This is a genomic window from Bremerella alba, assembly GCF_013618625.1.
GTDB classification, from domain to species: domain Bacteria; phylum Planctomycetota; class Planctomycetia; order Pirellulales; family Pirellulaceae; genus Bremerella; species Bremerella alba.
In genome coordinates, this window is record NZ_JABRWO010000005.1 from 1 (window position 1) to 57,671 (window position 57,671).

At 54.6% G+C, this 57,671-nt stretch carries 40 protein-coding genes and 1 tRNA gene (1 of these 41 running past the window's edge); 23 read left to right on the plus strand and 18 right to left on the minus strand.

The window, feature by feature from the left end; translation table 11 throughout:
• Positions 1 to 337: 337 nt before the first annotated feature.
• Complete coding sequence (locus HOV93_RS09625; RefSeq protein WP_207396287.1) at positions 338 to 1,285, plus strand: class I SAM-dependent methyltransferase; 948 nt, start codon at positions 338 to 340, stop codon at positions 1,283 to 1,285.
• Here the strand turns inward: HOV93_RS09625 and HOV93_RS09630 are convergent.
• Positions 1,282 to 1,563 (minus strand): hypothetical protein, encoded by a 282-nt coding sequence (locus tag HOV93_RS09630; RefSeq protein ID WP_207396288.1) that lies wholly within the window; start codon positions 1,561 to 1,563, stop codon positions 1,282 to 1,284. The genes HOV93_RS09625 and HOV93_RS09630 overlap by 4 nt on opposite strands.
• A 2-nt stretch (positions 1,564 to 1,565) precedes the next feature.
• Complete coding sequence (locus HOV93_RS09635) at positions 1,566 to 2,150, minus strand: Maf family protein (protein ID WP_315853381.1); 585 nt, start codon at positions 2,148 to 2,150, stop codon at positions 1,566 to 1,568.
• Between the two features lie 30 nt (positions 2,151 to 2,180).
• Here HOV93_RS09635 and HOV93_RS09640 point away from each other — a divergent pair, with 30 nt between their 5' ends.
• Positions 2,181 to 2,837: an RluA family pseudouridine synthase gene (locus HOV93_RS09640; RefSeq protein ID WP_207396289.1), complete on the plus strand. Its 657-nt coding sequence runs from the start codon at positions 2,181 to 2,183 to the stop codon at positions 2,835 to 2,837.
• Between the two features lie 145 nt (positions 2,838 to 2,982).
• Complete coding sequence (locus tag HOV93_RS09645; protein ID WP_207396290.1) at positions 2,983 to 4,380, plus strand: serine/threonine protein kinase; 1,398 nt, start codon at positions 2,983 to 2,985, stop codon at positions 4,378 to 4,380.
• Positions 4,381 to 4,386: 6 nt separating this feature from the next.
• Here the strand turns inward: HOV93_RS09645 and HOV93_RS09650 are convergent, their stop codons facing one another.
• The 8 genes from HOV93_RS09650 to HOV93_RS09685 are packed head-to-tail and all read right to left on the minus strand — an operon-like array spanning position 4,387 to position 16,242.
• The gene (locus HOV93_RS09650; protein WP_207396291.1) at positions 4,387 to 5,886 is read right to left on the minus strand and encodes a hypothetical protein; all 1,500 of its coding nucleotides are present in this window, start codon (positions 5,884 to 5,886) and stop codon (positions 4,387 to 4,389) included.
• A 58-nt stretch (positions 5,887 to 5,944) separates the two neighbouring features.
• Positions 5,945 to 8,263, minus strand: coding sequence for an ABC transporter substrate-binding protein (locus HOV93_RS09655; RefSeq protein ID WP_207396292.1), 2,319 nt, complete (start codon positions 8,261 to 8,263; stop codon positions 5,945 to 5,947).
• Between the two features lie 38 nt (positions 8,264 to 8,301).
• Complete coding sequence (locus HOV93_RS09660; protein WP_207396293.1) at positions 8,302 to 11,709, minus strand: outer membrane protein assembly factor BamB family protein; 3,408 nt, start codon at positions 11,707 to 11,709, stop codon at positions 8,302 to 8,304.
• 59 nt (positions 11,710 to 11,768) lie between these two features.
• Positions 11,769 to 12,476 carry an ExbD/TolR family protein gene (locus HOV93_RS09665; RefSeq protein ID WP_207396294.1) on the minus strand — a complete coding sequence of 236 codons (708 nt, stop codon included), beginning with the start codon at positions 12,474 to 12,476 and terminating at the stop codon, positions 11,769 to 11,771.
• On the minus strand, positions 12,473 to 12,985 hold the full coding sequence (locus tag HOV93_RS09670; RefSeq protein WP_207396295.1) for an ExbD/TolR family protein: 513 nt from the start codon (positions 12,983 to 12,985) through the stop codon (positions 12,473 to 12,475). Before HOV93_RS09670 ends, HOV93_RS09665 begins: the two co-directional genes overlap by 4 nt.
• 16 nt (positions 12,986 to 13,001) lie before the next feature.
• Positions 13,002 to 13,685, minus strand: a complete 684-nt coding sequence (locus HOV93_RS09675; protein WP_207396296.1) for a MotA/TolQ/ExbB proton channel family protein — start codon at positions 13,683 to 13,685, stop codon at positions 13,002 to 13,004.
• A gap of 27 nt (positions 13,686 to 13,712) precedes the next feature.
• Positions 13,713 to 14,603 (minus strand): hypothetical protein, encoded by an 891-nt coding sequence (locus HOV93_RS09680; RefSeq protein WP_207396297.1) that lies wholly within the window; start codon positions 14,601 to 14,603, stop codon positions 13,713 to 13,715.
• A 49-nt stretch (positions 14,604 to 14,652) separates the two neighbouring features.
• The gene (locus HOV93_RS09685) at positions 14,653 to 16,242 is read right to left on the minus strand and encodes a prenyltransferase/squalene oxidase repeat-containing protein (protein ID WP_207396298.1); all 1,590 of its coding nucleotides are present in this window, start codon (positions 16,240 to 16,242) and stop codon (positions 14,653 to 14,655) included.
• A 494-nt stretch (positions 16,243 to 16,736) separates the two neighbouring features.
• Here HOV93_RS09685 and HOV93_RS09690 point away from each other — a divergent pair.
• A tRNA-Phe gene (locus HOV93_RS09690) sits at positions 16,737 to 16,809 on the plus strand.
• A 117-nt stretch (positions 16,810 to 16,926) separates the two neighbouring features.
• On the opposite strand, the gene HOV93_RS09695 is transcribed toward HOV93_RS09690, so the two are convergent.
• Positions 16,927 to 17,265: an HU family DNA-binding protein gene (locus HOV93_RS09695; RefSeq protein WP_207396299.1), complete on the minus strand. Its 339-nt coding sequence runs from the start codon at positions 17,263 to 17,265 to the stop codon at positions 16,927 to 16,929.
• 480 nt (positions 17,266 to 17,745) lie between these two features.
• On the opposite strand from HOV93_RS09695, the gene HOV93_RS09700 reads away from it, so the two are divergent.
• From HOV93_RS09700 to HOV93_RS09760, 13 genes are all read left to right on the plus strand, one after another.
• Positions 17,746 to 22,434 (plus strand): PQQ-binding-like beta-propeller repeat protein, encoded by a 4,689-nt coding sequence (locus HOV93_RS09700; protein WP_207396300.1) that lies wholly within the window; start codon positions 17,746 to 17,748, stop codon positions 22,432 to 22,434.
• Positions 22,435 to 22,594: 160 nt separating this feature from the next.
• Positions 22,595 to 23,641 carry an AAA family ATPase gene (locus HOV93_RS09705; RefSeq protein WP_207396301.1) on the plus strand — a complete coding sequence of 349 codons (1,047 nt, stop codon included), beginning with the start codon at positions 22,595 to 22,597 and terminating at the stop codon, positions 23,639 to 23,641.
• A complete protein-coding gene (locus HOV93_RS09710; RefSeq protein WP_207396302.1) occupies positions 23,610 to 24,512 on the plus strand; it encodes a DUF58 domain-containing protein in 903 nt (300 codons plus the stop codon). The genes HOV93_RS09705 and HOV93_RS09710 overlap by 32 nt, the downstream gene beginning before the upstream one ends.
• Before the next feature lie 16 nt (positions 24,513 to 24,528).
• On the plus strand, positions 24,529 to 26,844 hold the full coding sequence (locus HOV93_RS09715; protein WP_207396303.1) for a vWA domain-containing protein: 2,316 nt from the start codon (positions 24,529 to 24,531) through the stop codon (positions 26,842 to 26,844).
• Entirely contained in the window at positions 26,841 to 29,603 is a 2,763-nt protein-coding gene (locus tag HOV93_RS09720) for a hypothetical protein (RefSeq protein ID WP_207396304.1), read from the plus strand. The genes HOV93_RS09715 and HOV93_RS09720 overlap by 4 nt, the downstream gene beginning before the upstream one ends.
• Entirely contained in the window at positions 29,600 to 31,924 is a 2,325-nt protein-coding gene (locus HOV93_RS09725) for a hypothetical protein (protein WP_207396305.1), read from the plus strand. The genes HOV93_RS09720 and HOV93_RS09725 overlap by 4 nt, the downstream gene beginning before the upstream one ends.
• Positions 31,925 to 31,981: 57 nt before the next feature.
• The gene (locus tag HOV93_RS09730; RefSeq protein ID WP_207396306.1) at positions 31,982 to 33,958 is read left to right on the plus strand and encodes a hypothetical protein; all 1,977 of its coding nucleotides are present in this window, start codon (positions 31,982 to 31,984) and stop codon (positions 33,956 to 33,958) included.
• Entirely contained in the window at positions 33,955 to 35,019 is a 1,065-nt protein-coding gene (locus HOV93_RS09735; protein ID WP_207396307.1) for a hypothetical protein, read from the plus strand. The genes HOV93_RS09730 and HOV93_RS09735 overlap by 4 nt, the downstream gene beginning before the upstream one ends.
• A 38-nt stretch (positions 35,020 to 35,057) precedes the next feature.
• Positions 35,058 to 36,293 (plus strand): NPCBM/NEW2 domain-containing protein, encoded by a 1,236-nt coding sequence (locus HOV93_RS09740; RefSeq protein ID WP_207396308.1) that lies wholly within the window; start codon positions 35,058 to 35,060, stop codon positions 36,291 to 36,293.
• A 17-nt stretch (positions 36,294 to 36,310) separates the two neighbouring features.
• Entirely contained in the window at positions 36,311 to 38,092 is a 1,782-nt protein-coding gene (locus HOV93_RS09745; RefSeq protein ID WP_207396309.1) for a S1C family serine protease, read from the plus strand.
• A 1-nt stretch (position 38,093) separates the two neighbouring features.
• Positions 38,094 to 39,119, plus strand: coding sequence for a S1C family serine protease (locus HOV93_RS09750; protein WP_207396310.1), 1,026 nt, complete (start codon positions 38,094 to 38,096; stop codon positions 39,117 to 39,119).
• Positions 39,120 to 41,081, plus strand: coding sequence for a PDZ domain-containing protein (locus HOV93_RS09755; protein ID WP_207396311.1), 1,962 nt, complete (start codon positions 39,120 to 39,122; stop codon positions 41,079 to 41,081).
• 60 nt (positions 41,082 to 41,141) lie between these two features.
• Positions 41,142 to 41,486 carry a hypothetical protein gene (locus HOV93_RS09760; RefSeq protein ID WP_207396312.1) on the plus strand — a complete coding sequence of 115 codons (345 nt, stop codon included), beginning with the start codon at positions 41,142 to 41,144 and terminating at the stop codon, positions 41,484 to 41,486.
• On the opposite strand, the gene HOV93_RS09765 is transcribed toward HOV93_RS09760, so the two are convergent.
• From HOV93_RS09765 to HOV93_RS09780, 4 genes are all read right to left on the minus strand, one after another.
• Positions 41,455 to 42,300, minus strand: a complete 846-nt coding sequence (locus tag HOV93_RS09765; protein ID WP_207396313.1) for a sugar phosphate isomerase/epimerase family protein — start codon at positions 42,298 to 42,300, stop codon at positions 41,455 to 41,457. The genes HOV93_RS09760 and HOV93_RS09765 overlap by 32 nt on opposite strands.
• A 176-nt stretch (positions 42,301 to 42,476) precedes the next feature.
• Positions 42,477 to 44,249 (minus strand): Gfo/Idh/MocA family oxidoreductase, encoded by a 1,773-nt coding sequence (locus HOV93_RS09770; protein WP_207396314.1) that lies wholly within the window; start codon positions 44,247 to 44,249, stop codon positions 42,477 to 42,479.
• A 3-nt stretch (positions 44,250 to 44,252) separates the two neighbouring features.
• On the minus strand, positions 44,253 to 45,110 hold the full coding sequence (locus tag HOV93_RS09775) for a DoxX family protein (protein WP_207396315.1): 858 nt from the start codon (positions 45,108 to 45,110) through the stop codon (positions 44,253 to 44,255).
• Positions 45,111 to 45,329: 219 nt separating this feature from the next.
• Positions 45,330 to 46,748, minus strand: a complete 1,419-nt coding sequence (locus HOV93_RS09780; protein ID WP_207396316.1) for an MATE family efflux transporter — start codon at positions 46,746 to 46,748, stop codon at positions 45,330 to 45,332.
• A 196-nt stretch (positions 46,749 to 46,944) separates the two neighbouring features.
• On the opposite strand from HOV93_RS09780, the gene HOV93_RS09785 reads away from it, so the two are divergent.
• From HOV93_RS09785 to HOV93_RS09800, 4 genes are all read left to right on the plus strand, one after another.
• A complete protein-coding gene (locus HOV93_RS09785) occupies positions 46,945 to 47,913 on the plus strand; it encodes a D-2-hydroxyacid dehydrogenase (protein WP_207396317.1) in 969 nt (322 codons plus the stop codon).
• 177 nt (positions 47,914 to 48,090) lie between these two features.
• On the plus strand, positions 48,091 to 49,218 hold the full coding sequence (locus HOV93_RS09790; RefSeq protein WP_207396318.1) for a serine/threonine-protein kinase: 1,128 nt from the start codon (positions 48,091 to 48,093) through the stop codon (positions 49,216 to 49,218).
• Positions 49,219 to 49,682: 464 nt separating this feature from the next.
• Entirely contained in the window at positions 49,683 to 50,612 is a 930-nt protein-coding gene (locus tag HOV93_RS09795; protein ID WP_207396319.1) for a DUF1559 domain-containing protein, read from the plus strand.
• A gap of 62 nt (positions 50,613 to 50,674) precedes the next feature.
• Positions 50,675 to 51,091, plus strand: coding sequence for a carboxypeptidase regulatory-like domain-containing protein (locus HOV93_RS09800; protein ID WP_207396320.1), 417 nt, complete (start codon positions 50,675 to 50,677; stop codon positions 51,089 to 51,091).
• A gap of 19 nt (positions 51,092 to 51,110) precedes the next feature.
• Here the strand turns inward: HOV93_RS09800 and HOV93_RS09805 are convergent, their stop codons facing one another.
• On the minus strand, positions 51,111 to 52,109 hold the full coding sequence (locus tag HOV93_RS09805) for a Gfo/Idh/MocA family protein (protein WP_207396321.1): 999 nt from the start codon (positions 52,107 to 52,109) through the stop codon (positions 51,111 to 51,113).
• 474 nt (positions 52,110 to 52,583) lie between these two features.
• Here HOV93_RS09805 and HOV93_RS09810 point away from each other — a divergent pair, with 474 nt between their 5' ends.
• Complete coding sequence (locus HOV93_RS09810; protein WP_207396322.1) at positions 52,584 to 53,015, plus strand: thioredoxin family protein; 432 nt, start codon at positions 52,584 to 52,586, stop codon at positions 53,013 to 53,015.
• A gap of 145 nt (positions 53,016 to 53,160) precedes the next feature.
• Here HOV93_RS09810 and HOV93_RS09815 read toward each other — a convergent pair whose 3' ends face one another.
• Positions 53,161 to 53,688 carry a chemotaxis protein CheX gene (locus HOV93_RS09815; protein ID WP_207396323.1) on the minus strand — a complete coding sequence of 176 codons (528 nt, stop codon included), beginning with the start codon at positions 53,686 to 53,688 and terminating at the stop codon, positions 53,161 to 53,163.
• A gap of 190 nt (positions 53,689 to 53,878) precedes the next feature.
• A complete protein-coding gene (locus HOV93_RS09820; protein WP_207396324.1) occupies positions 53,879 to 55,903 on the minus strand; it encodes a sigma 54-interacting transcriptional regulator in 2,025 nt (674 codons plus the stop codon).
• Between the two features lie 480 nt (positions 55,904 to 56,383).
• On the opposite strand from HOV93_RS09820, the gene HOV93_RS09825 reads away from it, so the two are divergent.
• On the plus strand, positions 56,384 to 57,671 hold the 5' portion of the coding sequence (locus HOV93_RS09825) for a DUF1598 domain-containing protein (protein WP_207396325.1). 71 nt of this gene lie beyond the right edge of the window; 1,288 of the gene's 1,359 nt are visible here — the first part of the coding sequence; it begins with the start codon at positions 56,384 to 56,386; the stop codon falls past the right edge of the window.

Below are 57,671 nucleotides of genomic sequence, written 5' to 3' on the forward strand. Positions count from 1 at the left end.
CATTCCGAACACAGCAGTTAAGCACACCCAGCCGATGATAGTGCCCACCAGTGCGAAAGTAGGTATCGCCGGATTCATTTACATTTCAAAGCCCCGCTTGCAAAAGCGGGGCTTTTTTAGTGCCCTTACCCAATGGTAAACTTACGACCTTCATCCTTCTCATCTAAAAGCCTCGGTAGTTCCGGCGGCCAGTGCCGATCACAGCTCCTCTCTGCTTGCCTTCTATTCCCCTACTTTGGTGCTTTGGCCGTGAATTACACTGCCTGCCACGATTTCCGACCTATCCTTGATTCGATTTCCGTAAGGATTTTGTCTTCATTTCAAGGATTCACATCGCATGGCAACGTTTCTCGATTGGCAGATTGCCTCATGCCCTAAGTGTCATCAAGGGCTAGAGTTACGTGGTGATACCGTTGCCTGTACGAATGCTGACTGTGCTGCGGAATTCCCGACCACTGAAGGCGTGCCGATCCTGGTTCGTGAAGACAACAGCATCTTCGACACGCAATCCTTCCTGAAAAAGGAAGACACCTTCTTTCGTTCGATCCCTAAATGGCGCGAATGGATTAGTCACCGGATACCGGACGTCTCCCTGAATATCAATGCGGATAAGAATGCCCAGCAGCTTCTGAATCTACTGAAAAGCCGACCGGGGCGTACGCGTGTTCTGGTTGTTGGCGGTGGTGTTGTCGGAGCTGGCATGGGTAACGCGTTGAAGGATCTCGACATCGAATGGGTCGAAACGGACGTTTCCTGGGGACCCCAAACAAAAGTCATTTGTGATGCCCACGATTTGCCGTTTCGTGATGGCGTCTTCGATGCGGTCATCGTTCAGGCTGTCTTGGAGCATGTCGTCGATCCGACGCGTTGCGTAAATGAGATTCATCGCGTTTTAAAGGATGACGGCGTCGTTTACGCGGATACTCCTTTTATCCAGCAGGTACACGGCCGCCAGTACGACTTCACTCGCTTTACACGTCTAGGGCATCGGCGGTTATTTCGACACTTCGAGGAAATCGACAGCGGGATCAGTTGCGGCCCCGGCGTTGCACTCGCCTGGTCGCTGCGATACTTTCTGCTCAGTTTCTTCTCTTCGCAAAGAATGCGGGGAGCGGTCAGCTTTGCCTCGCGAATTTCCTTCTTCTGGTTGAAGTACTTCGACTACTACCTCGCCAAAAAGAAACAGGCAATGGACGCCGCCTCGGCCTTTTTCTTCTTAGGTCGAAAAAGCCCAACTATTTTGTCGGATCGAGAGCTGCTTTCCGACTACCAAGGCGGGTTTTAGCCTGGGCCGACGGTATCAAACACCTCGATCACCCACCACTCGATGTAGTAAGCGAGTGGGTTTTCGTGCCCAAGCATGAGGATTGGAAGATAAAACCACATTACGTGGTAGAAGCCATCCCAACCGGTCGCCTCACGCAGCCAGAATGCCAGGCCAATAACTGGTCCGCTGCTCAGTACATACACAGCCGGTACTGCGAGAACCAAAACGGTCCACTTCAGCCAAGAAGTAGCGTGCTGATACGATCCATTCATGGGCGGCGAAGCTGTTTTCTTCAAATTTACTCGTTCATCTGACTCAGCATTCGGGAAAGCAATTCCATTGGAAGTCCAACCACATTGGTAAGGCTTCCCTCATCGATTTTCACCCAGCCAGTTCGGTCCTGGATACCAAACGCTCCGGCTTTGCCCTCCCAAAGGCCAGAATCGAGGTAATCTTCAATCTCGTCATCAGAAAGCAGGGCCATCTTTACAGTCGTGCGATCGACATCGACCAATATTTGGTCCTTCGGCCGGCACCATAGACAAATGGCCGACCATACGAAGTGATCCTTCCCACGCAGCGCTCTTAAAATTTCGCGAGCATGATCACGATTTGTGGGTTTACCCAGCGGCTGGCCGTTGAGTTCCGCCAAGGTATCTCCGGCGAGAACAATTCCTTCGTCCAAGCGACACGCAACATCTTCGGCTTTTTCTCGTGCGATCCGTAGAACTGATTCGCGTGGCGCTTCGTCTAGACGAGGAGGGGTTTCCGCATCCGGGCTCGGAGGGATTACCATAACATCGTAACCCGCCTCCCTTAACAGGAGTTGCCGTCGAGGTGACTGACTGGCCAAAATAAGAGATACAGCGAATTTCGCCATCATTGATTTACCGAAAGTGCTAAGTTGGCTCCCTTGGAAGTTCTGTACGAAGATAACCACCTGATCGCCATCATGAAACCGCCAGGCCTTCCGACCATGGGGGTTAGCGAAGGGGAAACCAGCGCGGTCACCCAGGTAAAAGCGTATCTCAAACAAAAGTACGACAAGCCCGGCAACGTCTACCTGGGTGTCGTGAGTCGTCTCGATAGTATGGTTACCGGTGTTTTGCTCTTCGCCAGGACTTCCAAGGCAGCAAAACGTCTCAATGAACAATTTCGAGAGCGAACCACCACCAAGACTTACCGGGCCATCGTCGCTGGTAACGGTATTATAGAAACCGGCCAACTTGCCGATTGGATCCGCAAAGACGAAAAAAATCACCGCATGATCGCATCCCGGCATCAAACGGCCGGAGGCCAAAAGGGTGAACTCCTGATCGAGTCGGTCGAAGCCGTCAAAGCTGGCTACCACCTGACCATCAAACTAATAACGGGTCGCAAGCATCAAATACGCGTTCAACTAGCAAGTCGCCGCGTGCCCATTTTGGGAGACCGAAAGTACGGGAGTTCCATCCCATTTCCGGCAGGCATCGCATTGCATGCCGCAGAGTTGATAATCGAGCATCCCGTAAGTAAACAAAAGCTGACGCTAATCGCACCAATCCCCGCAATTTGGCACAACTTCTTGTGAAATAAAACCTTACAGCGTTCACTAAAGTAAATAAACATGAACAATGTTCCGCTTTTTGGCGAATAATGGTAGGCAAAGCCTCCCCAAAAACGGCAGTCGAAAGTTAAACTAGTAGTGCCTCAAGCCTCTTCAATTGATCTTTCCGGTGCCCAGCTCTCAGACTAAGAAATTTCGAGATTCCGCGCTTGCCAGCGGCCTCGTGACTGCCAAGCAGCTCGAGGACGCCATGAAGACGCTGCGCGAAGGCTCGCTCAAACACGAGTTTTCGGATGAAGAACTTTCCGAATACCTGATCAACTGCAATATGCTCACGCAGTATCAGGCCGATCAGTTGTCGAAAGGGCTTACCAAGTTAACTCTCGGTCCCTATGTCATCACCGACTGGATCGGGCAGGGGGGCATGGGTCAGGTATTCAAGGCCGAGCATAACTTCATGGGACGCGAAGTCGCCATCAAGGTTTTGCCGCAGCAGCGATCGACCCCAGAGTCCATCGGCCGATTCCTCCGCGAAATACGCATGCAGGCCCAGCTGGACCATGCCAACCTCGTTCGCGCTTATGATGCCGGACAGGATGGAAACGTTCACTTTCTAGTAACCGAATATGTCCCAGGAACCGATCTTCGCCGCCTGGTTCGCGCAAAAGGTCACCTCAATCAACATCAAGGGGCAAGCATCATCTCGCAGGCCGCTCGTGGCCTGGCGTATGCCCACGAGAAGAAGCTGATTCACCGCGATGTGAAGCCAGGCAACATTTTGGTCACTCGAGACGGTACCTCGAAGGTTTCCGACCTGGGTTTGGCTGACTTCATGAATGACAATTCCGAAGAATCCAAACTCGGAAAAATCGTTGGGACCATCGATTACCTCGCCCCAGAACAAATTCGCGATCCGCACGATGTCTCTGCCAAATGGGACATTTACTCGTTGGGGTGTACTTTCTATTACGCGTTAACGGGCAAAGTTCCCTTTCCCGGTGGCAATGTAAAAGACAAAGCACGACGACACTGCGAAGAACCACCTCTGCATCCGCATCGTTTCAATCCGAACATCGATCGCGAACTGGTCGAGATCGTCGCCGAAATGATGGAAAAAGATCCGCTTCGCCGTATCGCCTCGGCCAGCGAAGTAGTGGCCCGACTCGAGCCGTGGGCTTCCGACCATCGTGCGTCTGATTTCACCGGTCAGCCGATCAAATCGGCCTGGCAGCCACCACCTCCGGTTTACACAGGTGCGGAATCGGCTCGATTGAACGACACGGAGGCTGGCTCGAACATCTACGAGCTTTCCGAGTCAGGCTCGGGATCAAGTGCCGAGCAAGGAAGCCAATACTCGCAGTCGACCGTCCAGGCTCTCATGACGGATCAAGACACGAAAACGATTCGTGATTCTCGAAAATCGGCTGCGATTCCTCCTCCCATTCCAATCGTCACGCGTTACACGCGTCGGGAGAAGCAACTGATCATGGCGCTCGTCTTCGGCCTGCCGGCCTCGGCCGTGTTTGGGGCTATTGTGGCCTATGTCGCCACCGTTATCAGCCAATAGCGTGCATTAACGTTGGGCCTTTTGGGCCTCTTCTAATTGTTTGGCCAGTTTGCCCTCGATGAGCAAGCTCTTGTCCTGGGTTACCAAGCGTTGCCCTTTCTCGAACAATTCGTCGATTCGATGTTTGATCATCGGATCGAGATGATTCTCCTTCAAGAATTGTCCTTTCGCCGACCGAAGCTCGAATGCCAGTTCATTGACGGTACGTCCTGATTGCAACTCGGCGAGCCATTTCTCGGCATCGTCGAGTTCTCCCAACTCGATCTTCCGTTGCACTCGCTGGGCGAGAATTTGACGGCGGGCCATTGTTTCGACAAGCTGATCCCGCCACCCTTCCACAAAGCCTTCGGCCAACAATCGAGGGCTGTCGTTGGGAATTCGCGCGGTCACCAAAGGTTCGTGTCCGGGCACCACCGGCAGACGGGCCAGCAGGTTGCCACCACTTCGCACGTACAATGCACGAACCGCAGAGTGAGGATCCCTGGAGATCCGTACATTTCCACGGGCATCGGATGCACCAAGCAAGTTGGGGCCAGATGGTTCTTTGGAATAGATTTCGTACCCGGCCAAAGCAGTCGCATCGGTCGATTTATCGACCAGCTTAAGATCGGTCGCGTCGTACGCCGGCTGAACGCCCAAAGCCAAACGCTGCGTACGGACATTTCGCCGGCCTGGCAGGGGCTGGGTGTAACCGGAGATCATAGTTCCCTTGAACTGCAGGCCATCGTTCACATCGCAGCGTACATAGGTCCACGGCATAACCATAATTCCATTACTGGGCACAAGATTGCCTTGGCGATCGTTGCGACGCAAGATCGGCTGCAAGGCCTCGCCCACGCTCATACTGCCAGGCAGTCGGCCTGCATCACTCACTACCGAAGGCCCGAGTACTGGTGGCTTTTTCCAATCGAAATCTTCAACCGGCCAAGAGAAGGTCATTCCGTCGAGCAAACGTCTCTCGCGAGTATGGTTTTCTTCTTCGATCAAGGTCGTCGCCTTGAGAGCCAAGGATACACTGGGCTTCTCGACATCGGTTATTTTTGCGAGGGCAGCGAACTTTTCGTAAATGATCCGCAAGATGGCCGTCGAAAGGAGCGATTGTTGACGGACGGATGAACGATGGACGCTACCCCAAGTCCGCGTGAGAGTATCGAACTCACGAAATGTAATCGTCCAATCGCCGTCCCGCTCGATGGAAATCAATTGGATGCGATCGTAGTCATCGACCTTAAGATCGCGATTTTCTAGACGGCTAACGAAGGACGATGAGGCAAGGTCGCCTGCAAACCACCGCGCAAGCGGCATGGGGGCACGCTGCATGTCGGTCGCCAAGACAGATCCGCTGGTCGCGTAACGTTGATCGTCGAGCGTGTTGACGAAACGTTTGAAAAATGCCGCATCCAAATGACAGTTTTGCAGGGTCTCGATCCAGACCAACGTTCGATATGGAGCGATCTCCCACGGCAAGTGCTCTGCCTGGGCAAACGCCGGCCCCAAGAGCAACACCAGGCATGCTCCTATCAGCCATCGACAAGTTTTCTTAGTTGACGTCATAAGTGGAAAGTCAATTCTTAGCGACATCCCAAGATGGAGCGAGGTCCCAATGTTCCACCTGTTGAAACAATGTCATCGGTTGATAGCCAACGCCTCCGAGCGACCGCCGGTACACAAAATGATCTTGAAGTTGAAAAAGTGGCAGAATCAGTAGGTCATCATGAGCTAGTCGATGCAACGACCAGAACCGCTCGCGAACTTCCTGCCAATTTCTTGATTGCCCCATTTGCCGCAAAGCGAGTTGAAAATATTGTGTCTGATGAACATTGGGAATGTACCTATCAAACATCCGAGGCACATCGACTAGTGGCTCCGCAACTTGAATCTCGACGTACAGCAGATCGACATCGACTTCCGCCGGGTCGGTCACCTCGGGACTGACCGTTTTCAACTCACAAGGCAGCCCCAATCGTTTGAAATACTGCACGATAGCCAGGCAAGTTTGCCGGGAAACTTCGGAATTGGAATGACCAATGACCAGCTTCGAAAGTGGAATTAACGCTTCATTGCTTGCTTCGGCTTCTTCCCGCAATTTAATTTCGGCCAGTTTCTGCAGGGCGATGCTCATCTGCGGTTCGTAGTTACGTGGGGGAATCGATAAATCGTATCCATACGAAACCGGATCGTCCGGACTTACGCCAATGGGAATCGGCGCACTAACCAGGCGGCATCCATCCAATTCCTTTCCACCTAAAAGCCGTGAATGCAAAATTTCTTGGCGATTGATGCCGTACAACAAGCCTCGGCGAAAGTCGCGGTTCTTAAGATAAGGGTTATTCAAATTTGGCACCAAGACATGCATGGTCGGGGCTCGATAGTGATCGACGACCAGATCTTCAGGCGAATCAGCCGACAACCGCGCAGCCGTTGCTGGATCTAACCGATCGACCATGTGCACGTCGCCACTCTCTAAGGCAAGCATGGCATCGAAAGTCGTTTCAAAGGGTAACAGCATGATCTCGCTAGGGGGCCGACTAGAAGACAAACTCATGCTTTCTTCCGGGACAAAACTCTGACCATCTTCCTTAACCTTCAACTGGCGATAAGGACCATTGGGTGGAATAGGGAATTGGGAGACGTCTCCTTTACGCGGAACAAACCCCAGAAGCGATTCCGGCCGCACATGAGGTAATCGCAAGCGAAGGTCAACCTGCCGAATCTCACGGACGGCGATCTTTTCAATCAGCGGCGTCAGACCTGCCAGGATTTCGTCCTTTTGCGAAGCAGGGTCCTGAAACTGGCGTGATAAATCAAAGCCGGTGACAGGCGTCAGGCGATCACGGAGCACGATCGACAATTCGAATCGATCGACTGGACGAATGACAGAACCGAACGGCGATGCATATTCGCCCCCTTCGGGCCCGTACCCGACAATCTCGGTGAGATCACGATACAAAAGTCGTTTATTGCGTCGACCGCTCCACGTCAACGTTCCATGAGGAGGAACGGCTTCTCCGGCGGCTAGTGTGGCGATGCGGACCTGCGGATAACGCCGAACGAGTTCCGCCAGTTGCTCTCTGCCGGAGGGAACGGAAGGATCAATCGCCAATGCCAAGTTGGTCGCTTGCAACGCCTCGCGATAATCTTTCTTTTCGATTTGCTGCTTGGCGCGATCCAGCTGCTGTCGAGATCGACGGGCCAAGTCTGCCTTCCAGCGTTCGATGCTCTCGGCAAACTCCTTGCCATAGACGTTCTCGAACCGCTCGATCAATTTGCGAGCCGATTGCCACTGACGATCATCGATCTCTTTTTGCACCAAACGCAAGCCGACACTTTCTATCGACTTGTCGATCCCCGACTTCTTCGGGAACTTGCGTTTCGCTTCTTCAAGCATGCCTAACGCCTCGTCGAGTGCCCCGGCCTGAAATCTTTCTAAGGCGTTCTGAACCAGCAGTTCTTCCAGAAGTTGCTCGACGCCTGGGTAATTGGAATACTCCGCGTTTAATCGCTGCAAATAGCGAAACGCGAGATCGAATTGCTTATCCTTCAGGTTCTCTTTAGCTTCTTCGAGCAACAATTGCGGGAACGGCTGATACACCGTGACACTCTGCCAGGCGACCCGAAACGTTCTCCCGGGGATATCGACCAGTTCTATTGTTAGCTGCCCACTCCGCTGGGACGATCCGGCACGGAAACCAGCCGCATTGACTGGTTTGATACGCAGTGGCTTGCCGTCCTTCGACGAGGCGACAGTAAGCAGATCGTACGGCTCGCGTTCGACAAGCGGTTTGGTCATCTCGACCGGAATTTGCTGCTCTTCAGTTTGCTCGTCTTTTTGCGCCAACAGAGGAGCATTCATGCCGATAAAAATCATCACCAGCAGAAGCATGATTATCGCAGTAACATTCCTTTGCTTGCATGAACGCATCATTTGGCCAGCCCTTCCAAGGCAATCCCATGCAGCGTGCCATCGTACCCGTGAACCCATAGTTGGCCATCGAAGTACGATAAGCCATCGACGAGTGGCTCTCCGACATCGAATTCCGTCACTAATTCTCCGGTGGCTTCATCAATCAACCACACTTGCCCCTGGGTAAAGGAGAGGGCGAGCATGTTATTCACTGCGACCGGACCACAGGCAATCGTTTGAACTTCAAGAGGACATTTCCAGGCGACCGAGAAATCGTCCCGAATCGCGATCAACCCATCTTCGGTGGTCGCGCAGTAAACACGGCCACTTACGGATTGAGGAGGCAGGACAACATCACCAGAAACAACGATGGGCTCTTGCTCTGCCAGTTCCGGCAATTGAAATAGACGCAACACGTCCTGCTCGGCTTGGTTGCTGACTCCTACAAGCATGAGACCAGCGACCGCCAACTGGCCTGACAATGCCTCGGTCAGCTTGACCTGATCCAGAGCGGTCAGATGGGGCTCTGGACTAGTCTCCACTGCCAGGCGGAAGAGTCGCGAGCGTTGATCGCTCACAATCACTGATGGCGTCGAACCACCGACAACCGCTGGATACGACCAATCAATTGTTTCGCCGAAAGCCAGTTCCGGCTGATAAGGTTGAACATCAGCGGCCCCCGACTTGGCATCAACTACCAGGATTTGCCCAATCTTGGTTGGGACCAAGACGTAATCATTCCATACACGCGGCCGAGTTGACCTGGCAGTCGCCGGAATCTCCCAGGCAACCACACGCGAGACCACTTTGCCGCCACGCGTGCCGACCACCAAGGAACGATTTTCTTCATCAGGGGGAAAGAATACATGGTTGGAGTCATCCAACTTTTCACCGCTACTGAAATGATATGGCTTGGTCGTGACATCCAGCTTGGACTGCGGCTGGTCCAGCACCTGAGCACTCCCCATACCAAGCTTAGGAAGCGGATAAACGGCACCGCGCGAGGTGACCACCAACGGTGCCCCTGCTTCTTTAAGCGTAAACGCCTGACCGACGGTTGGGGTACCGATGGTCGTTTGCCAGATATCTTCCAGCTTGTTGGCCTGAATGCGTTGGGCTTCGATCACAAAACCATCGGCCCCTGCGTTTCGTCGTGCGTGAATAATTTTGTCGCCGCGAATAAGAGGATTGGAAACGAACGTATCCCCATCGTGATCGACCATCTTCCGCACAACCGAACCACGCGAAAGCTGCATCACGTATCGCGTCATACGACGATCACAAACCCATAGATCTCCGCGACTAACCGCAGCATACCCGAGGATCGGTTCAGAACTGTCGGCTTTGGTCGCGGCAACCAGGCGTACCGGCACATCCTTGGCCGCGGTATTGACTTCGTAGACCAGTACCTCACCTCGATCGTTCGTAGCCACTACGCGAGAATCGGCGATGATCGGCGTCACCAGCACTTGACCAGCTTGCCGGACGACATCTTGCGTGAGTTTGGCGCTGCCTCCACTTGCATCGACGCTATAAAGATGCAGAAAGCTATACTCAAGCCCGGCGTTCTCGAAGAGAAACAAATGCCTCAACGTACCGGTTGGTTCGACCGAAATCGTTCCCACTTCGTGCCCAACCGGAATGACCTCGCCACATATCAGATTGTCTGGGGATAGAACATACACATTAGAATGCTCGGCCACCGCATAGACGCCGGCGACCTCTTCCAACATCCCCAGCGGGGCGGAGATCTCTTGCGGTAGTTGAACCGCGGCGATTACTTCTCCTGTCTCGCGGGCGATCTTCCATACCTTCCCACTACGCTCCGCTACGATTACCGAGTTTTCGAACACCTTAGGGCGGAACAAGTGGCTATCAAATTTCTGCCGCCAGAGAACCTCTCCGGTTCGTTGATCGATCGCTAGAAGCTGGTTCTCTCGCGTGTCGATCAGGGCGGCGACCGATCTTTCGTTATCGGTTACCCAAGAGACTGCTTGGGCATTTTCGTCGATGCCCACGTATCGACGCCACAAGAGCTTGCCAGAGTCGACCTCGATCGCATAGGCCGTCCCATCCAGGCGAAAGACTGCCGTCTCGCTACCTGCAGATGCCGGTAAGACAGGCTCGCGTTGTACCAGGGTTACCTCCGACAGCAGTTTCATACCGCTTTCGTCATCGGTGATAGGGGCCGGAAAATTATCCAGCGGAATAACTTGGTCGACTAATTTCGTGGCAGCCTCCGATACGGCTAGGCTCAAGCGTTCGTCGGCGCGAAGTCCCGGATAAGCGTCTACCAGCGATCGTCGCAGTTGATACACTTCCTGAAATTTCCCCTCGGCCGTGCTTAGTTGAATCTTGGCGAGGGTCTCATTTTTGGCTTGATCACGATCGATCTCGCGTCGAACACGGACCAGGCTCATCTCGATCGTTTCGATCCGCGACTGCTGGGCTTCACGAAGCGAGGTAGGAAGGTAGGTTGGGTCGTTGACCAACTCCATCGCTGCACTTGCCAAATCGGACTGACGCTGCTTTTCTTCGACGCTTCCAGACTGTTGAGCACGCGCGGTCAGACCAGAAGCTATCTCTGGAAGAATGGTCGCCAATTCGGGCCGAGCCTGATCAAACGCTGGAGATTCGTCAATCTCTGGCAAATATTCCTGCGTTGTTTGCAGGGCCATTTCCCAGTCGCTACCACCTTCTACCATGTTCCACAGAACGGCCATAGCCAGCCGAACCTCGGCCAGCGGAGTGCTGGGATGATCGGGAAAGCGTCGAATGAACTTGTCGTACTCGGTACCAGCTTGGACGTACGATCCGCTTCGGTAACTTTTCTCAGCAGCCTGAAACATGTCGTCGCCGCTGTCAAATGCAAGCCAGAAATACAGCAAGCCGCCCACCAAGACCAACAGGATGAGACTCCCACCGCCAAACAATAGCAGCGGCGAGTCCCAAGGATTGGCCCGGCTTGTCTTCTTTTTATGGGCCGACGCATTGCCCTTGCTGCCGGTTGCGAAGGGATCGGATTCATCGATTTCGCTAGAAAATCCGTCCACGCCTCCCAGTCCCAGTGGATCGTCCGCGCCAGCATCTTCGTCGCTGGGCATGCCATCCAACGCGACCAGATCATCGGCCTCTGGCTCGACGATTTCTTCCTTGACCGGGGCTGCGTTCACCCACTTTTGCTGTGCTCGACGTCGACTTTCACTGACCGGAGCCGTTTCGGCCGTCACGCCAGAACGCGCTTCCGCGAGTAGCCTTTTCGCCTGGTATTTTGTCAGCCGTTGTCGATCAATTAAGAAACCCACCAATTCTTCGATCGAGACATCTAGTTGCCCACGATTCAATTGTCGACGAATGGCGGCGATTTGATTATCGGCCATATAGTCGTGGGCTTCGATCAGGTCGATGAAATCCGAAATGTTCATCGTGGCTTATTTCTCTGCTAGTGAACGAATCAGTTGGATCTAGGCTGGTTACCGAGTTGTCATAAATCTTCCTCGGTCGACATTAACCGAATTGAATCGACGCCGGCATCCGCTCCTGCATCGAGTGCGGATATCACTTTCTCGTGCCAGGCTTCGACATGGGCAATCACCAAAAGTGTTCGCGGTGGCTGGGCCGGGTTTGATGCTCGAGCTTCGCGGATCTGACGATAAAGCTCTTGCTCGCTCGGTGCTTCCCGTTCCTGGTCCCACGCCGCGCAGCCAACGTAGTAAGTGTTGAATGAATCGATCCGGACCAGAATATTGTCCGGATCATCCTCCGGATCTTCTTGCTGCTGCGAGACCGCACTAGGAGCGTTGTCTTTCGGAGCAGGCACTTCCATCGACTTTTGAACCTGGAACGAGGCCGTTACCATGAAAAAGATCAGCAGCAGGAAGGTCACATCGACCATCGGCGTAAGATCCAGTTCCCCGTCCGCTCCTTCGCGATGCATCGAAAACTTGACGGGCTGTTCCTGAGCAACCACATTTTCAGACTCGCGCGGCTTGGGCTGAGGTTGAACCACATCTTCCGCGGTCAACTCCAAAAACTCTTCTTCATCGTGCGAATCACTCAGACGTGCTGGCTTGGGAATCTCCAACCGCGTATCGCAGTTCGAGCAATACGTTGTCCCGCCAATCATGTCGACACTAGCCGACAGAAGGTCGCTACAGGCAGGACATCGAAATCGGAAAACGCCAGTGCTCACGGTTTTTCCTGCACCCCTAAATAAAGACGTTCGACGGCGTCGACTACACCGCTGCGCGTAGCGGCTAGTGCCACACGTGCGACTTCTCCGGAAGGGACTTTGCCATCGGCTTTAATAAGTAATTGCCGCTTGGGCATTCCATTTCCGGCAGTTCCGGCAAAGCTTTGTTCGATATAGTCGGCGATTTCTTCTTCCTGTCGATTCAGGTCGTTCTCTTCCGCTTTGGCTTCTGGCGTGATTCCGTCGGCCAAATATACAACCGCTCGACCTTCTGCTTCGCTGGCCGTCATCGTGATGACCGCCGAGTCGGTCGAAGAGACCGTCGTGCCGTGCTTCGCTTGCGGCATGTCTGCCGCCGTTTGCTGCTGCAAATTGGAAGTCACGATGAAGAAAATCAATAGCAAGAAAGTAATATCGATCATCGGAGTGATGTCGAGATCCGCTTCCTGCGGCCTTTTGCGGGCCGGCATGATCTCGCCTTCTTCGAGTTCAATCAGTTCGTCAGACATGATCGTCTTTCGCTTGTTATTTCGAAGAACGTACCGGTTGAATTTCTTCCAACTCGCTCATTGCTTCCGTGGCAATCGCTTCTCGTAGACTGCTCATGAAGCGTGTCAGCCCGACAGCGACGAGGTCTTCCATCTTGCGAATTCGGATATTCACACTGTTCAAGCAAAATGTCAGCGGAATCGCGATCACCAGCCCTAACGCAGTCGTAATCAAAGCCAAACTAATATCACTGGCCATCGCTCCCGCATCGACCTTTTCGGCGGCTGCCAGCTTGGCGAAGGCCCCCATCATCCCAGTCACCGTGCCCAACAGTCCCACCATCGGCGCTCCCTTAATCACGGTGTTGACCCAGCTAATGCGATGATCGAGATCCGCTAAGACGTCGCGTTGAAAGCGTTCGACGACGAGCTGCTTGACCTGCGAGTAGCCAATCTCGCGGTTCTCGATGGCCAGGTAAGCAAGTTGGGGCAGGGCACGCGGATCTGATTCGCAGATCTCACTCGCTTCCTCAAAGTCGCCACGTTCGAGCGGTTCTTCCACCGCATCTAGAAACGCGTCCTGCTGGGCTTCGTTGCGAAATCGTTTTTGTGCGACGCGGGCCCAAATCATAGTAACGCAGTACATGCCCCATAAAGCAATCAGGGCTAGTGCTCCGTACATCGACGTCGCGAAGATTTGAGTCAGTCCAGTTATGTCCATATTCAATTCCGCTGATATCGCTTTGGGCTATCTTGTATATCGTTGTAACTGTCGCATGACGTAAAATTCGTAACCATCGGAAGTCGGCCGGATACCGAACACCGTCTTCTGAATCGATTGCAAAGGGCGATCCCCCATGTATTGCTGCTCGACGAAGGCCAGCAAATTTTCTGTATCGGGGGGATAGAACTGCATCGGAATTCGGCCCTGCGATTTGACGCCTGCTCGCTTTAGCAAGTCCAAGTCAGCTTCGCGGAGCGAGCCTGATTTCCAGGTAAAGTAGAGCCGATCTTCCTGCTTGCCAGAGGCTGATCGTTGCTTGGGCGTTCGGGCGGTGAACTGTGATGCGTAATCAATCGTTTGCACACCCCCTCCGGCCGTTCCCAGTTCAATGCCGAAGTGATCGAGTTGCTTGGCGTAGGTCGATAAGTCCGAGCCGGCATACTCGATCTGCCAACGTTCCCATCGAGGCACGATATCCGCGCCGTTTCCTTCTGGACCAAGCGGGCGACTATCGCCTTGCCCGGTTCCTCCATCGGTCGACTGCGAGGTACCGTCAACATTCTCGAGTGCTGCTTGCTGCGATGTTACCGCGTCGGTGACGGCCTCGTAATTCGCCTCAATCTGTGGCTCTAGAACCTCTTCCAGTTCCTCCAGCCCAGGTGCTTCTAAATCTTGGGCGACCCCCATGGCGTGATTGCCGCGGCCAGGCGAAGGCTCGATGATCACTGGAATCGAAACATTGGTTTCCCAGTTCTGTGTCGTCAGATAGATGACGAATAAAACACAGACGCCAGCGCCGACGATAAACAACACGGCCACCAACAATCCCGATACCTGATCGTACGCAGAAACCTTAGCCAGGCTGGCATGAACCGGCTTATGCTTGCTCGCGTTATGAGGTTTGATCGACGCCATGGGCCCTGGCAAGTAACTCGGAAAGGGTAAGGCTCTAACGGAAGTTCAGCTATTCAACGAACCGGGCATCAGGACGGAGCGAGCGATACCACTCTTTCCATTTCTTGATGGCCGATTCACGCTGAGGAGGAGTTGGGTTCATAGGCATCTCAAAGCCATCGATTTTGCGACTAATAAAACGCAAGGTGTCGCGGGCCTGGACAGCAATTCGAGGATCAGGATCAGACAACGCGAAGATCAGATGCGGTACGCTCTCGAAATCCTTCGTGTCGCGAATGGCTCGGATCGCCATCAGTCGCGCAGCGTAACTTCCTTGGCGAAGCTTTCCTCGCACGGCTCGCAACGCGATTTCTCGCTCGGTACCGGCCAAGTTCATATCAAAGGTGACATCCGCATCGACCAGATCATCGAGCGATCCGTCGTCGGCTTTAAGCAGTTCCAGAAACCGATCTGTTTCAGGGACTTCCTTGACGTTGATAACCTTACCGTCACGAAGTTCGGCATCGGCCAAATCCTCAGGCAATCCACGACCACCAGCCAATAAACCGTTGTCGAAAGTTCGCACGTGCTTCTTGATTGTTTCCTGAGTGCCACGGACGAGAAACAAAATGGCGAAGGCAGTCCCCACCGATCCGCCTTCATCGGATGCTTGTACCGCACCGCTGTCGTTTTGTTTCTTTTTGATGTACTCGTACCCGGCAGAGTACCATGTCGGATCAGGATCTGGCCGCCCCAAGTCCAGCTCTTGAAAGGCCTTGAACCGCTCCAATGCGTACAGGAAATAGAACGGCCAGCGTGTGCCGTCCACTTTGGCATTCTGATTCATCCACTGATTGCCAAGCTCTTTGACCGACTGAAGCGCCTTACGATCGACCAGACTGCGTGCCTTGGTCATCGATGCGCGACGTGGGTCTTGCGTGACTTCGATAAACTCTGTCGGAAGATTATCGGTTGCCTTGCTTCGACGATTGCTCAGGTCGATCGCGTCGGCGGACACGTACAAGGAACAAAGACCTGCCGTCGTCAAACTGGGGCGGACATCCGACTGATTGACGCGAGCCTTTCCTCGTGGCGAAACTTTGCCCTGGTAGCCAAATCCTCCGGAAGGATCCTGCACCGACATAATGAAATTGGTCAGATTTGCGATGTTCTCTAGCGGTACTTCAAAACGATTTTCGTGAGCAAGCCATAAGCCCAACGCAGCGTACTGGGTCATGGAGTTGTCGCCCGAGGGATTCTCGGCATAACCATATCCACCATGAGCACGTTGGTTCTTGATGAAGAAGGTAACGAGATTTTGAATCTCGCGGTTGTACTCGAAGGGATCTAGCTCGCACAGAAAGATGAGTGCCAATCCCGCATCGTAAACAACATCGTGTTTGTAGGTGGGTACCTGGCTGGCAAACTTCTTACAAGCGTCGACGGCACTAGTGATCTTGGGATGATCTTTCGGAGTGCCTGACTTCACCAGAGCCAAGGCAATGACGGACTTTCCACCCACTCGAGAATGATTTCCCGAGGCAGCAAGGTACCCATTGGCCGCTTTCACTACCTTCTGGACTTCTGGCGAGTCTGGTGTCAGCGCACTAACAGGCTGAACCAACCCCATTACGAGCCCTAGAGCTACGAAGCGCCACACGAATACCGACCACGTTGGTTTCGTTCGTTGTGACATCCAATTGTTACTCTGTTCCTGAGATGAGTTGCGCGTAGGATCTCCTCCCAAAACCATTTGGCTGAGCGTACCACGTTCAAAACGACGGCTACTAATCAGAAAAGGCGAGAAGGGATGCCACGTGGGGAGATACCCCCTCTTAAGAGTCAACGTAGAGCGTACGTAACTCTTAAGCAGCAATGCTGTTAAAGCTAGAAATGTTGATTAGTCTTGTCAAGCAATTGGACAAATTTCACGCTTACTACGTAGATCGAGGTAGTCGCCAAAGTGCCTGCAAATTCGGGCTAGTGGGGGACCATATCGGGCTCCTGGACGGAATATTAAGAATCACGCCCCAAAGATGAAGTCTTTGCGAACGCCAACCCAGGCGGCATCTGGTGGCCCTCAGAAGACAGCGGAGCCACTCCCCCAGTTGACAACACTTGGCCTGATATCTAGACTTAGCTCCTTCCAAACGAGGTCAGGTAGCTCAGTTGGTAGAGCAATGGACTGAAAATCCATGTGTCGCCGGTTCGATCCCGGCTCTGACCACTTCTCAGCATTTCCTTACGAAATGAAACTGAAACATAAAAAAGGCTCTCGGAATCGATGATTCCAAGAGCCTTTTGCGTTTCTTGCGTTAATCGCAAGTGGTAACAGCCTAATGACTTAGGCCATTTCCTTGAGGTTCTTGAGAGGACGAACCTTGACCTTGGTCGAGGCTGGCTTAGCCGGAACGTCCATCAGTTCACCTGGCTTGAAAGGGTTAGGCACACCCTTCTTTGCGGGGCGAGCTGGAACCTTCTTCTTTTCGATCTTTACGATGCCAGGAATAGCGATCGCACCAGCACCGCTACGACCCAGGGCCTTGCCGATTTCTGAGGACAGCGCGTCCATGACCGCACTGACGTCCTTCTTCGCAATGCCCGTCGATTCTGCGATGTTAGTCAGCAGTTGGGTCTTGGTGAGAGGTTTCTTGACGGTCGCAGCTGCAGCTTTCTTTGCCATGGGGTTTCCCTACTAGAAAGGCTATCCAATGTAAAAATGGGTCACAATAGTCCGATTTACCGAACGCGTCGATTAAAGAAGTTTGCCACGGTTTTTCAAGACAGCCAAACGCCAAAACCCCCTTTTTCCCGGGAAATAGTAAGAAAAAGGCCGGAAAATCACCCTCCAGCCACGGTTTCGAGGAATTTCAAGCCCCACCGGCACCCCTCCCTTGGGGTCAGCCAGCGGTGATTCATCCCGGGTTTTTCGGGGTTTTCTCGTCGTCAGAAGGCACTCAATTCGTCTTTTTGATTGTCACGGGGGGTTAGCAACTATGAAAATATGGCCGGCGAAGCGGCAATTTCTCTGTCCAAGATTGTCAAAACTTGTTTTCCTGGGTGAAACTGGAATAGAGTACTATTGGGCAAAGCCAGAGACGCCACGGCTGGATGGCCGCTGGTCGGTGATTTTCTCCCTTCAACGGAAATGCAGGGCACATTCATGATTCGGAAGCTAAATCCTCTTCTGGCTGGTGGTGCAAGTCGCCCCCGAGTCTTCTTGCATTGTCCGGTGATCGCTCTTTTGATTGTCGGTTGCCTGATGCCATGGGTTGCTCTGGCTCAAGACGAACAGTCCGACTTGGAATCTTCGTTCTTTCTTCCCATTCCTCGAGAATCCAGACTTCGGCTCGAACGCATTGAAGAGGCCGCAAGCGACCAGCGATGGACCGATGCGGCTCAAGAGCTTATCGCCCTGCTGGCAGGAGAAAACTCGGAAGACTTCCTCGTTCCGCTCGACAAAGGCAACGAAACAACATCCAGCAGCGTGAAATCGACCACCCTGCAGCTTGTTCAAAAACTTCCACCAAACGTTTTAGAGGCCTACCAGTTGCTGGTCGGTACTCAGCCCGAAGCGTTGCTTAAGGAAGCTCTGGCCGAAAACGATCAGCGGAAATTGGCTGAAGTCGCTCGGCGATTCCTGTTTACGACCGCCGGCGAGAAAGCTTCGATCATCCTGGCTCGTAAATCGATGGATGCCCGCCAATGGGAAGGAGCTCTTTTGTATTTGCGAAGGCTAGACTACAAACCGCAGCAGTCACGTCGATACCAGGACGAAACCGACTTAATGCGTGCAATCTGTCTGCGGGAAGTAGGCCAAGCTGAGGAAGCAAAAACGATCGTCGCCCGACTTAAGGACGACAAGGCACTCGACCGACTGCTTCCAAGCATGAGAGTCGTTGGCAGCACCTCACCTGAAAAGATTCTCGCACAGCTTGCTCAGGCCGAGTCGAACAACGAGCACCCGCCGTATGCCTGGAAAATGTTCCAAGGCTCGGAGACTCGGACAGCCCCCTCGCGCGGCAGTGAACCCCTGCAAGAGGTGCAGTGGAACGCTCGCATGGCTCAAAGTCGCCAGCAACAAGACGAAATTCGCGGATCGATGCAGCGATTCCAAGACAATCGTGTGCCCGTGTTTCCTGCGATCCACCCCGTGATTGTCTCGAATCAGGTCATTTTTAGAACACCCGCCGGTTTACTGGCAACCGATATCAAAAGTGGCAAAGTCCTCTGGAAGTTTCCTTGGGACAACCTTGATCTCGATTTGTCGGAGCAAGAGTCTGATCTGCTGGGCAATATTTTTCCCGCGTTAGGTCGCGAATTCGAGCGGGCCATCTGGGCGGACGCTCGCTCAGGACATTTGTCTTCCGACGGAAACCGCTTGTTCTACGTTCACGACGACCGACCGCCGGGCGACGACCTGGGATCGCTTCTGGCCAGTGGTGGCCTGCGCAGCTCAGGCGGGCTTTTTTCAGGCCAAGAGAACCACCTTTATTGCTTCGACATTGCTCGCGAAGGGGCTATCCTCTGGCAATTAGGAGGAGCTACTTCCGACGAAGCTCAAGCCAAGAACCAGCTTTCCGAAGCCCGTTTCCTCGGTCCGCCACTTCCTATCGGCAAAGACCTCTTTGTGCTCGCCGGAATCATTGACGAGGTCCGCCTGCTTTGCCTCGACGCCGAGACTGGCCGCGTCAATTGGTCGCAACAGTTGGCCCGTCAAACGAGTTCTAGCCCCAACGAAATACTTGAATCGTTTCTGCAAGCCGCGACTCCTTCACACAAAGGAGGCATCCTGGTTTGTCCTACCAACTCAGGCTCAATTGTCGCGGTCGATCTTTCCAACCAGACGCTGCTGTGGGGGTTTCAATACAAAGAGCCTGACCGTAGTCGTCCCGGCCGGCGCGTTACCAGTCGCGATCAGGGAGGGGACTTCATGGCCCTTGCCGATCGCTGGAACGATGGCACACCTCTGCTGCATCAAGGGAAAGTTCTTGTCACACCCACCGATTCCGACTTCCTCTACTGCTTAGACCTTCTGACCGGCGAAAAGCTGTGGGAACGACCGCGACGCGACAACGTTGCCTTGGCCACCGTCGAAGGCAACCTGGCCTTGATGATCGGCAAGACTTCCGTCAGTGGAGTCGACATCGAAACCGGGGAGACCGCTTGGAAACAAGCCGATACGAATCTGCCAGAACAGTCCTTGCCCAGCGGCTATGGTTTCCGCCTGAATGGAAAGTATTACCTGCCGACGACTAATAACGAGATCATCCCCATTCACCTGGCCGACGGAAAATTGGATACCCCAATCGAAGCGGTCGGCGAACTGGGGAACTTGGTCTGCTACAAAGATTACGTCATCTCTGTCAGCCCGGAATTCGTGACCGCTTACAAACAAATCGATGCACTCCGTCGGGAGGTCACCGATCGACTTGCCAAGGATGACAACGACGCCGAAGCTCTGCGTATGCTCGGCAAGTTGCAGAAGCACGACGGAAACCTGGCAGCGGCACTTGTCTCGCTGCAGCGTTCGATGGATATCGAAGCTATCGAAGAAACTCGCACGCAATTAGTAGGCACAGGCCTTGCCGCGCTCGGCCAAGATTTCTCGAAGTTCCGCGACGTTGTCGAGGAAATGGAGCGGCTGGTAAACACGCTTGACGAAAAGATGGCCTTGGCTCGTCTCACCGCCCGCGGACTGCATGCCGAAGGCAAGCGTGAAGAGGCTCTATCGCGGTACTTTGACTTTCTCGACCTGACCGACGAGTACTTGTCCTCGCAGTCGGTTCCTAACGAACTTCTGATTCGCGACTTTGATCCCGATGTCGAAGTCAGCGCCAATCGCTGGGCACGCGGCAAAATCAGTCAACTTCACGACGCCATGACTGCGGAAGAACAAACACAAGCGGATGAGGCCGTTCAAGAGCGACTCGACATGATTTTGGCCGCCGAAAAGGCGGACAGCAAAGAACTGGCTCGGTTCGTGAACCGTTTCCCTCGATTCCCTGCAGCCACCGAAGCACGGGTTGAATTGGCGAACGTCCTTCTCGACCAAGGCCTCATCTTGCAGGGCGAGAGTATCCTGCGTGGTTTGATGAACGAAGATGTCCCGCCCGAGCAGATGGGTCCACTCGTCTTTAAACTGGCCACAGGCCTCAAGAAGGCCGGCTTGGCGAATGAATCCGCCCAGTGGTTTAAGGAGATCTCCGGCACCTACAGCAACGTGCCGGTCGACGGCAAACGTACCGGTCGCCAGGTAGCAGCGCTCGAAAGCTGGGATCCGGTAGCGGCCGCGATCGTGCGTGAGAAGAGCATCTGGCCTTATTCCGAGGCAACAGCGGACATCGAAGAACGCCCCAGCCAAGGTTTCAGCCGCGTCGACTATCCGATCCGATTGAAAGAATCCAACGACTTGGCCCCAACCGACTATTCGCTGCTGTTAGATAGCGACGCAAATTTGGTGATCGTCCGCGATTCGTTCGGCAGCCCGATCGTGCGGATTCCGTTTACCACACAAAGTGGAAGAAAATTATACCAGCCCCAGATCGGTGCGCTGCACGCTCAACAATTTGGGCACTTGATGCTGTTGTCGCTGGGGAGCGAACTTCAGGCATTCAACATGATGCCCAATTTACCAAGTGAAGACTCGTCGCGGCTGATCTGGAGTGCCGACCTGCAAAATGGCGTCGCGGGTTCAAACCGTCGAACGCGTGAGTTCGACGTGTATACCAAAAAGGCAAACCCCTTCGCCGAGATGCAGCGTACGGCCCGCGACGTAACCACGCACAAGCCAATTGGCCAGTTTTCTGGCAACCACGAGTTGATCTGCTACCAGATCGGCTCACGAATTATTTGCCGCGATCCTATTTCTGGTGGCATTTACTGGGAGCGAGACGGAGTAGAACTCGGCTGCGAATTGGTCGTCACCGATAAGTACGTCATCGCCATACCGGAAGACGAAGAGCACGAACGGGGCGAGTTAGGCACGACAGTCAAAGCGATGGTTCTGTCTGCTGACAATGGCGAATTACTCAATACGGTTGAACTTCCCAGTTCCGATCGCATCTGGACTGTGCGCGATGGGGTTATCGTTTCGTGGCATACCAAAGAGATGGATCAAACCCCAGGGCTTTCCGGCCACGATGCGGCCACTGGCAAGCGTCTGTGGACGTATGACTATGACGCCAATAACGCTACCAAAGGTGTTCTGCTCAGCCGTAAACCATGGCTGGCGACGCTCGACAAGTTAGGCCAACTGCAAATTATCAACATTCCCGATGGCAAGATCGTGCACCAAAAGCAGCTTCCCCGCGATGGTGAAGCGGTTCAGCTGAAAGTGGTCGAGTCAGAGGACCAGTTTCTGCTCGCGGTTTACCGTGACATCAACCCACGGCCTCATTTCCGAAGTATCCCTTACGACAATAGCGAAACGCTTCTGCGAGGGGAAATTTATGCCTTCGATACCGAAACTGGCGAAATGGCCTGGGAAAGTCCGGCCTTGGTGCACGATAACTACCTGTTAGAGGACTTCCAATCGAGCGGCCTGCCGGTGATCGCTTTGGTGGCCCGATTGCACCGTCCTGATGCACGGACACCGCAGATGAATTCGGCGTTGGAAGTTTTGCTGCTGGACAAGCGTGACGGACGTGTCCTCTTCCGCCGAGAATTCAGCGAATTGAGTGTTACTTTTTCCTTATCAGGCGATCCGAGCGACAAGACCATCCTGCTTCAACTGGCAGCCTTGGAAGTAAATCTGAAATTTGACCCAGACCAACCCCCAGTTCCGGCCCCACCGGCAGCAACAGAAATCGATTTTTCTTACCCCCCACCTTCAGACAAGGTATCTCCCTAGGGCTTGGTGTAAGCCGTGGGACTGCCGCTATTCAAGTTGTGAAATCGCGCATAACAAGTTACGATAAACGAGGTAAGGTTTAGCGGATTGGCTAACCATTCCGGTGATCGAAACTTTACGTGCTCTTCCCTGATTTTCTTATAAAACAGAAAGATCCTGGATGTCCGAATCAGAGTTCGCCGCATCGGCGATCGAGAAAATATCTGTCGCGCGTGCGCGAATCCTTGATCAACTTGGCCAAGTCATCGTTGGTCAATCTGAAGTTATTGAAGAACTGCTCATCTGCTTGATGAGTCGAGGCCACTGCCTTTTGGAGGGTGCTCCTGGTTTGGCCAAGACCCTCATGATCAGCACGTTGTCTCAAGTACTCGAGTTGAGCTTCAGCCGCATTCAGTTCACCCCTGACCTGATGCCGGCCGATATCACCGGTACCGAGATCATTGAAGAAAACAGATCGACCGGTGCCCGCGAGTTCCGTTTCTTACAGGGGCCGCTCTTTTCGCATGTCATCTTGGCGGACGAAATCAACCGTACCCCACCCAAGACACAAGCCGCGTTGCTGGAAGCCATGCAGGAACGCACCGTGACGGTAGGCCGGGTACGTCACGAGCTGGCCGACCCGTTCTTCGTGCTGGCCACGCAAAACCCAATTGAACAAGAGGGGACCTACCCGCTGCCGGAAGCGCAGCAGGACCGCTTCATGTTCAAGGTCTTTGTGAAGTACCCCAGCTTTGACGACGAATTTGAAATCGCCCGCCGCACAACGGCCAAACAGACCGTCAAACTCGAGCCTGTTCTTACTGCAGAAGAGTTAATTGAGCTCCAAAGCCTGGTGCGTGATGTGCCCGCTTCCGATCACGTTCTTCGTTACGCGATCACCCTGGTTCGCCAGACACGCGTTGGCGAGCCTGGCATTCCCGAGTTCGTTTCCGAGATGCTTTCCTGGGGCGCAGGCCCGCGCAGTGTTCAATTTCTTATTCTCGGCGGAAAAGCTCGGGCTTTGCTGCACGGTCGCACGCACGTCACCACCGACGACATCCAGGCACTTGCCAAGCCTGTGTTGCGGCATCGTATCGTGCTGAATTACGGTGCGGAAAGCGAAGGAGTTACGGCCGACGACGTGATCGAACGGATTCTGCAGGAAACGCCCGCCAAAGAGGATCAGCTAACCAGCGATGCCCGATTCCAAAAAATATTTGCATCCTGAGACGCTCGGGCAGATTTCCAAACTGGAACTCAGGGCCCGACATGTCGTGGAAGGATTTCTCTCCGGTACTCATCGCAGCCCTTACTTCGGGCAGTCGATCGAGTTTCTTCAGCATCGCGAATATGCGAGCGGGGACGACCTGCGCCATATCGACTGGAAAGTTCTCGGCAAACACGACAAATACGTCATCAAGCAGTACGAGGAATACACCAATCTTCGCTGTATGTTGATGGTCGATGCCTCGGCGAGCATGAGCTACGGCACGGGCCCGATGAACAAGTACGACTACGCCTGCACCATTGCCGCGTCGCTGGCGTACCTCATTCTGAAACAGCAAGATGCCGTGGGCTGTGCCGTATTCGACGATTCGATTCGGTATCGCGTACCGGTGCTCAGTAAACGCACGCATCTCAACACAGTGGTCGAAGCATTGGCCAACCAGTCGCCACGCGATAAGACCGACATGCAGACCATTTGCAAACAATTTGCCGAAGGCTACACCAGCCGTGGTTTGGTGATTGTGATTTCCGACCTGTTCGGCGATGTTGCCGCCACGGCCAAGGGGCTTCGCATTTTGCGACAGCGCGGACACGATGTCATGGTCTTCCACGTGATGGACGACGACGAACTCGACTTCCCCTTCAGTGGTTCCACCCGTTTCGAGGGGCTAGAACTACCCGATCATCTGACGTGTAACCCCCGCGCCCTTCGCGAGGGGTATTTGGAAGCGGTCAACGAGTTCACCGCGTCGATGCGTCGGGAATGCACCAAGAACACCATCGATTATGCCCTGGTTCGTACGCGGGATTCCCTGGCGACGGTCCTGACGACGTACCTTTCCAATCGACTGGGAATGCACCACCGCAATTAAGCAAGTCTGAGGCCTAATGCTTTTTGTCTATCCAGCCCTGGCTTGGGCGTTTGCCCTTGTATCGCTCCCGGTGTTGATCCACCTGATCAACATGATGCGGCACCGGCGTGTCAAATGGGCGGCTATGGACTTTCTGCTTCAAAGCCATCGGCGGATGAAGCACTGGGTCATGCTCCGCCAGATTTTGCTGCTGCTCACCCGGATGGCCGCGATCGCGCTGATTGTCGCCATGCTGGCTGGCCTGATCACAACGCAAAGCTGGTCAAACATGATCGGCGACCGCGTGACTCACCACCTAATCCTGATGGACGACACCTTTTCGATGCGGGAACGCCTGGGTGGCGACACGGCCTTTGAGTCGGCCACCAAGACGACCAACCGCATCATCGAGAACCTGGCCAATCAAGATCGCCCACAGCGGATTTCCGTGGTCTTTTATTCCGATCTTCTCCGTGGCGATGCCGACGCAAAGGCCTTGAATCTGGAAACCCGCATGCGGGTCGATATGGATTCCACCAGCATCACCAAACTTCAAGAGCTGTTGGCCAACACATCGCCGACCGAGCAAACCATTCCCCTGGCTGAGGTGCTGCAACATGGCAGCGAGATCGTCAGCGAATTCGATCAATCGGAAGTCGCTCAGGTTTATATAGTTTCCGACTTTCGCGAGAAAGATTGGGGGTCGGAAGCAGCCCTGCGTGATCCTCTGTCACGCATCGAGCAGCGATCGATCGAACTCAACTGGATCAACTGTGCCCGGCTTCCTCAAGACAACCTGGCTATCACCGACGTGTCGATCGGCAGCGGCACCGTCGTCGCTGGCATCCCGACCATTGTTAAGGTTTCCGTCCGCAATTTCGGCCAGCAGACCGCTGTCGATGTTCCGGTCAATATCGAACTCTTCGGTGCAAGCGCCGGCACGGTCGACATATCGAGCGCTGGCAATGATCTCGAGCGTCTGTACGATCAGCTACCAATCACCTTCGACGAGATCCCCCCCGGCGAACAGGTCACTCGGCAAACGCAAATCATCTTTCCCGCCCAGGGCTCGCATGTACTCTCGTTCCGCCTGCCGGAAGATCCCCTCCCGCTGGATAACCTGCGTTTTGCGACCTCGGAAGTCCAGTCAAACATCCCCGTGCTGATCGTCGATGGCGATCCGAAATTGACCAATGCGTTTTACTTGCAATCGGTCTTCAATCCGGGTCCTAACGTCTCGACCGGCGTCAGCCCGACCACGACCAGCAGCAGCTTTTTGACGTCGGCCGAACTAAAGGACCTTGCGAAGTTCGAGACTATCTTCATCATCGATCCGCCTATTTTGGACGAGCGCATAATCACAACGCTCAAGCAGTATGTGGAATCAGGCGGAGGGATCGTCTGGTACTGCGGCCCCGGCACAAACGAACTAGGGCTCGCTGAACTGGCTAAGGCCAATCTGTTACCAGGCAGCGTTCAAGCGCCTGTCGAGCTGTCGCAGAGTACGCCGGATGGTCCCCCCGATTTCGATCCCGGCGACAATCCTGTTTTCAAAGTCTTCGCAGGCGAAAAGAACCCCTTCCTGCGGCGACTGGTGGTCAGCAACTACTTTCCAGTGGTGCCTGAATTCGCCACCGAGAAACCTGAGAACGTGCGTGTCCTTGGCAGCCTGAGAAATGGCGACCCGCTAGTGCTGGAACATGGGTTGGGCAAAGGAAAGGTGATCACCTTCCTCACTTCACTTGGTCCGCAGTGGAACAGCTGGGCTACGAACCCGAGCTTTATCGTGGCGATTTTGGAACTGCGTAACTATGCCAGTAGCGCGAAGGACAGCCAGTCGACTTTCCCTGTCGGCTCGCCGATTTCCGTGATGGGCCCGACGTCCGAGTATCGCCCAGACGTTCAGTTCTATAGCCCCGGTGCGACTAGGCTTCCGACCGATCGTAGCGAACGTCTGCAAATGCAACCGGTCGCTGGCACGCTTGATGGCAGCGCGGAACTGGGGGGCGTCGATTCGGTCACCGGACGTTTCCTCACCGGCCAGTCTGGCGTGTACGAAGCTTGGCTTACGAAGCTGGATGGATCAAACGAAGTGCGGCGTTACTCGTTAGTCCCTGAGATGACCGAGAGCGACCTGCTGAGCATGAATGAGACGAATCTTCGCCAGTTGTATCCCTCGACCGCGTTCAACTACTTTGCCGCCGATGCGTGGCAATACGATAACGCGGCCCAACAGGGCACCAATTGGCAAACCATCTTGCTGGCGCTGGTCATTGGGGCGCTACTACTGGAACAAATCCTGGCCTATTACGCGAGCTACCACCCGGCGGCTCCAGGAGCATCTGCCGCGTGAATCAGGCCGCAACTAATACCGTCACCGCTTATCAATTCAGCCGACTATCCGAGCTGCCATATTGGTCGCAATGGGCTGCCCTGGTCGCGATCGTGGCGGCGATTGTCACCTTCGTCTGGTGGTGGTCTCGCCGTGATACACATGCGTTACCGTCGTTAAGCCGGATGGTCCTATTTGGCCTCCGCACGGCTGCACTGCTCGGGCTGTTGTTTTTCTTCTTCAATCTCGAAAAGAAAACGCAGCGTGAAGTCCGCGAGAACTCGCGTGTCGCGGTGATAGTCGATACCAGTCAAAGCATGGGCCTAGCCGACGCGACCCCTGGCACCGGGACCGATACAACATCTCGGGCCGATCAGGCCATCGCGCTCATGTCGCAAAGCGAACTGTTAACGCAGCTACGCGATGATCATGACGTAAGCGTGATGACCTTCGACGATTCGTCACCTCCGAGAAACGTTGCGTTCTTCCCCCGCACTGGCCGAAACCAAGTTGAACTGGAACAACAGCACTCGGCCACCTTCGATCAGCAATGGTCGCAAATGACCTGGATCACCTGGACCGGAATCGGCTTGGCTATCCTGGGACTGATTACGCTCGTAACGGCCGGCCTGACCGCAGCATCGAAAGCCGCTGCCCCACTCAACTTTGTCAGTGCGATCTGCCTGTTGACGGCTGTTTTACTCGTCGCGTTTGGTGACCTTAAAAACGACGAAGTACGCCCCTGGGATATCGTCCTGGGCGAACCAGAGCCACAAACCGAATCTACCGACAACGCCACACCGGTCGACCCCAGTGAGCAAGACACCACCGAAGACATCGATGTCGATTGGGCCAAGTCGCTGCAACCGACCGGCTTGGAAACCCGCATCGGCGATGCTGTGATTCAGCTCGTTAATCAGGAACGCGGCGGACCGTTTGCTGGTGTTTTGATGGTCACCGACGGGGCCAACAACGAAGGCACCGCTCCGATCGAAGCAGCACGCATGGCCCGAGAAATTGGGGCACGCATCGTGACCGTTGGACTCGGTTCCGATCAACAACCGCAAAGCGTCCGCATTGTCGACCTGGAAGCCCCGGCCAAAGCCTACCCCGGCGATCAGTTCCAACTCCGCGGCTACATCCAAGGCTTCGGCATGCCCAACAAGTCGGTCACGCTTCAGGTGGCCTCCGGCGTGATGGACGATAATGGCCAGTTCCAAGAAGAAGCCATCGACATGGTCTCGCAGCCGATCCAACTGGGCCAGGATGGCGAAGTGATTCCGGTCGATTTCCAAATCACGCCTGAGAACATCGGTACCCGAGCCTACCAATTACGGATCGTTTCGACCTCGGAAACCGACATCGACCAGTCCGACAACCAGAAAGTGGTCAAGGTCCAGATCGTTCAGCAACGCAATCGTGTACTGCTGCTGGCCGGCGGTCCCACGCGTGAATATCGCTTCCTCCGCAATCAGCTTTTCCGCGACAAAGATGTCGAGTTGCATGTCCTGCTACAAACCGGAGAGCAGGGGATCTCGCAGGAATCGGATGAACTGTTGTTTGCGTTCCCGGACGATCCGACCGATCTGTTTGAGAACTACGACTGTATCATCGCCTTCGACCCTGATTGGTCGAAACTATCGCTCGAACAGATCCAACTACTTGAACGCTGGGTGGGTGAAAAGGCCGGCGGGCTGATCGTCGTGGCCGGTCCGATCTATACGCCTGAGTGGGCCAGTTTGCGGCGCGGTAACGATGCCGTCGACATCATAAAGGATCTGCACCCAGTCACTTTCTTCAGCCGCGGCACATCGATCGGGCTGGGACGCTTCGGCTCAGAGACACCTCGTAAAATTTTGCTGACGCCGGAAGGACAGAAGGCCGAAGCATTGCGAGTCGATAGTTCTGCCGATGTTAGCAGCCGCATCTGGCAACAATTCCCCGGCGTGTACGGTTACTTTACCGTCAGCGGGGTCAAACCAGGGGCATCGGTCTGGGCCGAAATCGACGCACCAGGAGGGTTAGGCGACAACAAATCGCCCGTCTATATGGCTTCGCACTTTTACGGTGCGGGGCGTGTAATCTTCCTGGGCAGTGGCGAAATGTGGCGAATCCGTTCAATGGACGTCGGTTATTTCGAAGCGTTCTATACCAAGCTGATCCGCTATGCTTCGCAGGGGCGACTTGCTCGCGACTCAAGCCGCGGCCTGCTGCTAGTCAGTGCCGAGCGTGTCTCTTTGGGTGAAACGGTCGAAGTTCGTGCATTCCTTACCGATTCGCAGCACAATCCACTTTCCGATCCGCAAATCGAAGCCAGCCTCATCTTGCCCGATGGATCAGAACAATCATTGATCCTCCGCCAACTGCCGGAGTTTGAACAAGGACAATACGCCGGTCAATTTACACCCTTGCAAGACGGCGAGTACCGTATCGAGGTCTTACTGCCAGGCGGGGGCGAAGATGGCTGGCTGACGCGTGAAGTAAGGGCCCGGATTCCCGATCGTGAAATCGCCAACCCGCGTCGCGATGATGCCGTCCTTACGGCGCTCTCCAGCGAAACGGGCGGCAAGTCGATTGTCGGCATTACTGATCTGATGAAGAGCGATAACCTTCCTTCATACATCGGCCCCGAAGTCCTACCCCCACGTGATATGTACACGGCACTTCCCGATTTGATCGACCGCAGTTTCCAGGAAATCCTGAGAGGCTGGCTGTTGGCATTCATCGTTTTGGCTCTGAGTGTGGAATGGATTCAACGGAGGTTTGCAAAACTGGCATGAGCACTCCGCGCGAGCCACTTCCCGATTCAATTGTCGAATTGCTTTCCACCTTGCGTGGCCGCATTCGACGGTACGTTATCATTGAAGGTATAACTGCCATCGTCGCTTGGCTGGGCATCGTCTTCTGGGTCGGTCTGGGCCTTGACTACTTGCCGGTTACCTTCGGGGCCAGCGAAATGCCGGTTGAAGCCCGCACCGTATTGCTGGCGATCGCCGGCATGGGCACGCTGTGGATAGCCTATCAATACATCTTCCGCCGTCTGGCGGTCAACATGCCCGATCACAGCCTGGCCCTGCTGATCGAACGCCGATTTCCACAGTTCGGCGAAAGCCTGCTAACCACCGTCGAAGCCTCTCAGTCGCAGAGTGTCGCCGACGCGCACGAGCAAGAGATGCTCGCGCAAACACGCCGTGATGCGTTGGCATCGTTGCCCGAAGCGAAGCTTGCCGATCTTTTCGATCCGACCCCGTTGTGGCGAAAAGGAACAGCCGCAGTCGGTGCGTTGTTGAGCGTGGCACTGTTCGCACTGATTGCGTTTCCAGCATTTCAAATTTGGATGAGCCGTCTGGCCTTGAGCGAGGAAACCTGGCCGCGGCTTGCCCGGATCGAGGTCGTGGGCCTAGAGATCCTCCAACGAAACGATAGCAGCGATTCGGAAGGATCGACCACCGTCGTGGTACCGTTCACGGACAAGACGGTCAAAATCGCGCGCGGCAGCTCGGTCCGATTGTTGGTCGCCGCCGATACAGCTGCTTCCTACACACCACGTTACTGCACGCTCGTTTACCGCACGGCAGATGGCATCTCCGATTCGGTCCGGATGCAGCGTGTTGGCAATTCCAGTGAAGAAGGGCAACTCCCCTTTGTCTTCGATCGCAAGCCGTTTACCGGGATGACCACATCACTAGAGTTCGACGTCATTGGCTACGACCACAAGCTGGCCGACTACCGGATTGAAGTCGTCGATCGTCCCTTTATTACCAGCAGCGAAGTCGACGCTGTGCTGCCCGATTACACCGGTCTCTTGCCCCGCAAGGAAGTCGTTTCAGGGGCCACCCAGTTACCGGTCGGCTCGCAAGTCACGTTGAACATGACCACCAGCAAGCCGGTTGTATCGGCGACCCTTTTAGATCTCTCCACGCAAGAGTCCCAAGAGCTGACCTTCGATCCGCCGGTGACCACGATTCGCCAAGAGTATGCCAGTATCTCACGCGATCTGCCCCTGGAAATATCGCTGCTAGATATTGACGGTGTGTCTAACGATATTCCTTACCGCTTGAAGATTGCCGCCGTGCCTGACTCGCCGCCGGCCGTTGAAATGCGTCCGGTCGGCATCGGCTCGGCAATTACTCAGAACGCTCAGATTCGGCTCGAAGGACGCATTCAAGACGACTTCGGCGTCGATCGCTCGTGGGTTGAAATTCAGGTGATCGGGGGAGCCAAAATGGAGCTTCCCATCACCACCGACGCTGACGGGGCTTTCACCACCACCATCGACCTGAAGAACCAGCAGACGCCCGACGGCATTTTGCGGGTCATCCCGGACGACAAACTGACCATCGCGGTCTTCGCCCAGGATAAATGCGATCTGGACGGGGAAGGCAACATCGGAACGGCCGACCGACTGCAACTAGATGTCGTCACGGCCGACAAATTACTTTCCCTGCTCGAAGGCCGCGAACTCGATCTGCGGCGTCGTTTCGAGCAAATCCGCGACGAGACCATGCGTCTCCGCGAAGAATTCGCTCGAATTCAGATCGACGCCAAACGGTTTGCCCTCGGGGCGGAGCAATTCGCCGCCTCAGAAAGCCCCCCTCAAGAGGGCCAGGAACCGGCTAATCCTCAAGAATTATTCCGAAAGGCACTCGATCTGCAGAGATTACGCATCCAACGGGCCATGCAGGCCAGTAAGAAGGCCGACGGAGAACTCGTCGGAATTCGAGTCGGTTTCGAAGAAATCAGGGTCGAACTCACGTCTAACCGGATGGATACGACCGCTCGCAAGGAACGACTCGAGAAAATGATCATCGAGCCGATTGCCCAGCTGTCAGATCCCATGCATGCTCAATTACAGAGCACTACGCAACAATTGGAGGCACTCTACGATCAGCCCGAACCATTTATGCCGGTCGTAGAGGTTGCCCTAGAGCAAACCGACGCAATCATTCTCGAAATGGAACGTATCCTAGAGAAGATGTTTGATTTGGAGAACTTCAACGAACTTATGGAAAAGATGCGTCTACTGATCGACGCACAGACAGATCTTCGCGAAGAAACGGAAGATTTGCGGAAGAAGCAGATCCTGGATCTGCTAAAGTAAACGTCCTCAGGTGGTCAACATGTGACCACCCCTTTTCTGATTCTTACGGAGAACATCATGCCTAAAAGTCCTTCGATACGAAGTGCGCTGTACGGACTGCGAGGGCTGATTCTCTTTACTTGCTTGGTGGCCACTGCTGGCCTTCTTTACGCTCAAGCTCCTGAGGTCGCCACCGGAGGCGACTTGGCCGAACGTCAAAAACAACTGGGAACCAACTTCGAGGTTCTCGAAAAGCTGATGCTCAAGATGGCCGATATCGACGAGGCCAATAATCCTCAAAGGGCTACTCTGCTGCGCGAAGCCGTTCGCAACAGCCGCAACCTGCGTGTGTTGTCGCGTATGGAAGAAACGACCGGCACGCTCAACGAGGGACAACTCAAACGCGCCACCGATCAACAGTCTCTGATCGAGAACGATCTCCGCACGCTGCTAAAGTTGCTGCAAAGCGAAAACCGTGACGAACAAATCAAAGACGAAGAAGCCCGGATCAAGTCGTACATCAAATCCGCCCAGAAGCTTTTGAATCGTCAGCGTAGCATCCAAGGCCGGACGGAAGGTGGCGCGTCGACCAAACCCCTCTCCGACGAACAAGCCCGCCTGGCAGACGATGCGAAATCCCTTTCCGATGACATCGCCGAACAGGAAGAAGGGGGACGCCCCACTGACGCATCCCAGGAAGCGGATGCCGAGTCTCAGAACGGTAAGTCCGGCGAATCAGAAGACCAAGAGGGCAAGTCAGAAGAATCCAAAGAGGGTGAGCCCTCTGAAGGCCAGGAAGGTGAAGACAAGCCTGGCGACATGAACTCATCTGGCGATGATCCCCAAGACGGGCAAAGTAAAAATGGCCAAAGCAAAGAGGGCCAATCGAAGGAAGGTCAGTCAAAAGAGGGTGAGTCCCAAGAAGGCCAATCTTCGGAATCCGAAGGGGAGCCCAAGGATGGAGAATCGTCCGACCAAGAAAAGAAAGAAGGCGATTCCGAGAAGGAGGACTCTGAGAAAGAGGACTCCGAAATGAAGGACGGGAAATCAGAAAAGTCAGACGGCCAGAAGGGTGAATCCCCCATGGAAGGCCAATCGCAGGAAAACCAAGAGGGCAAGTCAGGCGAGAAAAGCCAGCAAGGACAACAGGGGCAACCCAGCCAGCAACAAGGGCAGCAGGGCCAACCAGGCGAGCAGTCGCAACAAGATCAACAGCAGCAACAAGAGTTCTCGCCCCGCAAGCGTATTGAAGAAGCTCAGCGACGGATGCAAGAGGCTCAAAAGAAGCTGGATGACGCTGACAAAGAGGGTGCCGTTCAAGAACAACAGGCAGCCCGCGATGAGTTAGCCCAAGCAATCGCCGAGTTGGAAGAGATACTGCGACAGCTTCGTGAAGAGGAAATCGAACGCGTCCTGGCGCGTCTGGAAGCACGCTTCATGAAGTTGCTCGAAATGCAACTTCGCGTGAACGACGATACCGAACGACTCTCGCAAATTCCACTCGACCAACGAGGCTCTGCCGAAGACGCTGAGGCCGGCAAGCTGAGCTTCTCGGAGAAGCAAATCATGGTCGAAGCTGACAAGTGCCTGGAACTTCTTAAAGAAGAAGGTTCCTCGATCGCTTTTCCCGAATCGATGATGATGGTTCGCGAAGACATGCAGGAAGTTGCCAATCGGCTGGGACAAGCCAAGCTCGACAGTTTGACCATCACCATTGAAGAAGACATCGTCACCGGTCTCGAGGAACTTCTCGAGGCCCTCAAGCAAGCTCAGAAGGATCAGGAAGAACGCAAACAACAACAACAACAGCAGCAACAGCAGCAACAGGGTGAAGAGCCGCTTGTTGACAAGATTGCCGAGCTTCGGCTGATCAAGTCGATGCAAGTTCGCGTCAATCAACGAACCAATCGATACGCTCAAATGCTGGACGATGCCGACGACGAGGTCGGTCAGGCGACCAGCGACGACTTGAAGAATCTGTTGCGAGATTTGGCCGAACGCCAAAGCCGCATTTATGACATTACTCGGGACAATGTTCAGGGGAAGAACCAATGAGTTTTCGCCGAATTGCCTGCTGCGTTTGCAGCATCGTCGCTCTCGGGGGACTTCACGTTTCCGCAGGATTTGCCCACGCGGAATCGGGTCTCGCCGTCGCCGACCATTGGACACCTCCCACGCGACAACAATTGGCCGAAGATCTCACGGCCTGGAGCCAGATCACCAACGCCCCTTCCACCACCAAGCAGAAGCTGCTGACCCTTTGGATGGAAGACAGCAACACCACGCTGAGCCTGCGAGAGCTACTCGATCAATCGCTGGAAATCAGCTCTGAAGGTATTTGGCAGCAGCTCCAAGCGTTCCAAGAGACGGGCGTGTATCAAGGGCCGATCGAGCTCGATCCCAGCGACCCCGATGCCTGGCCGCCCGGTTTTCTCGTACATCATGCGAAATTCGTTTACGGGAAGTGGCTCGCCGAACAAGGCTTCTACGATGAAGCATTGAATGAACTGAGCGAGCCGACTCCCGATCAGGTGGTCGACCCGGCGGCTCTCTTGTTCTTTGAAGCGGCCTGTCAGCACTACCTGCTGCAAAAAGAAGAGTGTGTTGGCACGCTGAAGCAGCTACTGGCCCGTTCCGAAGGACTTCCGGCTCGTTACCTCGCTTTGTCTCAGATGATGCTTAAGGATATCGAACCGCTTGAGACCGACTCGCTCGATGAAGTTGCCCGACTGATGCGCGACATCGAACGCCGTCTCGATCTCGGCCGCGCCGGTAAGAAAGTCCGCCAGACCGAAGAAGATGTCGTCGCCAAGCTTGACAAGATGATCGAAGACCTGGAAAAGCAGCGTCAACAGCAGCAGCAACAACAACAGCAAGCCCAGGGTAGCGGGCAAGGCTCGCAGCCGCAGCAAGACAGCAAGCCGGGCACCGAAAGTGGCCCTGGCAATGTCGATCCCAAAGACATGAAGAACAAAGGAGAGTGGGGAAACCTGCCTCCTAAAGAGCGTCAGGAAGCGTTGCAGCAGATCTCCAACGAGTACCCTTCGCACTACCGCCGGGCCATTGAAGAATACTTCCGCAAGATTGCTCGCGACCCATCCTCGGCCAACAACTAACCACCCCCGACCTTTGTCGCTCTGAGACATGACGCCTCATGAAGACGTTTTCCCTAATCATGCTATCGCTGCTCGCCGCTCCCCCTGCGGTCGAGGTCCAGCAATTGGACGGATCTACCACCAATGGCGCTCTTGTCGAGTTGTCTAATGACTCGCTGGAAATTCAGCTAGCCGATGGCAAGTCGTCCGTGTTACCCTCCAAAGAAATCATAAGCGTCCGTCCGCTCTCGCAGAACGACGCAACCACGGCTCCATCGGTTAGCAAAGAGTTGATTTTCGCCGGTGGTTCGCGATTGTTTTTAGCCGACATGCTGGTCTCGTCTCGCAATGCCGAACTCATGCTGACCGCGGGAGCACGCGTCGAAATCGGTAGAAGCGCGTTGAAAGGGGTCCGGATCTTGACTGCCGATTCGCAGTCTGCCGACCCCGAGGATGACCCTCTACACCAAAAGTGGCATGAACTTGCCCAACAGCATACCGGAGGGGACGCGATCGTTCTCAATCGAGAAGGAATGCTAACGGTTCAAGAGGTGGTCATTCACGCCGTGACCGCCGATGGAGTCAAAATTCAACTTGACGACATCACCACCACTGTCAATCCATCCAAGCTGTACGGTCTCCTCTTTTACCAGCGTGCCGCACGCGAATTCCCCGCGCCGCTGTGCGTCGTCCATTTGAACGATGGATCGACGCTGGTTTCCCAGTCGATCAAGATGAACAACGGCGAGACCCGCGTTACCATTTTGACCGGGACCGAGATCCCAATCCCTTTCGATCGTGTCACGAAGCTCGACTTCGCCGCCGGAAACATTCAATTTCTGGACGAACTGAAGCCCGCTCGAGTCACCTGGACACCGGTTCTTAAATCGGCCATCGCAGTCGATGACCTCTCGTTGGTCTATGCCCCGCGTATGAACCAATCGTTCCAAGGGGACCTGCTCCAACTCGAAGAAGACCAGCAGCCTCAGGTTTACTCGCGTGGGATCGCCGTGCATGCCACGTCCGAATTGCTTTACGATCTGCCTTCCGGCTTCCGCCAGTTGCAGATGCGTGTCGGCATCGCTCCACAAAGCCTGGGAACCTGTACGGCCAAGCTTCAGGTCATTGGCGATCAGAAGATTCTGTTTGAAAAAGACTTTAGTAATCAAACCCCGCCGGAAGATATCGCCTTGAACATCTCAGGCGTCCGTCGACTCAAAATCGTGGTCGATGCAAGTGATGGCGAAGATTTTGGCGACGTGCTCCATCTCTGCCAGGCACGCTTGCTCAAGTAATTCGAGAAGAAACCCGCATGCTTCGCACTGCTCAAATTGCCCCACTCGTTACAATTTCTCTCCTGTTTGCCTACCACGCAAATGCGGCGGAGACGGATCTGGTTCTCGATGCAGAACAAGCACGGATCGAAGCCGTCGCCAAGGCCTCGGCATCGACCATCTCGGTCTTCGCCGGAGCAGCCGGTGGTGGTAGCGGCGTGATTATCAGCGCCGATGGTTTTGCCGTCACCAACTTCCACGTGGCCGATCCCGCCGGCAACTTCATGAAGTGCAGCATCCCGGAAGACGGCGGCAAAGTCTACGATGCCGTCCTCGTAGGCGTCGATCCTGTTGGCGACGTGGCGGTTATCAAACTACTAGGACGCGACGATTTCCCAGCGGCCGAAATCATTGACAGCAACTTGGTTCAGGCAGGCGACTGGTGCTTTGCCGTCGGCAATCCGTTTCTCTTGGCAACCGACTTACAACCGACCGTTACCTGGGGCATCGTGTCTGGCGTTCACCGTTATCAGTACCCAGCCGGCACTCTGCTGGAATACACCGATTGCCTGCAAACCAATGCGGCCATCAATCCCGGTAACTCAGGCGGCCCTTTGTTCAACGACCAGGGACAACTCATCGGCATCAATGGCCGCGGCTCGTTCGAGAAACGTGGCCGGGTGAACGTGGGGGTCGGCTACGCGATTTCAATCAACCAGGTGATGAACTTCCTGGGCTATCTCAAGAGCGGTCGCATCATCGACCACGCCACCCTGGGTGCCACGGTAACCACCGACACGGAAGGCCGCGTCGTGGTGACCAACATTTTGAGTTCCTCTGACGCGTATCGACGTGGCCTGCGATATGGAGACGAGATCGTCAGCTTCGGCAATCGCGAGATCACCACCGTCAACGGTTTCAAGAACATCCTCGGCATCTACCCGCGTGGTTGGAGTATCCCGCTTTCCTATCGCCGCGAAGGAAAGCGTTACGATACCGTCGTTCGCCTGGCCGGCGTCCATTCGCGGCGAGAACTACTTGAAAAGACGGGCAATGCCCCGATTCCTCCGAGCCCAGAAGAATCGCCTCAGCCTGAGGATGGCGATAAGGCCCCACACGAGGATCAAGAAAAACCGAAGATGCCCATTCCCGGTCATGGAAAGCAGGAAGAAGCCAAGCCGCCTGAAGAGTGGAAACATCTGTACCAGGAAAAGATAGGCTACGCTAACTATCACTTCAACCAGCAGCATCAGGACCGACTCCGCAAGGCTCTCGACGCGATGGGCAACTGGTCGCAGACTTCCGACAACTGGGAATTAGAGTATTCGCTGGTCGACAACGATAACGGCGTGATTCACCTTGGTCCCATGACCGTCGAAGGTAAGCTTGCGGGCGTCAATCACAATATCGAAATCGCTGGCGACCTGACCGAGAAACTCGAGCCATCTGGTAGCGGGGGCCTGTTCCTGGCCCTCTACACTTGGAAGCGTCTGCTTCGCGAGAAGTTCGACACCTTTGGCGAAGTCTACTACCTCGGCACCGCACCGCGGCGTGATTTCGATGCACAGTACGACGTCCTGGTCGGTCTGTACGATGCCCTGGAAATCAGAGCCTATTTCGACCAAACAACGGGGCAGTTGATGGTCCTCGAGATGTTCCCCGAATCGGATTCTGATCCGTGCGAGATTGAATTCAGCGAATACCGCGAGACCGACGGCTACACGCTACCGCATCGCATGGTTGTTCGCTACGGCGACGATCCGTTCGATATCATCACGGTGAAAAAGTGGTCCCTGCAGCCTGCCGGCGAAGGAGTGTAACATGAGCGTGAAGCACTTAACTCAGACGCTGCTGGCGAGTATCGTGGCCCTTTGCCTGCTACTTCCTAATCAAACGGCAAACGCCGAAGCCACCCTTCGCGAAGTAACCCGCGACGTTCAACGAAAAGTCGTCAAGATCTACGGGGCAGGGGGGCTACGTGGTCTGGAATCGTACCAGTCCGGTAGCCTGATTTCCGACAAGGGACACGTCCTGACGGCCTGGAGCTACGTGCTCGACTCGAGCGTGATCACTGTTGTGCTGGATGATGGTCGACACTTCGTGGCCGAACTGGCCGCAGCCGATCCACGCTTCGGCATTGCCCTTTTAAAAATCGATGCCGAGAACCTGCCTCACTTCAGTCTCGACAAAGGTGTCTCGCCTAAGGTGGGGGATCGTATCTTGTCGTTCAGCAATCTGTTTGGCATCGCCGCCGGAGACGAGCCAGCAAGCGTGTTGAGTGGGTACGTTTCGGCCATCACTCCCTTGGAAGCACGCCGCAGTACGTTCCCCTCGGCGTACCAGGGGCCGGTCCTAATTGTTGACGCAATCGTCAACAATCCGGGTGCAGCCGGCGGGGTGCTGACCGATCAGGATGGCAATTTCGCTGGGCTACTAGGCAAAGAACTGCGTAGTTCGCGAAACGGTATCTGGCTGAACTACGCTATTCCAATCGCTCAACTACGAGAACCGATCGAAGACCTGCTTGCCGGGCGCTCGCGACCTGCGATTGATCCAGCCAAAGAGAAACCGCTGACACCAATCACACTGGGCCACTTGGGCTTGGTGCTGGTGCCCAACGTGCTGGATAAAACGCCCCCTTACGTGGAACGCGTCGTGGGCGAATCCCTGGCCGCTGCCGCCAAACTGCAACCAGACGACTTGATACTATACGCGGACGGAACGCTGATCTCCTCTCAGAAGGCGCTGATCGAAAAGTTTAGCTACATGGATCGGGACGACATCGTTTCGCTAACGGTGCTACGCGACGGACAACTGGTCGAACTCACTTTGAACGAATTGCAATAAATGTTGAAGCCGTTTCCTATCCTGTCTTGCCTACTGGTTCTAGGTACTTTGCTCTCCGCTACGCATGGGCAAGGTCAAGAGTTGAACATCGCCGAACAACAAGCGATTCAATCCGCTGTGGATCGTGTGGCCGCCAGTGTTGTGCAAATTGAAACGGTTGGTGGATTGGTCGAAGGGGGCGGGCCCAGCGAGGGAGCCAGCCGCACGACCGGCACCATTGTTTCGCCAGATGGCTTCATCCTTTCCAGTCTATACGGCTTTATCCAAGAGCCCTCCGGGATCCTCGTCAGCATGCCCAACGGCAAACGCGTCGTAGGCAAAATTATCGCGAAGGATACGCAGCGCAATCTCGTTTTGCTGAAAGTCGAAACCGACGCCGAACTGGCCGTACCGGAAACCATTGCCCGCGAGCAGCTGCAGCCTGGTCAATGGGCGATCGCCCTGGGCAAGACGTTTGCCAAAGACGTACCGGCGGTATCTGTGGGGATCGTCAGCGCTACCCACCGCGTTTGGGGCAAAGCGGTACAAACCGATGCGAAGATCTCGCCCAACAACTACGGCGGCCCCCTGATCGACATTCAGGGACGCGTGATCGGTATCCTTACGCCGCTGTCCCCACAAGACCCCGGCGCGACCGGTGGCTTCGAGTGGTACGACTCTGGCATCGGGTTTGCCGCTCCTTTGACCGAGATCCAGCAGCGGCTCGATACGCTGAAAGCAGGCCAAGACCTCAAGCCTGGCCTTCTGGGGATCAACCTCAAAGGCAAGGACATCGTCGCTGATCCAGCAGAAATCGCCGCCGTTCGCTACAACAGCCCGGCCCAAGTCGCCGGCATCCAAGAGAAGGACATCCTAATCGGGGCTAACCAACGTCCGATCGAACGTCAGGCCCAACTCAAGCATATCCTGGGAGAGGCCTACGCCGGTGACAGACTTGAATTTAAGGTCAAGCGTGGAGAAGAAGAGCTGACCTTTAGTGTCACCCTGGCGGACGAGCTTATTCCATATGAGCGTCCCTTCCTGGGGATTATCTTAGACCGAAACGTTCCTGACGCGGCCCTGGTCACTCAAGTGTTTGAAGAGACAGCTGCCAAAACTTCCGGCATTCAGGCAGGCGATAAGATCCTCCGATACGGCGACACCGATATCGACTCGCCGCAGACGCTGCGTGAAGCCGTCGCTACGGCCACGCCTGACACGGCTCATAAGTTGGTCGTCCTGCGTGACGAAGCCGAACAGACGTTGGAAGTCCTTCCTGAGGGCATGCCTTCGCAGTTTCTGGCCGACGCCGAGAAACCAACGGCCCCCGAAGGCACGGAAGCTCAGGAAGGCGTCCTCACTGGCGAAAGTGATTTTCAACTGGCCGAAGAACAAAACAGCGCTAAGTTGTTTGTCCCGGAAGCCGCGAAGAAACTTCCTTCGCTGGGGCTGGTCGTTCTACTGGGAGACGCCGAGTTCAAACTCGATCCGCAGTGGGAATCGTGGAAGAAGTACGCCGACGCGTTCGGCTACGCCGTCTTAGAGATCCAACCGGCCAGCGAGTCGCGTTGGACCCGTCCTGAAATCTCGGTCGTGCGTAAGATGATCGATCGGGTTCGCGACAACTACAACATCGACGCCACGCGGACCGTTGCCGTTGGCGGCAAGTCCGGTGGGGCAATGGCCCTGCTGCATGGCTTTGAAAACCGCGACGTCCAGAACGGTGCCGTGACCATCGAATCGGGCATTCCTCGCGGGACGAACATTCCTGATAACGAGCCGCTCGAGCGGTTGGAAATCGTCTTCATGAATGCTAAAGACTCAGAAACGGCCCTCGCGGTTGCCCCGCAGATCGAGGCACTTAAGAAAGTGAAGTTCAGCGTCATTGCGACCGAAACGACGGGAAATGGCGGGGAAAGCCAACTGTCGGAGACCGACATCGAAACGCTTTCCAACTGGCTCAATACGCTCGATCGCATTTGATCGCCTCGCCTCGGACGCCACCTTCCTTTGCTTCCTGCCCCGTTTACCAATGCGAGGACGATGCTCTCGAAACGCTCGCAAATCGGATTGATCTCTCTGACCACGTTAGCGGCCACAGCAGCGATCTGGCTTTTCGCCGACGACCAGTCTTACTACGGCCCCGCTCAGGCAGCGCTGCTGCGAATTGGGTTGGTGATGGGAGCCGTATGGATCGGGTTTCCCCAAATATCGAAGCTGCCGGTTTGGTTGGCCACCATTGGCATCGTTTCTGTACTGGCCATTCTGCTATTTAAAAAAGCGGCGATCGTGCTGATCCCGCTTTTGATTTTGATCTGGTTGTTGCGGCCGAGGCCGTCGAAGAAGCGAACCTCGACTAGCCGAGAATCTTCGTCTTCAAACCGTTAAGCAGCGTGACGGCGTGCCCGACTTCGGTCTTCTGGCGATCTGGTTCCTGCGGGATTTCACGTTCGATGGTCAGTGGTCCTTCGTAACCAACGAGTTTCAACGTACGCAGGTAGGCTTCGATATCGACATCCCCTTCGCCTAGCGGCACTTCCTGTCCCCATTCCTGGCCAGGGTTGGCAGCCCACTTGGCATCTTTGCAGTGGACGCTTCCCAGGTGGTGGCCCACTTTCTTCACGGCCTCAATTGGCTCGCCGGTTCCATAAAGGATCATATTGGCCGGATCGAAGTTAACCTTCAAGTTCTCGCGAGCCACGTCCCCGATGAACTGCAGCAGACCATCGGCCGATTCTTGCCCCGTTTCCAGGTTCACGGTTTGGCCCATCGCCCCACAGTGATCGCATAACTCTTGAGCGACGGCGACTACCTGCGAATACTGCGGATCGTTCGTATCGTGAGGAATGAAGCCAATGTGTAGGCCGATGCATTTGCAGCCGAGCATGTTGGCGAAGTCGGCGATATCTTTCATCTCGGCCGTTCGTGCGGCACGCGTTTCCGGCGGCACAAGACCAACCGTCTTTTGCGTGGTCGGGATATCGGCATAGCTTTCGCCTTCAAATCCGCCGAAGACACAAGTCACTTCAATGCCGTAGTCTTTTAGCTTCGCCAAAATCTTGTCGGCACTCTCTTGGTTGCGAGAAGACTTCTGGGGAGCGTGGATTTGAATTGTCTTAATACCCAACTCTTGGGCCACGTCTAAGTCCACGCCGAGCCCGGCATCAATGCTGGTGAAGACACCAATCGCCCACTTTTCCATAGTCATCTCCTTCTTAGGCAGGTTTCAATCGGAAGCGTTTCGGGGATATCTCAGCGGAATGTAAAGGACCCACCCAGAGATCGCAACCATGCGCTTTGGTAACGGTACAAAAAAAGCCCAGTAAATAAATCACTGGGCCTTTTCTTAGTTTTTACGCTTGAGCGTGGATACGACACTTACGCCAGATCGTTTTCTGGAGTCGAGTCGCTGTGGATGTCAAACCATTCTTCTTTGAATGGAATGTAGCCACCCTTGCCCTGGTTAGAGCGTTGGATCGCCAAGCGAGCCGTCAGTGCGATCACAGCGTCGCCCATGGCCACTTCGGGGTGACACTTCGGCTTGTTCTCAGGAGCCGGGTTGCGGATGCAGTAGGCCCAGTGTTCGATCTCTTCCGTGTAACCACGGCTGACCGGGCCTTGGCTGGCCGCATTGGCCAACGAGGCAGCTTTCGTCTGGCCGCCACTGGCCTGCGTATCCATCGTCGGGCCGTCGGCGTCCTTCTTGACGTTCAGCTTGGTATCTGCCGAGACGCCGTTCTTATACAGGGCGACGTCTTTTTCGTTATGCAGAACCAGGGAGCCCTTGGTTCCCATCACGACTTCGCCATATCCGCCAAAACCGTTGCCGTTAATAGACGAATAGGTCACCACGACCTTCTTGTGCGGGTCTTCCTCGTAGTTAGGAACACCCTTCTTCGCAGGCGGCCAATTGGTGACATCGTCGTAATACCCGACGTCGAACGATGGATCGTAACCGCTGCCTGGGAACTCGAACATGCAGTAAACGTGATCGTCTGCGTCGCGGTCGTAACCGAACAGGTGACGGCCACCGGTGGCATGCACGGCCAATGGATGAGCCTTCTTGCCATCCTTTCGCAACGCACTGATAAAGATCGATGCCGCGTCCAACTGATGGCTACCCAGTTCGGCCATCAAACCGCCACCAGTGCGGTCCCAAAGACGCCAACGGCACAGTTCTTCCAAAGCGGAAATTTGACGTTCGCCACCCTGACGATTGCGGATATTGAAGTCGTTGTAGCCGTACTTCGAAGCGTCGATATTTCGGTCTTCGTTCCAGGCCGCGTACTGAGCGTACATGGCTTTGTACTGTGCCCGACGCACCGGATCGCTTTCGCTGTCGGCGCGTTTCTTGAACGCGTTCATGCGATCCTTGATTTCGTCCTGAATCTCGCCGTCGGCCAGCTTCTCGCCACCGGGGATCGGCTGTTGCCAGCTGTCGCCACCTGGCAAGTTACCGCGGTGCCACTGAGCGCGGATGTGGTGAAGCTCGCCTAGCACGCCCCATTGAATCAGGTTCACGGCGTTGTCATACAGCACGCTATAGTGCCGTTGGTGACCGGTGGCGAGGTACAAATCTTGTTCCTCGGCCATACGGCCCATTTCCTTACACTGCATGACGGTGTGAGCCATCAGCTTTTCGGTCAGCACGTGTTTGCCGGCCGCCATCGCGTCCATGGCAACTTGTTTGTGAATAAACAGCGGCAAAGCACAAATAACGGCTTCGACATTTGGGTCGGCCAGCAGTTCTTTGTAATCGGTGTAAACCTTGACGTGCTTTTTCGCTTCGTCTTCGGTCTTCCAGTCGTAGACCGACATCAGCCCCTGACGGGCGTCCAAGGCTGCAGGGCTGGCATGGTCGCCGTGGAAGGCGCGATGCACGTTGTATGGGCGAATGTCCGAGATGGCGACCACGTCGACGTATTCCGGATTCAACGCGCCAATGAGCACGCTTCCTTCGTCACCGGTACCGATGACACCCACGCGAACGGGATCTTTCACCTTCGAGTAGCCAAAGTACATGGCCCCCAGACCGGCGCCGGAAACGGCACCAGCGGCAACAACACCCTTCAGAAAGTCACGACGATTGACACCAAGTGCATCGTGGTAGTTTTCCTTGCCGACGGCGAGCTCTTCTGGTTTCAAATTCATGTTTTACTCCCCTTTATTGGATGCACCGCGGCTGCAGCACTTGCTAAATGAGTTCCAAAGAATGTAATCCAGCCCGGCAAATCTGCCTGCGCCGATCGCGGCGATCAACAACAGCGCGACAATCTCAACCGACTGATAGTAGACAAAAGTAAGGTCCGCTCCATGGGCAAACGGCCACTGAGCAAGCATCACCTGAATCAAAAATCCGGCCACGCCCAAAGCAGCTAACCGGGTAAATAAACCCAAGATCAACAAAATACCACAAACGAACAAAACCCAGGTCACAATCAAATCGACAGGTCCCTGATTGGGATTCACCTGATTGACGCGATCATTGGTCTGCGTAACGGACTGCCCAATTGTATTGAGGTCGTCAATATAGTCGGCCTCAAATTTGGCGATGTCATTGGTCCATTTGCTGAGGTTTTTGAAAAGCTCTTGGTCTTTCTCCACCAAGCGGTCCTCGTAGTGGGCCAGGCCACGATAGCGCTGATCTTGGCGTCTTTCTTCGTAGAGTTGAAGCTCGTTGAAGTACTTCTCGATGTCTTCGGCGTTCTCGTCGAAGTAATAGTCGATACGGTTGTTGTAGCGACTCAGTGCTTTTCCAAATTGGTTGGCAGGTTCTTCGCCGAACTGACCAATCGCCCATCCGCGATAGCCATCGGCACGGCTTTTAATCGCGTCCTTATTCAGTCGATGCGTTCCGTAGATGTCAAAAGCCATGCCACGGAAGTTTTCGGCCAAGGGTCCTTTGGCGTTGCGCAAGAAGCCGGCCGACGAGAAATCGCCAGACTGAACCTTCTTGGAACCTTCCATAAAGAAATGCCAACCGGTGACGCACCGGAGGACAACTAAAATCACAATGGCAATCCAGCCAAGTTGGTATTTCGAGGTAGACAGGGAACTAGCTCCTCAAAAGTTCTAATTCGGGGTGGCGGTTGAAGGAGGGACGGCACTTTGTAGTAACTATGTGCCGGAGGTGGTTGGATAGACATCCATAGTTAATTATTGCCAGAAAAGGGCCGTTCGCCAAGAAGCGTGGGGCGGTAATTCCCCGAAAGTGCACCCCAATACGCCATTTTAGGCCGTATCGATTACCTTTTTATGACGCCATTGGCCGGTAAAGAAACGGCCCCAGTGCGTGAGTGCTAAAAGTATCACCCAACCCGTCATCGCCACCCATAACCCCTGGACGTGAATCATATCGAGCCATGCGCAAGTTGCCCCAACGACCAATAAGATCGAAGAAAAGATCAATCCCACAACAAGAATAAATCGCACATCGCCCGCCCCTTTCAGCGCACTGACAAACACCAGGTTCACCGCATCAAAAACACAGAAAAATGCGACAAACCGAAGGAGGACAATTGTGAGAGCACGTATTTCTTCGAATTCAGAGGGTTCCATCCCCATAGCATGGGCCGACAGAAAAAAGTCAGGCAAAAGCAAGTAGGTTAGCCCCATTCCACCGGCGTACATCACGGCAATCAGCAGCCCAGACCAGGTCGCCACGGCCGCTCGGGCCGGATCGGCATGCCCAATTTCTCGGCCAACCAGCGTGCTAATCGCGATCCCCAAGCCAATCAGGGGGACAAATGTCAGGGCATTGATATCAACGGCCAGCGTCGAGGCGGTCATCGCCGTCATGCCCATTCGTCCCATTAAGAAGGTAAAGCCAGTAAACGTCCCGACTTCCAGCAACACTTGAAAACCGCTGGCAGAGCCATATTGAAATATCCGACGCAGCAGCCCCGGCTCGTCGTTCGACCAATCGAGGAATCCAAACTGCCCACTGGACGCCGGCCGCCACAGCAAAATCAGGTAGGCCACGACCTTAAACCATTGACTCAAAGACGTCCCAACTGCTGCCCCGGTGATTCCTTCGAGCCATTCTCCGCAATAGCCAAAGATGAACAGGCCATCGAGCACCACGTTCAGCACGCACGAGCCAATTTCGACAAACATCACGATCGTCGTTTTGCCACGCCCGGTGAAGAAGGTCGACATAGCCGCCGAAACGACCGATGCCCCGGCTCCGAACGTGAGAATCTGAAAATAGCGAACTTCCAACTGTTGGACTTCGGCCGAATGCCCCACCATTGAGAACGCCCAAGCCGCCAACGGGATGGTCAGAAAGTAGGCTGGGATCATCAACGATCCCAGTTTGACCCCCTTACGAATAACGACTCCGATTTGATCGGGGCGCCCGGCACCATCGTACTGGGCGACGAACGTGTTCAAGTAAGAAGCAAGCCCGATCGGAAAACAAAGCAGCGTAAAATGCAGCATGCCGGCCGGCAGTGCGGCTGTCATCGCTTCCGGCGAATACCAGAAAAGAAACATCCGATCGACGAAATTCGTCATCGACCACGAGGCCGTCGAGGCGATCAGCGGCAGCGCGATCAGCAACAGCTCGCGAATACCGCACGGGCGACTCCACCAACTTACGTCGTTGCTGAGCGACACCGTCGACTCAACGTGCTGTGATGGTTCTGCCATGAGGCCTTAGCGAGGGAGGGGTGGGGTAAAACGAAGCGAATCTCAATTATTCGCGAAGGTAATTTTCAGACAATCGCAAACAACCAAGGTTCGGATTTCCGACGAGTAAACTTAACCCGATAGTCTGCATCCGCAGCTTGAATTACGATAGCTCAACACTTTCATTTCGCATTCCGATCTGTAGACCTACTTGCCCATGAAAATTGCACTTTGCTACCAAACGCAACCAGAGTTTGTCGAGGCAATCCAACAAGTCGCGCCCGACGCCGAAGTGATCGACGCAGGGCAAGAAGGAATCGCAGATGCCATTTTGGAAGCGGATATTTTCTGCGGACACGCCAAAGTCCCGATGCCCTGGTCTGAAGTCGTTCAAAACGGAAAATTGAAGTGGATTCAGTCCTCAGCCGCTGGCATGGACCACTGCTTGGTGCCGGAAGTGATCGCTTCGGACATCCTGGTTTCCAGTGCCTCGGGACTGTTTGCCAATCAAGTCGCAGAGCAGACTTTTTCCCTCTTATTGGGCCTGATTCGCAGTTTACCGGTTTTCTTTCGCGCACAAACGGTAAAAGATTATACCAGAAGACCAACCCATGATCTGCATGGCAAGACGGTTGGCATTGTGGGGCTGGGTGGCAATGGACGCCGGATCGCGGAAATCCTGGCGGCGTTCCAGACACGCATCCTGGCGACGGATCTCTTTCCCTACGATTGCCCTCCGCATGTCGAGGCGTTGTGGCCGGCAGATCGATTAGACGACCTGTTAGCCGCGTCGGACGTGGTGATCCTGACCCTGCCACTCAATTCCAGCACCTACCATATTATCGACGAAAGTCGCTTCGCAGCGATGAAGCAGGATGCCTGGTTCATCAACGTTGCACGAGGACAGGTCGTTCAAGAAACGGCTTTAGTCGAGGCATTACAAAGCAAAAAGCTACTTGGGGCCGGTATCGATGTGGCCGAGGTCGAACCCTTACCCTCGGATAGCCCACTATGGAATATGGAGAATGTCATTATATCCCCACACGTTGGGGCCCAGTCAGCAACTCGTAATGCCGATGCAACACAGCTATTTTGTACCAATCTGCGACGATACTTGAACGGCGAGCCTCCGATCAACCTGGTCGATAAGCAGCTCGGCTTCCCGGTCCGCAAGCCTTTGCAGTAACCACACAAGACCAGGCAACCAGCCTTTACAGCTGATTAATACGGAATACATTTACATACCCGAGAAATTCACGTTAATTCGAGAAAGAATCTTTACCCCGAGATTCACTCCCTCCTATCATGCACAAGGAAATCCTGCGTTTTGAACCCCGATGACGCTGACAGGAAGTCGCCACTGATGCTTACCACGACGCAACAGAATCTTCAGCCGACTCTTTCATTGGATGGCGAAGCCGCCGATCGAAAGTGCCCGGTTGAATTGCTGCAGCGGTACGAATCGCTTATTCGCTCGAAGCGATCGAGTTGGACCGAGCATTATGCGCTGCGTCGATTGCTCGGCTCTGGCGGACAAGGTTTGGTGTTTCTCACCGAGCGTCGTGGTGCCAATGGTTTTACTCTGCCACTAGCCATCAAGATCTTCTCACCAGAGCGATTTGAGAGCGCCACGCACTACAACGAGGCGATGGCGAGAATCGCCCGGGTTGCTTCGCGGGTGGCCCAGATTCAGCAGCACAACTTGCTCGAGATTCATAACTTCCTCGATTCGAGCACGATCCGTGTGATGGTGATGGAATGGGTTGACGGCTATGACTTGCAGCAATTGTCGACGCCTGGCATGGTCGAACGCATTCGCCCTCAGGTAACCGATCAGCGGTGGGAATACATCAACGAGGTAGTCGTCACCAAGGGGCCTCAGCAGCCGCGATTCAAGGCCGGCGTTGCCGTGGCGATCGCACGGGACTGCCTCGCCGCGTTGGCGGCACTCCATCGAGACGGAGTGGTGCATGCCGACGTTAAGCCGTCGAACATCATGCTCAAGCGTACTGGGGCGGCCAAATTAATTGACATTGGCTCCGCATTCGAGATCGACAATGCCCCAGATACGCGGACCTGCACACCCGCCTACGCGGCTCCGGAAGTGCTGGAAGGAGCCGAAGCGACCCAGCGAAGCGATTTGGCCAGCCTGGGCTACGTCTTGATCGAAATGCTCTCGGGACGCTCCCTCTTTGGTCACATCAAGAACTTCCGCGAACTGCTGGAAACCAAGCGTTTTCTGGCTCAACGACTGCTAGAAATCCTTCCCGAAGAAGTGACCTGCAACGAACTGCTGATGAACTTCTGCCGACGCTTGATTGCTCCTGATCCTTCCCGACGATTTCCTTCCGCTGAAGACGCCGACTTGCGCTCCGGCGGGGCCGCTTCGTTCCATCGTCAATTGGTCAAAGGGGACCTGGCAGTCGAATACGACAACGAGATCCGTCTATGGATTGAAGAACTTCAACAGACCGAAGAAGAATTGTCGTAGATCGGTATCGGGTTAAGAGCTCATCTCAGTTGGCGACGGCCTCCCGCATTGGTGACGACGCAAGGGGCGTCACGTCCAATTGAGAATCAGCTCGTTCTTACGCGGCTGAATATCAGCAGAGCATCTAGGTCTCATCCAGACACCTCTTTAAATAACACCCACAAAACCAGTCATTGGGGAGGGCCTTAACCTCCCTGCTGTCATCTTAGACAGACTAGGCTTAAACCCGTAGCAGCGGTCACCTCCGATAGTAGGAACTCTAGAAAGACAAATTAAATATTTCGTGATATCGCACCAGATATCAGCACTTATTTGATCTTTTGCGAAGCTGCGACAATTGCGATTGGCATGGCAATTGCCTAGCTAGGCTCAACTTCATTCTATTGGGCTGGCCCCGAAAATCCTCCCGTTACTCAGGGTTGTTTCGATGTCATCCTCTCTATTTCAACAGGGCCAAAAGAACTATGCCTCGATCTAACGCACCGCGTCGCGCTTTTACGCTGGTCGAATTGTTGGTGGTGATCGCCATCATCGGAGTTTTAATTGCACTTCTGCTGCCTGCCGTACAACAGGCTCGCGAAGCGGCTCGCAGAATGCAATGCAGCAATAACGTGAAGCAACTTGGTTTAGCCCTACATACCTATCACGACACCCATTTGACGTTTCCTTCAGGATGGATTGGCCCAAATCGCATGAGCTGGCAATCCATGATCTTGCCGCAACTGGAACAAAGCGCGCTGAGCGATCAGTTGGGTGCCGAGGGGGCGTTCACGGCTGATGGATCGTCTTCCGCTCCGGTCTGGCATAACAACACGGCGATCGTTTCAACCGGGACCACGCCGCTGGCCAGCACAATCATTCCTGGCTACATCTGCCCCTCGGATCCCTCGGAAAGCTTGAATACCAAACTCCGCTCGGATGACTCCTCGTTTCCAGCTCAATACGGGAAGTCGAACTATGTGGGGACCTATACCGCCGCACTCTACAACACGGCAGGAACCAAGACAGCAGATCGAAACGCGATGTTTTATGAAAACTCGGATCGAAAGTTCCGCGACATCACCGACGGTACAAGCAACACCTTGATGGTTGCCGAACGCGGAACCGTTGCTCACTACGTTGGCTCGTTATGGATCGGCTGGCATGACCTTTCCCCAGGTGGAACAACCGGCGACCGCTGGTTTATCACGCACGTGCGTATCAACCGCCTGAGTAATGATTCGCAATATGCAATCAATGGTACCATCGGCCACGCCGCTAGTAGCTCGCATCCCGGCGGAGCTCAGTTCTTACTCGGCGACGGGTCTGCACGGTTTATCCCCGAAACCATCGACGTTCAAACCTATTCGGCCCTGGGAACCATCGACGGCGCTGAAGTTATCGATGAATTCTAAAACTGCGTTTCCAAAACGTCGGTTACAAATTCATCCATATGTTATTAGAAGGACCATTTCAAATGGTGCGTGAATTTTTGGGATTGCTGGCGGTGGGAGTCACCGTGATTAGCTTGGCCGGATGTGGACAAAACACAGGTCCGGCCCTGGGGCAGGTGAGCGGCACCGTGACCCTGGATGGAAAACCACTCTCGAACTCGATGGTCAGTTTCTATCCCGATGCCGGCGGAAGATCGGCACATGGGATAACGGACAAGAGTGGAAAGTATCTACTTCAATTTACGGGGATGAAAAATGGTGCGTTGGTCGACACGCATAAAGTGAAGATTGAAACAGGCATTCAGTTATCTGAAAGCGAAACAGGCCCCAAACCCAAAAAGGTTTCGCAGCTTCCGGCCCGGTACAACAAAGAGACCGAACTGACCGCCAAAGTTGAACGAGGGTCGAATACCTTCGACTACGACTTGCAGTCAAAATAAAACGACCGAGGCAAACCTCTTAAAAGCTGACGCGGCGGTTTTCGGCAACGCTTTGTCGAGCCGCCTGGATCACGCGGGTTGATTCGCGAAACTCGGTTAAACAGTCGAAGTGATTGTTGCCATTTTCCAGCAAGCGATGGAAAGCCGAGAAGAGCCGCTCGCCTACCGGGCGTTCCCCTTCCAGCGATTCCATGTGCCGACCGGCACCGTTGAACCAGATCAGCGTGTTGGGCAGATCGATAAACGCGATCCCATTTTCGCAGCAGACCTGCATCGCAGCCGGCGGGCGGAACGAGACCGCCTCGGGCCAGTCGTTGCGAAGGTAGGTGCCAGCGCTAATCTGGGCGACCACGCGTTGACTGGGATCTTCCTTCGACTGGAAATCGACGCTCAGCATCTGATATTCCGTGTCGGTTGGGTTGTCAGCACGGGGGTAGCTCACGCTCATCAGCGACTCTGGCTTCCCGTCGACAATGTATCGGCACCAATCGAAGATCTCGGCCAGGTATCGCTGAATGATGAGCCAGCGAGGACTGTTGGCTCCTTGGGTAGGCGTAATTCGATGGTGGCAGAATATAAGCTTGGGGCGCCCAAGCTGCGTGGCGATCAATTCCTTCAGCCGAATCGTGGCCGGGGCGAAACGCCGTGGAAACTCGACCATAAAAGGAACTTTGGTCGATTCAACAAGCCGGACGACCTCGCTCTGGGACTCGGCGTCTAATTCCAATGCCGTATTCAGATAGACGGCTTTGCCGGCCAAGCAAGCCGATTGAAGCGGTAACAGCCCCGACCACTGTTGATCGAGCAGAAAGACCGCATCAATGTGGTCTGCCGAAATTGCTCGGCGGAAACCATGGGGGGAGAGCGCATTGAACTGCGATGCGGCGTTCTTTGCCCTTAAGGCCACTTCATCAAATATGAATTCGACCTTATAACGATCTTGAAGAGAGTGAAGGGCAGGGCGGTGACGCGACTCCCAATCGCACCCCAAGCCGACCACGCCGATATGTAACACCATACAGGGATACGTCCTTGAATTTCATCCAGGCGAATGCCTCGGTAGAGTTGCCGTAACTATTGGCTATTGAAGCATTTCTGCTAGCACAACTCTAGCCGGAATTGCAATTTCTTTTTCATTCTCTCAACCTTCGGCTACCAAGCAACTTGGTGTTCCGACCTGAAAAGTCTTTGGGAAGTTCTTATCTTGGACACTTGCCATGGACCTCTGAATCGTTAAACTTGGCCCAAACCCCAGAGACCGGTCACCGCACAAAACCCGTTGTGCAGCGTTTAGCGGTCGAACAAACGAGTTCGTCTCGTTCACAAGTCGCAGTAAATTGCGACCCTCCCGCAAAAACGACTGACTGGATTCCACCAACGACAACCACACCCCACCAAGTTTTCTGGACTACGTGGTCTGTTTGTACACCTGTGACCCAAGGTGCAGGCCCAACCCAAGCTAACCGGCAGAATTAAGTAAGGAACGAATTTTATGCTCGGTATTACCATGGCCATCTTGTTGCAAGTTTCCGCAGTTGGCGACACGACTACCGATTACAACTCGGCGTTCAAGTCCGCTTCGGAAACCGGCAAGCCGATGCTTGTCCTGGTTGGCACCGAATGGTGCCCAGCGTGCGTGACGATGAAGCAGTCGATCATCCCACGTCTGCAACGTGCTGGCCGTTTGAGCGGTGTCGTCTACACGGAAGTGGATGCCGATGCCCAACCACGAATCGCCCACAGCATTATGTCCGGCGGAGGCTACCCACAATTGGCTCTCTACCGCAAGACGAAAGATGGCTGGCGTCGTCAGATTTTGATTGGCGTTCAATCAGAATCGACAATCCAGACGCTGGTAGACCGTGCGGTCGCCGCCCAGAAGTCGGAAAGCGATAAGCTGGAAGTTCTGCCCGTTTCGCAGTAGTTTCCTCTGCAACTTCGCGATGCCCCGCAGCATCACGAAATATGGTCTGAAGCTTGGGGCGGTCCATTGCGACCGCCCTGGTTAGGCTGGCACAAGCTCTCGTTGCCAACCTCTCGATATCAGCCAGCTAAGCGGCTCTCTCTTTTTAAAGCTTCAAGAAGCACATGCTGACCGAAAGCAGTCGGTCATCTAGCATGATCGCTTCGGAATTGTCATGCTCGAAGGACGCACTCACGAACTCGAGTCCGCGAGCAAACGCCATCTGATAACCTGCCCCTACAATAACCGAAGGAACTGTTATTCCCTGGAACGAGAAGGTCGTTTTCGACAGCTGCGATTTGATCCCACCGCAAATCATGTTGGTCAATTCACCGGCGCCATCAACGATCTGGCTGGTCAGCTTACCGAACTCTTCTTGAAGCAGACCTTCCACCACATTGATCGCCATCGTTTCGGACATGTTTACCGTGATGAAACCGGAAACGCGTCCGTGCACACCAATGATGCCCGTCACCAGGCCATTCTCCCGCAGTGGCACCCGTGCCACCCCGACACAACGTGCGGATGTCCCGCACATGGTCAGCGCCTTTTCGACGGAATGAACTACAGCTTCGGCCAGAATGTTATTAGTTCCTGCCAAACTAGTCGCGGTTTCAGTAGTTGCGGTTGCCATATTTTTTGCCCACTTCCAGGAATTCACGGAACGCCTATTCCGAAATGCTTTGTCTAGGAAGTATGGGACAACATTTCCGAAAAATAATGATAGGGGGCAAGACGGAACACCTTGGTGACATCTATCAGTCGTCCGAACCGGCATAACCGTGACAACAGGACCACCATCCCCCACCGCTCTGGCAAGACCGTTAAGCTTCCGTAGGGGGCTGAATGTGATATCGGCGAATTTTTCGATCGAGCGTCGAACGTTCAATCCCCAGAATTCCCGCAGTGCGGCTCTTATTCCAGCCGGTCGCACGCAATGTCGCGCCAATATGACGCTTTTCAAGATCTGCGAGCGAAAGAGGTTCATAGCCACTCTTGGTCGCATTCAGCTCAGCCGTATCCCCACTTGCGGTCAAGTTAGACAGGGCGAGGTCCTCGGTACTGATTCGTTCCGATTGATTCAACACGACGGCCCGTTCGATCACGTTCTTAAGCTCGCGAACATTGCCCGGCCAACGATACTTTTGTAGATCGTCAATCGCCGACTGGGTAAAGCCTAAGATCTTCCGCCCGGTCTCGGCATTGAACTTCTGCACGAAGTACGATGCCAGTTCAAGGATGTCTTCAGGACGCTTGCGCAGCGGCGGCACGTTTACTTCCACCACCCGCAGCCGGAAGAACAAGTCGCGGCGAAAACGTCCTCGCTCGACTTCTTTCTCCAGGTCTCGGTTGGTGGCCGCGATCACCCGCACATCGACCTGTACGGCATCGTTCCCACCAACACGTTCAAACGGATGCCCTTCGAGCACACGGAGAAACTTGGCCTGAATGGCCTCGCTCATTTCGCCGATTTCATCGAGCATCAGCGTTCCTCGGTGGGCCGCTTCAAACTTACCGACTTTGCGATCGGTGGCACCAGTAAACGCACCTTTCTCGTGCCCGAACAGTTCGCTCTCGAGCAGCGACTCGCTCAGTGCCGCACAGTTCAAACAGACGAAAGGGCCTTTCTTGCGTGTGCTGGCAAAGTGGACAGCTCGCGCGACGAGCTCTTTACCGACACCACTTTCGCCGGTGATTAAGATGGTCGCTCGGCTGGGGGCGACCCGGGCAATCTGGTTCTGCACGTCGAGAATTAGCGGGCTGCTTCCAACGATATTGCTCTCAGCGCCTAAACGCTGTCGCAGCTCGTCGATCTCGACCATCGATTGCGAAATCGTTTCGGTCAGTTCCTTCTGACGCTCGAGATTCTTCAGGGCCAACGCGACATTTTCGGCAACGGCCAACGTGAACTCAAGATCTTCCGGATCAGGTATCCGCCCGGTATCGGTCGAGTACAGGTGAATCAGGCCGATCACTTTTCCGTTCTGCCGGATCGGAGCGGCCAGCACACTGGTCGCGTGGATATCTCCCTTGCTGTCGCGGCTACCAAAGCGGCTGTCGTCGGTCACATTGCGGGCCAACACCGCTTCCCCTTCGCGCAGAACCGTGTTGGCTAGAAACCGCGAGATCCGATGATAGACCGGCAACTTGTCGGTTCGAGAACTAATCAGTTCCAGGTCCTTCTCGGTCGCTGGGCCTTTGAAAGTCCGGGGTATCAACAGCACGGCCCCCGAATCGACCTGCGTACTTTCAAACAAGCCTTCTAGGGCTAGATTGGAAACCGCAATGATGTCGGCTTGCTGGGCCAACTCGAACGCTAACTGACACAACCGAGCGGCTGCCCGGCCGACACGCGGTACGACCGAACTTTCTTTCGAGTCCTCTCGCTCTGGCTTGAGAAAACGCGTCTGCTGCCGACGATGCGTGATGTTGGTCGGCTCGGCAATATCGAGCACGTGTTCGCTGTCGAAGCCGGCAACCGTTTGCTCGACATCAACACTTGAATCAAACAGATGGTTACTGCTGGACGATCCATCGGGAAACGCCGCCGAAAGATCGTTCACAAACGCCAACTGCGAATTGGCCACACGGATAATATTGCCCGGCGTGAGAGCTTGATCCCCACGAATAGGGGAGTCATCTACGGTGGTGCCGTTGCGCGAGTCGAGATCGCGAATGGTCCAAACCCCTTGCGAGAGAAAGATCTCGGCATGGTAGCGGCTACAGCGATCCTCCTTGATCACAATCTGATTGGTCGGCGCACGACCGATCGTAACATTTTGCCCTTCGACGAGTCGAAAAACGTCTGTCCACTTGGAACCTTCACGAATAATCAAATACGCGATCATTCTTTTTTACTGACCTTGCCTTCGTAAACTCGCCGACCTGTTACCACATGTATCGTAATAATACACTTATACGCACGAGTTTGTTCAAGGCAAAATAGTTGGTGGTCAATTTTGCGGCAGTTATGTGCCATAGCCTCGAAGGATTGGTGTTTCCTTCTTCTAGGATGTATAGGTAGAATAGGCAGATCCGATTCGGCTGACCAATCCCCAAAAAACGCACAGCCTGACCATGAAGACTGGGAAAATGGGATTTCGACTGAATCCTTGCAACCGATTTCAGGCCGAACTATTGTAGATTGAATGGAAATCCCAACTTGCGCGGATTTTCTTACCTTGTCGGACTAACCGATGTGGGCAGATTGGCCTGCACGGGATCCTTTCACTGACCGAGCTTTAAAACGGCTCTTTTAGGCCAATCGACGTTCCACCACCAGGTGACGTCCGATGCGGTCTATCGCGATAAAACCGGAGATCTTTCGAATGAAAGCCCTTGTGCTCCCTCGCGTTCGCTTCGCTCTGCTTATGGTATTAGGCATGAGCTTGGCGGTTCCTTCTGTCCAGGCAGGTCAGAACGGCTTCACGCAAAACGCCGTCGGTGGTGTTTCTATTGATGCCGAGGGACAGCTGACGTCCGCTCGTCCTGAAGTGAAGCGACAGCTTCGTCAGGAAATGATGAACGCTCTGGAAAAGGTGCCTGGCGATCTGGCCACGCCTGTCAAAATGCGAAAGGTCTCGCTTCGCGGCTTGAATGCGGCTATCAAAGCGTCGCAGGCCAATAACGGCGGCAAGCTGCCTGATGCGGTGAAGTACATGGCCGGCCTGCAGCGTATCGAATACGTCTTCGTGGACGAAGCCAACAACGACGTCATCCTTGCTGGTCCCGCCGAAGGTTGGACCATTGACCAATCGGGCAACGTGGTCGGTGTCACCACCGGTCGTCCTGTTCTGCTGCTGGAAGACTTCATCGTCGCCATGCGATCGACTGAAGAAGCCCGCGTCGGCGGAATCACTTGCTCGATCGATCCTACCGCCCAAGGCCGCCAGAACTTAGACAACTATCTGGCCAGCCTGACTCGTATGGATGCCAGCGTGAAAGATGGCGTCGAACGAGCCATGGGTGCCCAGGTCATCACCATCACCGGTGTGCCCAAAGATAGCCACTTTGCCCGCGTGCTGGTCGCTGCTGACTTCCGCATGAAACGCATCGCGATGCACTTAGACCCAAGCCCAGTTCGCGGTCTGCCTAGCTACCTCGACATGCTTCCTTCGGCCCGTGCCGTGCAGAACGCCATGCCGCGTTGGTGGTTGGCTTGCAATTATCAGCCGCTGGCCCAAAGCGAAGACGGCCTGGCTTGGCAGTTGCGTGGTCCTGGCGTGAAAGCCATGACCGAAGACGAAATCGTTGCCGAAGATGGCTCGATCGCCCAAACCGGTAAGGTCAGCGCCATCCCGCAGAAGTGGGCCGACGCAATGACCAAGAACTACGAAGAGCTTTCCGCTGAAGATAAGATCTTCGGCGAACTGCGAAACGTGATGGACATGTGCGTGATCGCCGCCCTCTTGGAAAAGGAAAACCTTCTCACCAAGGCCGACCTCGACCTGGACATGATTAAGAGCTCGACGAGCCCCGTTCAGTTGGAAAAGTTCGCCACGCCTGATAAAGTGCCGACCTTCTTCAGCGCCATGAAGAAGGGTCGCCAATGGGTGATCACTGCTTCCGGTGGCGTCGACATCAACTCGTGGGCTGTCGCCGACAATACCGAAAATG

Excerpts from the sequence above, each read along its gene's own strand:
- HOV93_RS09625 (WP_207396287.1), top strand. The coding sequence starts at position 338 with ATGGCAACGTTTCTCGATTGGCAGATTGCCTCATGCCCTAAGTGTCAT.
- HOV93_RS09635 (WP_315853381.1), bottom strand. The coding sequence starts at position 2,150 with ATGATGGCGAAATTCGCTGTATCTCTTATTTTGGCCAGTCAGTCACCT.
- HOV93_RS09655 (WP_207396292.1), bottom strand. The coding sequence starts at position 8,263 with ATGCTTCTGCTGGTGATGATTTTTATCGGCATGAATGCTCCTCTGTTG.
- HOV93_RS09660 (WP_207396293.1), bottom strand. The coding sequence starts at position 11,709 with ATGAACATTTCGGATTTCATCGACCTGATCGAAGCCCACGACTATATG.
- HOV93_RS09670 (WP_207396295.1), bottom strand. The coding sequence starts at position 12,985 with ATGTCTGACGAACTGATTGAACTCGAAGAAGGCGAGATCATGCCGGCC.
- HOV93_RS09675 (WP_207396296.1), bottom strand. The coding sequence starts at position 13,685 with ATGGACATAACTGGACTGACTCAAATCTTCGCGACGTCGATGTACGGA.
- HOV93_RS09680 (WP_207396297.1), bottom strand. The coding sequence starts at position 14,603 with ATGGCGTCGATCAAACCTCATAACGCGAGCAAGCATAAGCCGGTTCAT.
- HOV93_RS09695 (WP_207396299.1), bottom strand. The coding sequence starts at position 17,265 with ATGGCAAAGAAAGCTGCAGCTGCGACCGTCAAGAAACCTCTCACCAAG.
- HOV93_RS09700 (WP_207396300.1), top strand. The coding sequence starts at position 17,746 with ATGATTCGGAAGCTAAATCCTCTTCTGGCTGGTGGTGCAAGTCGCCCC.
- HOV93_RS09705 (WP_207396301.1), top strand. The coding sequence starts at position 22,595 with ATGTCCGAATCAGAGTTCGCCGCATCGGCGATCGAGAAAATATCTGTC.
- HOV93_RS09710 (WP_207396302.1), top strand. The coding sequence starts at position 23,610 with ATGCCCGATTCCAAAAAATATTTGCATCCTGAGACGCTCGGGCAGATT.
- HOV93_RS09715 (WP_207396303.1), top strand. The coding sequence starts at position 24,529 with ATGCTTTTTGTCTATCCAGCCCTGGCTTGGGCGTTTGCCCTTGTATCG.
- HOV93_RS09725 (WP_207396305.1), top strand. The coding sequence starts at position 29,600 with ATGAGCACTCCGCGCGAGCCACTTCCCGATTCAATTGTCGAATTGCTT.
- HOV93_RS09730 (WP_207396306.1), top strand. The coding sequence starts at position 31,982 with ATGCCTAAAAGTCCTTCGATACGAAGTGCGCTGTACGGACTGCGAGGG.
- HOV93_RS09735 (WP_207396307.1), top strand. The coding sequence starts at position 33,955 with ATGAGTTTTCGCCGAATTGCCTGCTGCGTTTGCAGCATCGTCGCTCTC.
- HOV93_RS09740 (WP_207396308.1), top strand. The coding sequence starts at position 35,058 with ATGAAGACGTTTTCCCTAATCATGCTATCGCTGCTCGCCGCTCCCCCT.
- HOV93_RS09745 (WP_207396309.1), top strand. The coding sequence starts at position 36,311 with ATGCTTCGCACTGCTCAAATTGCCCCACTCGTTACAATTTCTCTCCTG.
- HOV93_RS09750 (WP_207396310.1), top strand. The coding sequence starts at position 38,094 with ATGAGCGTGAAGCACTTAACTCAGACGCTGCTGGCGAGTATCGTGGCC.
- HOV93_RS09755 (WP_207396311.1), top strand. The coding sequence starts at position 39,120 with ATGTTGAAGCCGTTTCCTATCCTGTCTTGCCTACTGGTTCTAGGTACT.
- HOV93_RS09760 (WP_207396312.1), top strand. The coding sequence starts at position 41,142 with ATGCTCTCGAAACGCTCGCAAATCGGATTGATCTCTCTGACCACGTTA.
- HOV93_RS09765 (WP_207396313.1), bottom strand. The coding sequence starts at position 42,300 with ATGGAAAAGTGGGCGATTGGTGTCTTCACCAGCATTGATGCCGGGCTC.
- HOV93_RS09770 (WP_207396314.1), bottom strand. The coding sequence starts at position 44,249 with ATGAATTTGAAACCAGAAGAGCTCGCCGTCGGCAAGGAAAACTACCAC.
- HOV93_RS09780 (WP_207396316.1), bottom strand. The coding sequence starts at position 46,748 with ATGGCAGAACCATCACAGCACGTTGAGTCGACGGTGTCGCTCAGCAAC.
- HOV93_RS09785 (WP_207396317.1), top strand. The coding sequence starts at position 46,945 with ATGAAAATTGCACTTTGCTACCAAACGCAACCAGAGTTTGTCGAGGCA.
- HOV93_RS09790 (WP_207396318.1), top strand. The coding sequence starts at position 48,091 with ATGCTTACCACGACGCAACAGAATCTTCAGCCGACTCTTTCATTGGAT.
- HOV93_RS09795 (WP_207396319.1), top strand. The coding sequence starts at position 49,683 with ATGCCTCGATCTAACGCACCGCGTCGCGCTTTTACGCTGGTCGAATTG.
- HOV93_RS09800 (WP_207396320.1), top strand. The coding sequence starts at position 50,675 with ATGGTGCGTGAATTTTTGGGATTGCTGGCGGTGGGAGTCACCGTGATT.
- HOV93_RS09805 (WP_207396321.1), bottom strand. The coding sequence starts at position 52,109 with ATGGTGTTACATATCGGCGTGGTCGGCTTGGGGTGCGATTGGGAGTCG.
- HOV93_RS09810 (WP_207396322.1), top strand. The coding sequence starts at position 52,584 with ATGCTCGGTATTACCATGGCCATCTTGTTGCAAGTTTCCGCAGTTGGC.
- HOV93_RS09815 (WP_207396323.1), bottom strand. The coding sequence starts at position 53,688 with ATGGCAACCGCAACTACTGAAACCGCGACTAGTTTGGCAGGAACTAAT.
- HOV93_RS09820 (WP_207396324.1), bottom strand. The coding sequence starts at position 55,903 with ATGATCGCGTATTTGATTATTCGTGAAGGTTCCAAGTGGACAGACGTT.